59 protein-coding genes and 1 pseudogene (1 of these 60 running past the window's edge) are annotated in these 54,695 nt (G+C 64.8%); 31 read left to right on the top strand and 29 right to left on the bottom strand.

The genetic code is table 11. The annotated features are described in order from the left end of the window. Positions 1–80 carry the 5' end (the start) of a lytic transglycosylase domain-containing protein gene (locus tag RIN79_RS07650; RefSeq protein ID WP_309084045.1) on the bottom strand. 1,966 nt of this gene lie to the left of the window's left edge, so 80 of the gene's 2,046 nt are visible here — the first part of the coding sequence; its start codon is at positions 78–80; its stop codon lies off the left edge, out of view. A 264-nt stretch (positions 81–344) separates the two neighbouring features. Here RIN79_RS07650 and dapA point away from each other — a divergent pair, with 264 nt between their 5' ends. Further along, positions 345–1,226: a 4-hydroxy-tetrahydrodipicolinate synthase gene (dapA, locus tag RIN79_RS07645; RefSeq protein ID WP_309084044.1), complete on the top strand. Its 882-nt coding sequence runs from the start codon at positions 345–347 to the stop codon at positions 1,224–1,226. A gap of 27 nt (positions 1,227–1,253) precedes the next feature. Continuing rightward, on the top strand, positions 1,254–1,727 hold the full coding sequence (gene smpB, locus RIN79_RS07640) for an SsrA-binding protein SmpB (RefSeq protein WP_309084043.1): 474 nt from the start codon (positions 1,254–1,256) through the stop codon (positions 1,725–1,727). A 103-nt stretch (positions 1,728–1,830) separates the two neighbouring features. Here smpB and RIN79_RS07635 read toward each other — a convergent pair whose 3' ends face one another. Together RIN79_RS07635 and RIN79_RS07630 are read right to left on the bottom strand one after the other, a co-directional pair. Continuing rightward, positions 1,831–2,502: a uracil-DNA glycosylase gene (locus RIN79_RS07635; RefSeq protein WP_309084042.1), complete on the bottom strand. Its 672-nt coding sequence runs from the start codon at positions 2,500–2,502 to the stop codon at positions 1,831–1,833. Further along, positions 2,499–3,083 (bottom strand): NYN domain-containing protein, encoded by a 585-nt coding sequence (locus tag RIN79_RS07630; protein ID WP_309084041.1) that lies wholly within the window; start codon positions 3,081–3,083, stop codon positions 2,499–2,501. Before RIN79_RS07630 ends, RIN79_RS07635 begins: the two co-directional genes overlap by 4 nt. Before the next feature lie 253 nt (positions 3,084–3,336). Here RIN79_RS07630 and rpoZ point away from each other — a divergent pair, with 253 nt between their 5' ends. The 10 genes from rpoZ (at position 3,337) to recO (ending at position 11,262) form a co-directional block, all read left to right on the top strand. Next, complete coding sequence (gene rpoZ / locus RIN79_RS07625; RefSeq protein ID WP_309084040.1) at positions 3,337–3,732, top strand: DNA-directed RNA polymerase subunit omega; 396 nt, start codon at positions 3,337–3,339, stop codon at positions 3,730–3,732. Between the two features lie 128 nt (positions 3,733–3,860). Then, positions 3,861–6,101, top strand: coding sequence for a bifunctional (p)ppGpp synthetase/guanosine-3',5'-bis(diphosphate) 3'-pyrophosphohydrolase (locus RIN79_RS07620; RefSeq protein ID WP_309084039.1), 2,241 nt, complete (start codon positions 3,861–3,863; stop codon positions 6,099–6,101). A gap of 151 nt (positions 6,102–6,252) precedes the next feature. Beyond that, positions 6,253–6,840, top strand: a complete 588-nt coding sequence (locus RIN79_RS07615; protein WP_375165889.1) for a DUF2062 domain-containing protein — start codon at positions 6,253–6,255, stop codon at positions 6,838–6,840. Between the two features lie 2 nt (positions 6,841–6,842). Then, on the top strand, positions 6,843–7,244 hold the full coding sequence (gene acpS / locus RIN79_RS07610; RefSeq protein ID WP_309084150.1) for a holo-ACP synthase: 402 nt from the start codon (positions 6,843–6,845) through the stop codon (positions 7,242–7,244). Between the two features lie 109 nt (positions 7,245–7,353). Beyond that, positions 7,354–8,103, top strand: coding sequence for a signal peptidase I (gene lepB / locus RIN79_RS07605; RefSeq protein WP_309084037.1), 750 nt, complete (start codon positions 7,354–7,356; stop codon positions 8,101–8,103). 11 nt (positions 8,104–8,114) lie between these two features. Continuing rightward, the gene (gene rnc / locus RIN79_RS07600; RefSeq protein WP_309084036.1) at positions 8,115–8,831 is read left to right on the top strand and encodes a ribonuclease III; all 717 of its coding nucleotides are present in this window, start codon (positions 8,115–8,117) and stop codon (positions 8,829–8,831) included. Next, positions 8,828–9,745, top strand: coding sequence for a GTPase Era (era, locus tag RIN79_RS07595; RefSeq protein WP_309084035.1), 918 nt, complete (start codon positions 8,828–8,830; stop codon positions 9,743–9,745). Before rnc ends, era begins: the two co-directional genes overlap by 4 nt. Before the next feature lie 40 nt (positions 9,746–9,785). Then, on the top strand, positions 9,786–10,031 hold the full coding sequence (locus tag RIN79_RS07590) for a type II toxin-antitoxin system VapB family antitoxin (RefSeq protein ID WP_309084034.1): 246 nt from the start codon (positions 9,786–9,788) through the stop codon (positions 10,029–10,031). Continuing rightward, entirely contained in the window at positions 10,031–10,459 is a 429-nt protein-coding gene (locus RIN79_RS07585) for a type II toxin-antitoxin system VapC family toxin (protein ID WP_309084033.1), read from the top strand. The genes RIN79_RS07590 and RIN79_RS07585 overlap by 1 nt, the downstream gene beginning before the upstream one ends. A gap of 56 nt (positions 10,460–10,515) precedes the next feature. Beyond that, positions 10,516–11,262, top strand: coding sequence for a DNA repair protein RecO (gene recO / locus RIN79_RS07580; RefSeq protein WP_309084032.1), 747 nt, complete (start codon positions 10,516–10,518; stop codon positions 11,260–11,262). A 186-nt stretch (positions 11,263–11,448) separates the two neighbouring features. On the opposite strand, the gene RIN79_RS07575 is transcribed toward recO, so the two are convergent. From RIN79_RS07575 to RIN79_RS07555, 5 genes are all read right to left on the bottom strand, one after another. Then, entirely contained in the window at positions 11,449–13,419 is a 1,971-nt protein-coding gene (locus RIN79_RS07575) for a PhoX family phosphatase (RefSeq protein WP_309084031.1), read from the bottom strand. Between the two features lie 92 nt (positions 13,420–13,511). Next, positions 13,512–13,772 (bottom strand): BrnA antitoxin family protein, encoded by a 261-nt coding sequence (locus RIN79_RS07570; protein WP_309084030.1) that lies wholly within the window; start codon positions 13,770–13,772, stop codon positions 13,512–13,514. Next, positions 13,756–14,058, bottom strand: coding sequence for a BrnT family toxin (locus RIN79_RS07565; RefSeq protein WP_309084029.1), 303 nt, complete (start codon positions 14,056–14,058; stop codon positions 13,756–13,758). Before RIN79_RS07565 ends, RIN79_RS07570 begins: the two co-directional genes overlap by 17 nt. A 92-nt stretch (positions 14,059–14,150) precedes the next feature. Then, on the bottom strand, positions 14,151–15,386 hold the full coding sequence (locus RIN79_RS07560; protein ID WP_309084028.1) for an MFS transporter: 1,236 nt from the start codon (positions 15,384–15,386) through the stop codon (positions 14,151–14,153). A gap of 133 nt (positions 15,387–15,519) precedes the next feature. Further along, positions 15,520–16,407 carry a mechanosensitive ion channel domain-containing protein gene (locus RIN79_RS07555; RefSeq protein WP_309084027.1) on the bottom strand — a complete coding sequence of 296 codons (888 nt, stop codon included), beginning with the start codon at positions 16,405–16,407 and terminating at the stop codon, positions 15,520–15,522. Positions 16,408–16,663: 256 nt separating this feature from the next. Here RIN79_RS07555 and RIN79_RS07550 point away from each other — a divergent pair, with 256 nt between their 5' ends. Together RIN79_RS07550 and RIN79_RS07545 are read left to right on the top strand one after the other, a co-directional pair. Next, a complete protein-coding gene (locus RIN79_RS07550) occupies positions 16,664–17,128 on the top strand; it encodes a GNAT family N-acetyltransferase (protein ID WP_309084026.1) in 465 nt (154 codons plus the stop codon). Further along, positions 17,125–18,585, top strand: a complete 1,461-nt coding sequence (locus RIN79_RS07545; protein WP_309084025.1) for a RimK family protein — start codon at positions 17,125–17,127, stop codon at positions 18,583–18,585. The genes RIN79_RS07550 and RIN79_RS07545 overlap by 4 nt, the downstream gene beginning before the upstream one ends. A 2-nt stretch (positions 18,586–18,587) precedes the next feature. Here RIN79_RS07545 and RIN79_RS07540 read toward each other — a convergent pair whose 3' ends face one another. The 6 genes from RIN79_RS07540 to RIN79_RS07515 form a co-directional block, all read right to left on the bottom strand. Further along, positions 18,588–19,220 (bottom strand): HD family hydrolase, encoded by a 633-nt coding sequence (locus tag RIN79_RS07540; protein WP_309084024.1) that lies wholly within the window; start codon positions 19,218–19,220, stop codon positions 18,588–18,590. Next, complete coding sequence (locus tag RIN79_RS07535; protein WP_309084023.1) at positions 19,220–20,083, bottom strand: folate-binding protein YgfZ; 864 nt, start codon at positions 20,081–20,083, stop codon at positions 19,220–19,222. Before RIN79_RS07535 ends, RIN79_RS07540 begins: the two co-directional genes overlap by 1 nt. Positions 20,084–20,157: 74 nt before the next feature. Continuing rightward, a complete protein-coding gene (locus RIN79_RS07530) occupies positions 20,158–20,886 on the bottom strand; it encodes a cytoplasmic protein (RefSeq protein WP_309084022.1) in 729 nt (242 codons plus the stop codon). Positions 20,887–20,956: 70 nt separating this feature from the next. Further along, positions 20,957–21,214, bottom strand: coding sequence for a hypothetical protein (locus RIN79_RS07525; protein ID WP_309084021.1), 258 nt, complete (start codon positions 21,212–21,214; stop codon positions 20,957–20,959). A 141-nt stretch (positions 21,215–21,355) separates the two neighbouring features. Next, positions 21,356–21,727: a TIGR02301 family protein gene (locus RIN79_RS07520; protein WP_309084020.1), complete on the bottom strand. Its 372-nt coding sequence runs from the start codon at positions 21,725–21,727 to the stop codon at positions 21,356–21,358. Between the two features lie 49 nt (positions 21,728–21,776). Continuing rightward, positions 21,777–22,178, bottom strand: coding sequence for an NUDIX domain-containing protein (locus RIN79_RS07515; RefSeq protein ID WP_309084019.1), 402 nt, complete (start codon positions 22,176–22,178; stop codon positions 21,777–21,779). 78 nt (positions 22,179–22,256) lie between these two features. On the opposite strand from RIN79_RS07515, the gene RIN79_RS07510 reads away from it, so the two are divergent. Both RIN79_RS07510 and RIN79_RS07505 read left to right on the top strand, forming a co-directional pair. Continuing rightward, positions 22,257–23,009, top strand: a complete 753-nt coding sequence (locus RIN79_RS07510; RefSeq protein ID WP_309084018.1) for an SOS response-associated peptidase — start codon at positions 22,257–22,259, stop codon at positions 23,007–23,009. A 123-nt stretch (positions 23,010–23,132) separates the two neighbouring features. Beyond that, positions 23,133–23,750, top strand: coding sequence for a LysE/ArgO family amino acid transporter (locus RIN79_RS07505; RefSeq protein ID WP_309084017.1), 618 nt, complete (start codon positions 23,133–23,135; stop codon positions 23,748–23,750). Here the strand turns inward: RIN79_RS07505 and RIN79_RS07500 are convergent. Then, complete coding sequence (locus tag RIN79_RS07500) at positions 23,724–23,966, bottom strand: hypothetical protein (RefSeq protein ID WP_309084016.1); 243 nt, start codon at positions 23,964–23,966, stop codon at positions 23,724–23,726. The genes RIN79_RS07505 and RIN79_RS07500 overlap by 27 nt on opposite strands. Positions 23,967–24,258: 292 nt before the next feature. Between RIN79_RS07500 and cysS the strand changes: the two genes are divergently transcribed. The 11 genes from cysS to pssA all read left to right on the top strand — a co-directional run bounded on the left by cysS (position 24,259) and on the right by pssA (position 37,164). Further along, positions 24,259–25,782, top strand: a complete 1,524-nt coding sequence (gene cysS / locus RIN79_RS07495) for a cysteine--tRNA ligase (protein WP_309084149.1) — start codon at positions 24,259–24,261, stop codon at positions 25,780–25,782. A gap of 105 nt (positions 25,783–25,887) precedes the next feature. Continuing rightward, positions 25,888–26,379, top strand: a complete 492-nt coding sequence (locus tag RIN79_RS07490; protein WP_309084015.1) for a GFA family protein — start codon at positions 25,888–25,890, stop codon at positions 26,377–26,379. Next, positions 26,376–27,332 carry a prolyl aminopeptidase gene (gene pip / locus RIN79_RS07485; protein ID WP_309084014.1) on the top strand — a complete coding sequence of 319 codons (957 nt, stop codon included), beginning with the start codon at positions 26,376–26,378 and terminating at the stop codon, positions 27,330–27,332. The genes RIN79_RS07490 and pip overlap by 4 nt, the downstream gene beginning before the upstream one ends. A gap of 52 nt (positions 27,333–27,384) precedes the next feature. Next, positions 27,385–28,995, top strand: coding sequence for a citramalate synthase (gene cimA / locus RIN79_RS07480; protein ID WP_309084013.1), 1,611 nt, complete (start codon positions 27,385–27,387; stop codon positions 28,993–28,995). Between the two features lie 9 nt (positions 28,996–29,004). Next, positions 29,005–29,928: an EamA family transporter RarD gene (gene rarD / locus RIN79_RS07475; protein ID WP_309084012.1), complete on the top strand. Its 924-nt coding sequence runs from the start codon at positions 29,005–29,007 to the stop codon at positions 29,926–29,928. A 152-nt stretch (positions 29,929–30,080) separates the two neighbouring features. Then, a complete protein-coding gene (locus RIN79_RS07470) occupies positions 30,081–32,201 on the top strand; it encodes a LysM peptidoglycan-binding domain-containing protein (RefSeq protein WP_309084011.1) in 2,121 nt (706 codons plus the stop codon). A gap of 88 nt (positions 32,202–32,289) precedes the next feature. Continuing rightward, positions 32,290–32,646, top strand: coding sequence for a metalloregulator ArsR/SmtB family transcription factor (locus RIN79_RS07465; protein WP_309084010.1), 357 nt, complete (start codon positions 32,290–32,292; stop codon positions 32,644–32,646). 4 nt (positions 32,647–32,650) lie between these two features. Further along, positions 32,651–34,525, top strand: a complete 1,875-nt coding sequence (locus RIN79_RS07460) for an ABC transporter ATP-binding protein/permease (RefSeq protein ID WP_309084009.1) — start codon at positions 32,651–32,653, stop codon at positions 34,523–34,525. A gap of 63 nt (positions 34,526–34,588) precedes the next feature. Then, a complete protein-coding gene (locus RIN79_RS07455; protein ID WP_309084148.1) occupies positions 34,589–35,533 on the top strand; it encodes an aldo/keto reductase in 945 nt (314 codons plus the stop codon). A 114-nt stretch (positions 35,534–35,647) separates the two neighbouring features. Beyond that, positions 35,648–36,346 (top strand): phosphatidylserine decarboxylase, encoded by a 699-nt coding sequence (locus RIN79_RS07450; protein ID WP_309084147.1) that lies wholly within the window; start codon positions 35,648–35,650, stop codon positions 36,344–36,346. Positions 36,347–36,348: 2 nt separating this feature from the next. Next, complete coding sequence (gene pssA / locus RIN79_RS07445; RefSeq protein ID WP_309084008.1) at positions 36,349–37,164, top strand: CDP-diacylglycerol--serine O-phosphatidyltransferase; 816 nt, start codon at positions 36,349–36,351, stop codon at positions 37,162–37,164. 6 nt (positions 37,165–37,170) lie between these two features. On the opposite strand, the gene RIN79_RS07440 is transcribed toward pssA, so the two are convergent. After that, positions 37,171–37,890: a 2-acyl-glycerophospho-ethanolamine acyltransferase gene (locus RIN79_RS07440; protein ID WP_309084007.1), complete on the bottom strand. Its 720-nt coding sequence runs from the start codon at positions 37,888–37,890 to the stop codon at positions 37,171–37,173. 181 nt (positions 37,891–38,071) lie between these two features. Further along, positions 38,072–38,818: an SDR family NAD(P)-dependent oxidoreductase gene (locus RIN79_RS07435; RefSeq protein ID WP_309084006.1), complete on the bottom strand. Its 747-nt coding sequence runs from the start codon at positions 38,816–38,818 to the stop codon at positions 38,072–38,074. Between the two features lie 245 nt (positions 38,819–39,063). On the opposite strand from RIN79_RS07435, the gene sugE reads away from it, so the two are divergent. Continuing rightward, on the top strand, positions 39,064–39,381 hold the full coding sequence (gene sugE / locus RIN79_RS07430; RefSeq protein WP_309084005.1) for a quaternary ammonium compound efflux SMR transporter SugE: 318 nt from the start codon (positions 39,064–39,066) through the stop codon (positions 39,379–39,381). 5 nt (positions 39,382–39,386) lie between these two features. On the opposite strand, the gene purF is transcribed toward sugE, so the two are convergent. The 10 genes from purF to RIN79_RS07380 all read right to left on the bottom strand — a co-directional run bounded on the left by purF (position 39,387) and on the right by RIN79_RS07380 (position 50,188). After that, positions 39,387–40,859, bottom strand: coding sequence for an amidophosphoribosyltransferase (purF, locus tag RIN79_RS07425; RefSeq protein WP_309084004.1), 1,473 nt, complete (start codon positions 40,857–40,859; stop codon positions 39,387–39,389). Between the two features lie 37 nt (positions 40,860–40,896). Further along, complete coding sequence (locus tag RIN79_RS07420; RefSeq protein ID WP_309084003.1) at positions 40,897–41,502, bottom strand: CvpA family protein; 606 nt, start codon at positions 41,500–41,502, stop codon at positions 40,897–40,899. 74 nt (positions 41,503–41,576) lie between these two features. Beyond that, positions 41,577–42,962 (bottom strand): DNA repair protein RadA, encoded by a 1,386-nt coding sequence (radA, locus tag RIN79_RS07415; RefSeq protein WP_309084002.1) that lies wholly within the window; start codon positions 42,960–42,962, stop codon positions 41,577–41,579. Positions 42,963–43,017: 55 nt separating this feature from the next. Then, on the bottom strand, positions 43,018–44,190 hold the full coding sequence (gene alr / locus RIN79_RS07410) for an alanine racemase (protein ID WP_309084001.1): 1,173 nt from the start codon (positions 44,188–44,190) through the stop codon (positions 43,018–43,020). After that, positions 44,191–45,681 (bottom strand): replicative DNA helicase, encoded by a 1,491-nt coding sequence (locus RIN79_RS07405; protein ID WP_309084000.1) that lies wholly within the window; start codon positions 45,679–45,681, stop codon positions 44,191–44,193. Positions 45,682–45,899: 218 nt separating this feature from the next. Further along, positions 45,900–47,150, bottom strand: coding sequence for a cyclopropane-fatty-acyl-phospholipid synthase family protein (locus RIN79_RS07400; RefSeq protein WP_309083999.1), 1,251 nt, complete (start codon positions 47,148–47,150; stop codon positions 45,900–45,902). Between the two features lie 271 nt (positions 47,151–47,421). Then, a complete protein-coding gene (gene rplI, locus RIN79_RS07395; protein ID WP_309083998.1) occupies positions 47,422–48,021 on the bottom strand; it encodes a 50S ribosomal protein L9 in 600 nt (199 codons plus the stop codon). 200 nt (positions 48,022–48,221) lie between these two features. Next, the gene (gene rpsR, locus RIN79_RS07390; protein WP_011581252.1) at positions 48,222–48,470 is read right to left on the bottom strand and encodes a 30S ribosomal protein S18; all 249 of its coding nucleotides are present in this window, start codon (positions 48,468–48,470) and stop codon (positions 48,222–48,224) included. Beyond that, a complete protein-coding gene (rpsF, locus tag RIN79_RS07385; protein ID WP_309083997.1) occupies positions 48,470–48,934 on the bottom strand; it encodes a 30S ribosomal protein S6 in 465 nt (154 codons plus the stop codon). Before rpsF ends, rpsR begins: the two co-directional genes overlap by 1 nt. 252 nt (positions 48,935–49,186) lie before the next feature. After that, positions 49,187–50,188 (bottom strand): aldo/keto reductase, encoded by a 1,002-nt coding sequence (locus RIN79_RS07380; RefSeq protein ID WP_309083996.1) that lies wholly within the window; start codon positions 50,186–50,188, stop codon positions 49,187–49,189. 75 nt (positions 50,189–50,263) lie between these two features. Between RIN79_RS07380 and RIN79_RS07375 the strand changes: the two genes are divergently transcribed. Beyond that, entirely contained in the window at positions 50,264–51,181 is a 918-nt protein-coding gene (locus RIN79_RS07375) for a LysR family transcriptional regulator (protein ID WP_309083995.1), read from the top strand. Between the two features lie 99 nt (positions 51,182–51,280). Next, positions 51,281–52,408 carry a DUF4232 domain-containing protein gene (locus RIN79_RS07370; RefSeq protein WP_309083994.1) on the top strand — a complete coding sequence of 376 codons (1,128 nt, stop codon included), beginning with the start codon at positions 51,281–51,283 and terminating at the stop codon, positions 52,406–52,408. Positions 52,409–52,423: 15 nt separating this feature from the next. Here RIN79_RS07370 and RIN79_RS07365 read toward each other — a convergent pair whose 3' ends face one another. Beyond that, positions 52,424–53,185 (bottom strand): ABC transporter permease, encoded by a 762-nt coding sequence (locus RIN79_RS07365; RefSeq protein ID WP_309083993.1) that lies wholly within the window; start codon positions 53,183–53,185, stop codon positions 52,424–52,426. Further along, entirely contained in the window at positions 53,182–54,108 is a 927-nt protein-coding gene (locus RIN79_RS07360) for an ABC transporter ATP-binding protein (protein WP_309083992.1), read from the bottom strand. The genes RIN79_RS07365 and RIN79_RS07360 overlap by 4 nt, the downstream gene beginning before the upstream one ends. 247 nt (positions 54,109–54,355) lie before the next feature. On the opposite strand from RIN79_RS07360, the pseudogene RIN79_RS07355 reads away from it, so the two are divergent. Beyond that, positions 54,356–54,695, top strand: a pseudogene (locus tag RIN79_RS07355) (ACP S-malonyltransferase); the annotation flags it as partial.

Raw genomic sequence — 54,695 nt, 5'->3', positions numbered from 1 at the left:
TTGTCGGATGGAACGTCGGTCGCGCTCGACTGGGCCGAGACGGCGAGCGTCAGTGCAAGCGCGGTGGCCGCGGCCTTCATCGGTCTCGTCAACACCCTTTCAATCTGCAATCCGCCCAACCCCTGTTTTACGATGCGCGGGTTAAGTTCTCGTTAACCAAGCTTAGCCCAGGGCCTATCTGGGGGCCAATCATCTTTTCCTTGCGTCTCCTTGCAGGCATTGCATGGCAATAGTAGGGCCGAATCAGCCTTGAAGCCTATGGTGCGGCCGTCCGCGATCGGCTAGAAGCGCGCGGATGGCCTGCACTTGCAAGTGCAGGCCTCAAGAGGAGATCGGAGATCAGCATGTTCAGGGGGTCCATCACAGCGCTCGTGACGCCGTTTCGTCAGGATGGAAGCCTGGATGAAAAAGCATTCAGCGCGCTGGTCGAATGGCAGATCGCCGAGGGCTCGAACGGTCTCGTGCCAGTGGGGACGACCGGCGAGTCGCCGACGCTTTCCCACGAGGAGCACCAGGAGGTGGTGCGGCTCTGCGTTGAGGCGGCGGCAAAGCGCGTTCCGGTGATCGCCGGCGCCGGCTCCAACTCGACGCGCGAGGCGATCGGCTTTGCCGAGCATGCGGAGAAGGTTGGGGCCGATGCGCTGCTGGTGGTCACGCCCTACTACAACAAGCCGAACCAGCGTGGGCTCTACGAGCATTTCGCGGCGATCGCGCGGTCGACCAGCCTGCCGATCCTGATCTACAACATCCCGCCGCGGTCGGTGATCGACATGCTGCCGGAGACGATGGGCCGGCTTGCCGCCGAATTCAGGAACATCGTGGGCGTGAAGGATGCCACGGCCAAGCTGGACAGGGTCTCGGAGCAGCGGGCCGCCTGCGGGGCCGACTTCATCCAGCTTTCCGGCGAGGATGCCACCGCGCTCGGCTTCAACGCCCATGGCGGGGTGGGCTGCATCTCCGTGACCGCCAATGTGGCGCCGCGGCTTTGCGCGGAATTCCAGGCTGCCTCGCTTTCCGGCGACCGGGCGCGCGCGCTGGAATTGCAGGACCGGCTGCTGCCGCTGCACAAGGCGCTGTTCATCGAGCCCAATCCGGCCGGCGCCAAATACGCCCTGTCGCGGCTCGGCCGGCTGGAGAATGTGCTGCGCTCGCCTCTGGTGACCGTGGAGCAATCGACCGCCGAACAGATCGACGCCGCCATGAAGCATGCCGGGCTCTTGAACTGACGCGCTTTCGCGCGCATTTCTCCCCGCATGGCCAAGGACAAGAACCCCAGTATCAAGACCGTCGCCGACAACCGCAAGGCGCGCTTCGCCTATGAGGTCCTCGATACGCTGGAAGCCGGCCTCGTGCTGACGGGCACGGAGGTGAAATCGCTGCGCGAGGGGCAGGCGAACATCCAGGAATCCTATGCCTCCGTGGAGGGCGGCGAGCTGTGGCTCATCAACTCCTATGTGCCGGAATATCTGCAGGGCAACCGCTTCAACCACGAGCCGCGCCGTCGCCGGAAACTCCTGGTCTCGAAGAAGGAGCTCGCCCGCCTTGCCCAGGGGGTGGACCGCGAGGGCATGACCATGGTGCCGCTGAAACTTTATTTCAACGAGCGCGGCATGGCCAAGCTCCAGCTGGCGCTCGCGCGCGGCAAGAAGCTGCACGACAAGCGGGAGACAGTGAAACAGCGTGACTGGGCGAGGGAGCAGGCGCGGCTGCTGAAGGATAGGGGGTAGCTAGGAGATAGGGCAGTAAGGGAGTAGGGGAGCGAGGATGGCCCACCCGCCCATTTGTTGGCGAATCGTCTGGGCAACCCGACAAAACCTCGAACTTGTTGCGCTACTCTCCTACTCCCCCCAGATATTCCCGTACCCTGCGAAACACGTCCACGAACATCTCTTCGGTCAGGACGCCGGTATTCGTGTTGTAGCGGGAGCAGTGATAGCTGGAGAAGACGCGCAAGGGCCCGGCCTCCCCCTCCGCTCCATGGATGAAGGGGATTGCGCGCAGCGGCAGGCCAAGAGAGCGGACGGTGGAATCGTGGGCGATCTTGCCGAGCGTCACGATCGCCTTGAGGTTGGGAAATCGCGCCACCGTCGGCACCAGGAAATGCTCGCGGCAAGTCCTGATCTCGGTCGTCTCGGGCTTGTTCTCGGGCGGCACGCAGCGCACGGCATTGGTGATCGCCGCATCCACCAGTTCCAGGCCGTCGTCCGGCCGTGCCTCGAAGCGGCCGCGGGCGAAGCCGAAGCGGATCAGCGTCTCGTAGAGGAGCGTGCCGGCATAGTCGCCGGTGAAGGGCCGCCCCGTCCGGTTGGCGCCCCGCAGCCCCGGCGCAAGGCCGACGATCAGCACGCGCGCCGCCGCTTCGCCGCCTGCCGGCAGGAAGGTGGGCACCGGCGCGTTGAACCAGTCCGGCTCGCGCATGCGCCAGCCGGCGATGAAGGCGTAGAGGCGGGGGCAGAGGGGGCAATCCCGAGGGGGCTCGGCGCCCCGGGCAAGGAGGCTCATTCGGTCTCGTTGGCCTCGGCGGCGACCGGCTCGGTCCGTCGCACCGGTCGTTCGCTGGGATCGCGTCCGATCTCGGCCTGCAGCGAGGCAAGGTCGATGAAGTGGTCGGCTTGGCGGCGCAGCTCGTCCGAGATCATCGGCGGCTGCGACTGGATCGTCGAAACGATACTCACCTTGCGGCCCTTGCGCTGCAGGGCTTCCACCAAGGTGCGGAAGTCGCCATCGCCGGAGAAGATCACATAGTGGTCGACGACGTCGACGAGCTCCAGCGCGTCGATGGCGAGTTCGATATCCATATTGCCCTTGATCTTACGGCGGCCGGTGGAGTCCGTGAACTCCTTGGCGGGCTTGGTGACCACCTTGTACCCGTTATAATCGAGCCAGTCGATCAGCGGGCGAATGGAAGAATATTCCTGGTCTTCGACGAGGGCGGTATAGTAATAGGCGCGCAGGAGATAGGCACGTTTGTTGAAACTGGCCAGAAGCTTCCTGTAATCGATGTCGAAGCCGAGGGATCGCGAGGTCGCATAAAGATTGGCGCCATCGATAAACATGGCGATCTTTTCGCGGGGATCAAACATGCTCAAACTATCCTTCGTGGCAATGCTGCCTTGGGCCGCTTAGCCGAGTTCAACGCGCGGCCGTTTAAACTGCTGACATAGTGCGGACTTGTTTTCGTGCCAATGCCGATTAAATTGAAAGAGGAAAAAAATCCGCAGCCGGCCCGGCGTGCCGCGCATTCTGTCATGCGCGCGCGTTGTGCTTGTGTTTCGGGCGCGGAAGGGATATCTACCCCGCAGTTTCCGGAAATTTTGTGAATGAAAGGGGCGGCACATGGCCCGCGTAACCGTTGAAGACTGCATCGACAAGGTCGAGAACCGCTTTGAGCTGGTGCTTCTGGCCAGCCATCGCGCGCGCCAGATCTCCCAAGGCGAGCAGATCACCATCGATCGCGACAACGACAAGAATCCCGTCGTGGCGCTGCGCGAGATCGCCGACGAGACGCTGTCGCCCGGCGACCTCAAGGAGGCGCTGATCCATTCCCTGCAGAAGCATGTGGAGGTGGACGAGCCCGAGGCGGATCTGCCGGCCATCGGCGGCCAGTCCGAGGATGCTCGCGAGACCGAGCTGGTCCAGGAAGAAGCGGTGGCCTTCGACCGCATGAGCGAGGAAGACCTGCTCGCCGGGATCGAGGGGCTGGTTCCGCCGGAGAAGAACGACGACTTTTGACCGCCTCCGCCCCTTGCCGTCGTTTCGCGGCGCTAAGCAGGGGCTAATCCTTTTCAGGCAGAATTTGCATGCGCCGCATGACCGATGCGGCGCATGTTTTGCGTTGAGGCGCTGAGGAGAAGCCGTCCATGATGCGTCAGTACGAGCTTGTCGAGCGTGTGCAGCGCTACAAGCCTGACGTCAACGAGGGGCTCCTGAACAAGGCCTATGTCTATGCGATGCAGAAGCATGGGCACCAGAAGCGCGCCTCGGGCGACCCTTATTTCTCCCATCCGCTGGAAGTGGCGGCCATCCTCACCGACATGCATCTCGACGAAGCGACGATCACGGTGGCGCTTTTGCACGACACGATCGAGGACACGACGGCCACCCGCGACGAGATCGACGAACTGTTCGGGCCGGAGATCGGCAGTCTCGTCGAGGGGCTGACCAAGCTGAAAAAGCTCGACCTCGTCTCCTCCAAGGCCGAGCAGGCCGAAAATCTGCGCAAGCTCCTGCTGGCCATTTCCGAGGACGTGCGCGTTCTCCTCGTCAAGCTGGCCGACCGACTGCACAATATGCGCACGCTCGACCACGTGCCCGTGGCCAAGCGCCTGCGCATCGCCGAGGAGACGATGGAGATCTATGCGCCGCTTGCCGGGCGCATGGGCATGCAGGACATGCGCGAGGAGCTCGAGGAGCTCGCATTCCGCTATACCAATCCCGAGGCCTACCACGCCGTGACGGAGCGGCTGGCGGATCTTCTGGAGCGCAACCGGGGCGTGATCGGCGAGATCGAGCAGGCGCTGGCGCGTCTGTTCGACAAATACGCGATCAAGGCGACGGTGAAGAGCCGCCAGAAGAAGCCGTGGTCCGTGTTCCGCAAGATGGAGGCCAAGGCGCTGTCCTTCGAGCAGCTTTCCGACATTTTCGGCTTCCGCGTGATCGTCGACACGGTCGAGGACTGCTACCGGGCATTGGGCGCGATCCATACCGCCTGGTCCATGGTGCCCGGCCGCTTCAAGGACTACATCTCGACGCCCAAGCAGAACGATTACCGCTCGATCCACACCACCATCGTCGGCCCTTCGCGCCAGCGGGTGGAGCTGCAGATCCGAACGCGGGAAATGGACACGATCGCCGAGTACGGCGTAGCCGCCCATTCGCTCTACAAGGATTTCGGCTCCAAGCCGAACGGAGCCGGGCACCAGATCTCCAAGGACACCAATGCCTATGCCTGGCTGAGGCACACGATCGAGCAGCTATCGGAGGGTGATAACCCGGAAGAGTTTCTGGAGAACACCAAGCTTGAGCTGTTCCAGGACCAGGTGTTCTGCTTCACCCCCAAGGGCAGGCTGATCGCGCTGCCGCGCGGCGCCACGCCCATCGATTTCGCCTATGCCGTCCACACCGATATCGGCGACACCTGCGTCGGAGCCAAGGTCAACGGCCGCATCATGCCGCTGATGACGGAACTGAAGAACGGCGATGAGGTGGAGATCATCCGCTCCAAGGCGCAGGTGCCGCCGGCGGCCTGGGAATCGGTCGTGGTCACCGGCAAGGCGCGTTCGGCCATTCGTCGCGCCACGAAGAACGCCATCCGCAAGCAATATTCGGGCCTCGGCACGCGCATCCTGGAGCGCGCCTTCGAGCGCGCCGGCAAGGCCTTCAGCAAGGACGCCCTGAAGCCCGTCCTGCACCGGCTGGCGCGCAAGGATGTGGAGGATGTGCTGGCGGCGGTCGGCCGCGGCGAGCTCACCTCGCAGGACGTCGTGCGCGCCGTGTTCCCCGACCACAAGGACGAGCGTGTGACGCAGCATCAGGCCAAGAACCGGGAGGAGGGCTGGTTCAACCTGCGCAACGCGGCCGGCATGCTGTTCCAGATACCAGGCCGCCGCGGCCGCAAGGAAAAGGGCAAGGAAGCCGCCGCCGAGCAGAACGGGGCGCTGCCTATCCGCGGCGTTTCAGGCGACCTGCCCGTGCGCTTCGCGCCGGAAGGCGCGGTGCCTGGCGACCGCATCGTCGGCATCCTCACCCCCGGCTCGGGCATCACCATCTATCCCATCCAGTCGCCGTCGCTGACCGCCTTCGACGACCAGCCGGAGCGCTGGATCGACGTGCGCTGGGACATCGACGAGAACATGAAGGAGCGGTTTCCCGCACGCATTTCGGTGACCGCCATCAACGAGCCGGGCTCGCTCGCCACCATCGCGCAGGTCATCGCCGCGAATGACGCGAACATCCACACGCTGTCCATGAGCCATACCGCACCGGATTTCACGCAGATGACCTTCGATCTCCAGGTATGGGATCTGAAGCACCTGAACCGGCTGGTCTCCAAGCTCAAGGAGACGAGTTGCGTGAGCGATGCGCAGCGTGTCAATGGCTAGCCGGATGCGCCTCACTTCCGCCTCTGCGAGGGCTTATCGCCACATCCTTTCCGCTGCGGGACTCCGGCGGGCGGATCACAATATCCATTCCGCCGGGCGCGTTTGCCAGGAAGGGCCGCCGAGGCGGCGGCGCGAGGTGCGATAGGACAGGATGCTTTTCAAGCGCCGGAAAAAGGAGCCTTTGCAGGAGCGGCTTAGGACGATGTTCTGGCCGCGCTCCTTGCGACGCTCCGTCCTTTACATCGTGAAGCGCGCCCTGCGACTGAGCGCAACGCCGCACGCCATCGCTGCGGGCATCGCGGCAGGCGTTTTCGCCTCCTTCACGCCGTTTGTCGGATTTCACTTCATCATCGCGGCGGCGTTGGCCTGGATTATCGGCGGGAATCTCGTCGCCTCTGCCATGGGCACCTTTGTCGGCAACCCGCTGACCTTCCCCTTCATCTGGGGCGCCACGCTCGAGATTGGCAAGTTCATCCTCCGTGGCGAGCATCCGAGCAGCATCGGCCCGAGGGACATCGGACACATGCTCTGGCATCTGGAGTTCGAAAAGCTGTGGCAGCCGCTACTGAAGCCCATGGCCGTGGGCTCCCTGCCGCTCGGCCTGGGCGCAGCGCTCATCTTCTACGCGGTGACGCGATGGGCCGTGGTCGTCTTCCACGAGCAGCGCCGCAAGCGCATTGCGGAGCGGGCGCGCCGGCAGGCGGCGGCGGAAAAACAGAACCGGGCAATTGCGGGTTGAGCATGATCATCGGCCTCGGCAGCGATCTCATCGACATCAGGCGCATCGAAGCAGTGCTGGACCGCCACGGCGAGCGCTTCACGAGGCGCGTCTTCACCGAGGTCGAGCGGGCCAAGTCCGACCGCCGCCGGCAGCGCGCGGCATCCTATGCCAAGCGCTTCGCGGCCAAGGAGGCCTGCTCCAAGGCGCTCGGCACGGGCCTTGCGCGCGGCGTCTTCTGGCGCGATATGGGGGTGGTGAACCTGCCGGGCGGCAAGCCAACCATGCATCTCACCGGAGGCGCGGCCGAACGGCTCGCATCCTTGACGCCGGCAGGCCACCGACCTGTCGTCCATCTCACGATCACCGACGACTATCCGCTGGCGCAGGCCTTCGTCGTCATCGAAGCCGTGCCTGGACCATAGCAAAGAAGCTGCGCATGCGCGCCGCGGGCGCATTGCCGAGGGCGGCTTGAGCCGATAAGACGAAACGCGAAAAGCGGTCGCGCTGCCAGGCGGCCGAACCGAGGGCGAAATGAGCGTGGTCGATAAATCTCAGAAGAAATCCGGCGGGCTGGGCGAGACCATCAGCGTCGTCGTGCAGGCGCTGCTTCTCGCGCTGGTGATCAGGACCTTCCTATTTCAGCCCTTCTCTATCCCGTCCGGCTCCATGCGCCCGACGCTGCTCGAAGGCGACTATCTCTTCGTCACCAAGTGGGCCTACGGCTATTCGCGCTATTCCTTTCCGTTCTCGCCGCCGCTCTTTTCCGGCCGCATCTGGGCGGCGCCTCCCGAGCGCGGCGATGTCGTCGTTTTCAAGTTCCCGCCCGACCCCTCGCTCGACTACATCAAGCGCGTGATCGGCCTGCCTGGCGACCGCGTGCAGATGCGTGACGGCCAGCTCTATCTCAACGGCCAGCCCGTTCCGCGCGAGAGGATCGGCCAGATCGACGATCCGGACATCACGGAGATGGCGCGGCCCGTGGACGTCTACCGCGAGACGCTGCCCAACGGCGTGTCCTATGAAACGCTCGACATCTCTTCAAATTCGATCGGCGACAACACGCGCGAGTTCGTGGTGCCCGAGGGCCATTATTTCATGATGGGTGACAACCGGGACAACTCCACGGACAGCCGGTTCTCGGTCGGCTATGTGCCGGACGACCACCTGGTCGGCCGCGCGAACATCATCTTCTTCTCCATAGCGGGCGGGGCGAGCCCTCTGGAAATCTGGAGATGGCCGGGCGAGATGCGCCCCTCGCGCATATTCAACTGGGTCGATTGACGGCGGGGGCGATGGCGCAGAAGCGCCCGAAAGGCGAGGAACTCGCCGCTGCCGTGAAGGAGCGCATCGGCGTCGCCTTCCGCGATGCCCACCTGCTCGACCGGGCGCTCACCCATTCGAGCGCGCGCAGCAGGTGGGGCGACTACCAGCGCCTCGAATTCCTGGGTGATCGGGTGCTCGGCCTGGTCGTGGCCGAGATGGTCTACCAGTCATTTCCCGATGCGCCTGAAGGGGAGCTTTCGCGGCGGCTCAACGCGCTCGTGAATGCAGAGACGCTCGCGCAGATCACCGAGGAACTCGGGCTCGACGTCTTCATCCGGACGGGCAGCGACCTTCGCGCGCTCGCTGCGCGCAAGCGGGTCAATATGCGCGCCGACGTGCTGGAGGCGCTAATCGCCGTCATCTATCTGCAGGACGGACTGGAGGGAGCGCGGCACTTCATCCGCAGCCACTGGGCCACGCGGTCGAATGCCGAGGGTGCTGCGCGGCCTGATCCGAAGACGGCCTTGCAGGAATGGGCGCATCAGGTTTCCGGCACCATGCCCGACTACATCATCGAGAGCCGCGAGGGGCCCGACCACGACCCGGTCTTTACGGTGGTGGTGCGCATTGCCGGCGTCAGGGAAGGGCGCGGCAGCGGCCGCTCCAAGCGCGAGGCGGAACAGGCCGCCGCGACGGAGGTTCTGCTGCGCGAGGCTGTATGGAAACCGCTGGAAACCCTGCCATGAGCGCGGCCGACGAGATCCCGCCGGAAACCCGCTCCGGTTTCGTCGCGCTGATCGGCGCGCCGAATGCCGGCAAGTCGACGCTGCTCAACCGGCTCGTCGGCGCCAAGGTCTCGATCGTCACGCACAAGGTGCAGACGACGCGGGCGCTGATCCGCGGCATCGCCACGCATGGCAGGTGTCAGATCGTGTTCGTCGATACGCCCGGCATCTTCAAGCCGCGCCGGCGGCTCGACCGCGCCATGGTGACCACCGCCTGGGGCGGGGCCAAGGACGCCGATATCGTGGCCCTTCTCATCGATGCGGAGCGGGGCATCAGGGGCGATGCCGAGGCGATCCTCGACAATCTCGGCGAGGTGCGGCAGCCAAAAATCATGATCCTCAACAAGGTCGACCGCATCAAGCGGGAAAACCTTCTCGTGCTGGCCGCCGAGGCTAACGAGCGCATAAGCTTCGAGCGGACCTTCATGATCTCCGCCCTGACAGGCGACGGCTGCGCGGACCTGCTCGACTATCTGGCCGAAGCGCTGCCGGAGGGCCCCTGGTTTTATCCCGAGGACCAGATCTCCGACCTACCCATGCGCCAACTCGCGGCGGAGGTCACGCGCGAGAAGATCTATCTGCGCCTGCACCAGGAGCTTCCTTATTCCGCCCATGTGGAGACGGAGAAATGGGAGGAGAAGAAGGACGGGTCGGTGCGCATCGAGCAGGTGATCTATGTCGAGCGCGAGAGCCAGAAGAAGATCGTGCTCGGGCACAAGGGCGCGACCATCCGCGACATCGGCAAGGCCGCGCGCGAGGAAGTGGCTCAGATACTGGAGCAGAAGGTGCATCTGTTCCTCTTCGTGAAGGTGCGCGAGAACTGGAGCGACGATCCCGAGCGCTACCGCGAAATGGGATTGGAGTTCCCCGGTTAGAGCTGTATATTTCGCACGGGATATACGGCTGGAGCAGATCATGGCTCTCTACATTCGCGACGAGGAGGTGGACGCGCTTGCCCGCCAGGTGCAGCGGATGACCAACGCGCCCAACAAGACCGAAGCAGTGCGAGCCGCCCTCAAGCATGAACTTGAGCGGGTGCGCGAGACTGTGCCGCTCCGCGAGCGGGTGCGGCGGATCCAGGAGGCGGTAAAGACCTTGGGTCCCTATGACGAGGACGTCGACCTGAAGGAGTTCTTCGACGAGATGTGGGGCGACGTTTGATGTTCCTCGACGCGTCCGCCATCATCGCCATACTTGGAGATGAGGAGGATGCTGAACATCTGCTCGCCAAGGCGTCTGCAGCCCAGCAGGGTGTGTCCTATTCGCCGTTGTCAGGCTATGAAGCGGTTATCGGTCTTGCGCACAAGCTGATGGGCAGAGCCGGCCAGCCGATTGATCCCCGGTTGATAGAGGGCGCCGAAAAAGCCGTGGAGGCCTTCTTTTTCTCCATCGGCGCGAGAGAAATACCCATCACCGGCGAAATCGGGCGCGATGCGATTGCCGCATATAAGCGGTACGGGCGCGGTGCAGGTCATCCCGCAAAACTCAATCTCGGCGACTGTTTTGCCTATGCCTGCGCGAGGGCACACCGGCTGCCGCTGCTCTTCAAGGGCAACGACTTTTTGCATACGGACATCGAGCGGGCTTAATCGGCCGGCCCGAGATAGGGCTTGAATTCCTCCGGTGAGGAGAGGAGAACCGTGCCATGGAATGGCGCGACGAAGGCATCATCCTCGGCACGAGACGGCATGGCGAGACCAGCGTCATCCTGGAGACGATGACGGCGGCGCATGGCCGGCATCTCGGCCTTGTGCGCGGCGGGCGGAGCAAGCGCCTGCAGCCGGTGCTCCAGCCGGGCAACCGGGTGGAACTCACCTGGCGCGCTCGGCTCGACGAGCATCTGGGCATCTATCAGGTGGAGCCGCTGGAGCTCAATGCGGCGCGTCTGCTCGGTTCGGCCGTCGGCATATACGGCATCCAGACCCTGGCGGCGCATCTTCGGCTTCTGCCGGAGCGCGACCCGCATCCGGGACTCTTCGAGGCTCTGGGCGTGATCGCCGCGCATCTTGACGACGCGCCTGCCGCCGGGATGCTGGTTGCGCGCTTCGAACTGGCGGTGCTGGAAGAGCTGGGCTTCGGGCTTGATCTTGCGCATTGCGCGCTGACGGGCAGCCGCGAGGGCCTGGCTTATGTCTCGCCCAAGACGGGCAGGGCGGTGACGCGCGAGGCCGGCGCCCCCTGGGCGGACAAGCTCCTGCCGCTGCCCGCATTCCTGCGGACAGGCGGCGAGGCCTGGTGCGACCACTCGGCGCTCGCGCAGGCCTTCACCCTTACCGGCTTCTTCCTCGGTCGCCATGTCTATGAGCCGCGCGGGATGGACGCGCCCGAGGCGCGGGCGGGATTTTTGGCCGCTTTGGCGCGGAGCGTGGCTGCCGGTGAGGATGCGGCGTGAGCCACAGCGCGGAGCGAGAGCGAAGAGCTAACTGAACCACTCTTTGAAGGGTGGTTCTCTACGTTGCCAGAGGGGCGCGCGAATGGGCGTAAAGCTGTCCTGCGTCCTGCGCGAAACCGTCTCGCCGACCGACACAAAGAAGTGCGGGGCCGCAAGGCCCCGCACTGACTCACGAGGTGACGCCGGTCAGGCGATCTTGCCGCCGCCCTGCTTGGTGACGACCACGACGGCCGGGCGCACCGGCAGCTTCTCGTCGAAGTCAGGCCAGCGCGTGGCAGGCGTCTCATAGGTGGCGAGCCCCTCGTCGCCCGGATGCTGTACGGCCAGGAACAGCGTCTCGCCGTCCGGCGTGAAATAGGGGCCGCACATCTCAGCGCCCACTGGCACGCGGAAGAAAAGTTTTGAGGTGCCGCGCGCCTCGCCCTCGGTATCGACCGCCCACAGGCCGTCCGCGCGGCCGGTGACTTCCTGGTTGTTGCCGTCAGTCGAGATCCACAGCCGCCCGTCCGCATCGATGGCGCAATTGTCCGGCATCGCGAACCAGCCGTTGCGGGTGGTGGACGGGGAGAAGCTCGCGCCCACCTCGGCGATCGACGGGTCGCCGCACTTCAGGAGGACCCCCCAACTCGACTTGGTGGAGGCGAAGTCCCCATCCGTCTCGGTGATCTCGATGATGTGGCCGAAAGCGTTCTCCGCCCGCGGATTGGCCGCATCCACCTGATCGGCCGTGCGCCGGGTGTTGTTGGTGAGCATCACATAGACCTTACCGGTCGCCGGGTTGGGCTGCACGTCCTCCGGGCGGTCCATCTTGGTGGCGCCGAGGAGATCAGCCGCGCGCCGCGTCTCGATGAGCACGTCGGCCTGGCTCTCGAAGCCGTTTTCGGCCGTCAGCGGGCCCTGGCCATGCACGAGCGGCAGCCATTCCATCGTACCGTCCTCGTCGAAGCGGGCGACGTAGAGCGTGCCCTCGTCGAGCAGGTCCATATTCGCCGCACGATCCTGCTCGTTGTAGGTGCCGGCGGTCACGAACTTGTACACGTAGTCGAAGCGCTCGTCGTCGCCGCAGTAGAATACGACGCGGCCGTCCTTGTTGACGATGCTCTCAGCCCCCTCATGCTTCGCACGGCCGAGCGTCGTGCGCTTCTTGGGCACGGAGTTGGGGTCGAGCGGATCCACCTCGACCACCCAGCCGAAGCGGTTAGCCTCGTTCGGCTCCTTGGACACGTCGAACCGGTCGTGGAAGCGGCCCCAGGCATATTCGCCAGCGGGCACGCCGTAACGCTCGTAATTCGCAGCCTCCCTGTGGCCGGACGGCAGCTCGCCCATGAAATAGCCGTGGAAGTTTTCCTCCGCCATCAGATAGGTGCCCCAGGGCGTAACGCCGCCGGCGCAATTGTTGATGGTGCCGAAGACCTTGGTGCCGGAAGGATCGGCATTGGTCTTCACCCGGTCATGGCCGGCGACGGGTCCGGCCAGCACCATCTCCGTCTCGGCCGTGATGCGCCGGTTGTACTGGCTGTCGAGCACGGCCTGCCAGCGTCCGTCCACCCTGCGGATTTCGATTACCGTGCCGCCATGGGCCGCCATTTCGATATCCACCAGCTCCTTCGTGTGCTCACCGGCGACCACCTCGTCGCCCTCGACCCTGGCGAAGCCGGGGAACATCAGCTCAGCGCTGGTATATTCGTGGTTGACCACCAGGAGCCCGCGGTCGCTGGCACCCTCGAGCGGGATGAAACCGACATAGTCGTTGTTGTATCCGAACTGCCGCGCCTGCGCCGCGGCGGTCTGGTTCGCCGGGTCGAAGTCCGGCGCGTCGGCGAACACCTTGTCGCCCCAGCGCAGGAAGATCTGCGCATCATAGCCTTCCGCGATGTGGTGGGTCTCGTCGACGCCGGCTTCCACTTCGGTGAAGTTGAACCGCGAGGCGGCGCCCTGCGCCTTCGCCTCGCTCGCGGCGAGGAGCGCCATCGGGCTCACCGTCGCGCCGATGGCGGCCACGGCGAGCGAGCCGCCCAGGAAGCCGCGGCGGGAATAGCGCCGGTGGATGATGTCGCCCATGGTCGGGTTGGGGCTGACATTGCGGCCGACATCCTCGCGTTCTTCGCGGATCTCGGTCAGCGTCTTGACCGCTTTCGGGTCGACCGTCGTGTTCATACCTGCCTCCTGGGTCGGTGTGGTTTTCCAGGAGGCTAAAGCAAACGCGTGTTGCAGTCAGATGACAGGATTTTGACCGTGCGGAATTTCGCTCACTGCCTATCGAGCTTTTCAGCAAGCCAGGCCTTGATAAGCGACTGATACGGCATGTCGCGCTTGTTGGCGGCGACCTTGATGCGTTCCAGCAAGGACACCGGCAGGCGCAGCGAGATTGAAACGGACGAGGGCTTGAGATTGGGAAGGCGCACGCGCTCTGCCTTGTTCCAATCTACATAGTCGGTCGAATCGTGCGCCTCCCAGAATTTCCGCTCTTCGGCTTCGCCCTGGAACGAAGGTTTAAGCTTCTTGCTCATAATGGGCTCGCTCCTTGCGACTCATATCGCGGGCAGAGATAACGCGGATCATCGTCCCATCGCCGCGCAAGGTGAAAGTGACGTGCAGCCGGCGACCTTCATCAGTACGGCCGAGCGCATGAAACCTCGCCTCCATTGCGCTGTGGCTCTGGTCATAGGCCACCAGGAGCGGCTCGTTCAAGAATATCTGCTCCGCTTCGGTTTGGCTCACTTCATGCTTTTCGGCGCTTTTCCGGCTATTGCCTGCATCCCAGTCAAAACCGTTGATCTGCGACCAATCGATCATCTAGTGTATATAACCAAAATATACAAATCGAGCTGCATGTCACCTGCGTGCGAAACAACAGGCGGGGGTGCGGCCGCCCCGGCACACTCCATTCATTCCGCCGGCGCCAGCGCGGCCCGGTCCACGGGCTTCTCCTGGATCGGCCAGTGCACGATGGCGGCAAAGATGCCGAGCGCCACGCCCAGCCACCAGACCGGATCATAGGAGCCGAACTGGTCATAGAGATACCCGCCGAGCCAGACGCCGAGAAACGAGCCGATCTGGTGCGAGAAGAAGACGATCCCGCCGAGCATGCCGAGATAACGCGTGCCGAACATGATCGCCACCAGCGCATTGGTCGGCGGCACTGTGGAGAGCCACAGGAGGCCCATGATGATGGCGAAGACGACAACGGTGACAGGTGTTTGCGGCAAGAGCAGGAAAGCCGTAACGAGAACGGAGCGGGCTAGATAGATGAGGGCGAGGAAGGCGGGCTTGGGATAGCGCTGGCCGATAAAGCCCGAGGCGAGCGAGCCAATGATGTTGAAGAAGCCGATCAGCGCAAGCGCGATTACCGCATAGCGGGCGTCGATGCCGATATCGCCGAGATAGGCCGGGAAATGCGCCGTGATGAAGGCCACCTGGAAGCCGCACACGAAGAAGCCCGAGACAAGCAGCACGAAGCTGCGGTGGGCGAAGGCCTCGCGAAGGGCAGCGCCGAAGGTCTGCTCGAACTCGACCTGGCGGATCGTGCCGCTCGACGCGTTGCCGGCAAGCGGGATCGCCAGCACCGGAATGACGAGCATGGCGATGCTCATATAGACGAGCGTGTCCGACCAGCCGAAGGCGTCGATCATGCCTTGGCTGATCGGCGCGAAGAGGAACATGCCCGCCGATCCGGCCGCCGTGCCGATGCCGAAGACCATGCTGCGCTTTTCCGCCGGGATGTTGCGCGCGAAGGCGGCAAGCACGATGCCGAAGGAGCCCGCCGCGACGCCAAGGCCCACGAGCACGCCCCCGCCGATATGCAGCATCGTCGGGCTGTCCGCGGTGGCCATGAGGAAGAGGCCCAGCGCGTAGAGCACGCCGGAGGCGGCGAGAACGCGCCAGGTGCCGAACCGGTCGCCGATCGCCCCGAAGATCGGCTGGCCCATGCCCCACAGCAGGTTCTGGATAGCCATAGCGAGGCCGAAAGTGGTGCGGTCCCAGCCTTTCTCCTCGAGCATGGGAAGCTGGAAAAAGCCCATGGCCGAGCGGGGGCCGAAGGTAAGCGCGGCGATCAGGCAGCCGCAGATGACGATCAGCCAGGGAAAGGTGGGGGTTGAGCGCGCAGGAACCACGGCGGCCATGACGATGCCCTCAGAAGAATATTTTGTGCCGATCCTAGCCGAAGGCATCATTGATTCAAATGAATTGAAGAGCCTCGCCGGTTCAATAATGTTGATGGATCAGAGCCCCTCTTCGGCGCAAGTTCGGCGGCGCCTAGCCGCCTGCCGAGGCCCGCCGCGCGTCCGCGGGGGGCGGCGGGTTTTCCTGAATGAAATGCACATGGCGCTGCGGGAAGGGAATGGAAATGCCGTTCTCGTCGAAAGCCTGCTTGGCGGCTTTGGTGAGGTCGAAACGGGCGTGCCAATAGTCGCTTGTTGCCGTCCAATAGCGCAGCGTCACCATCACGGCGCTGTCGCCGAGCGCGGCGACGAATGTTTCGGGAGCCGGAACGGGGACGACCCGCTGATCCGCCTGTGCCAGCTCGATCATGAGCTTTTGCGCCAGATCGATATTGTCGTTGTAGCCGATGCCGATGGCGATATCGTTGCGGCGCAGCGCGTTGCGCGAATAGTTGGTGACGGGCTTGTTCCACAGCTCGCTGTTCGGCGCCATCACATAGATCCCGTCGGCGGTTTGGAGCTCGGTGGCGAAGAGGCCGATCTCCTCGACGGTGCCGGCGATACCGCCGGCGTCAATGTATTCGCCGACACGGAACGGCTTCAGCGCAAGCAGCATGATTCCGGCGGCGATGTTCTGCAGCGTTCCCTGGAGTGCCAGGCCGATCGCAAGGCCCACCGCTCCCAGCGCGGCGATGATGCTCGCCGTCTGCACGCCGAATTGAGCAAGCACGGTGACGCCCACGAGGATGAGCACGGCATACCGGACGATCTTCGAAAGAAACCGCCGCAGCGTTTCGTCGAAGGAGGGGAAGCGGCCCAGCCCCGCTCTCGTCCAGCGCTCGAGCGTGCCGGCGACGACCAGGCCGACGAGGATCAGGATCACCGCGCCGACGGCGGAAAGGGCGTAGGCGACCGCGTATTGGCTCACCTGAAGCCAGATCGCCTCGGCCGTCGTCATCACCTGCGCAGTATCGATTTCCATGAGAAGCGCCTCGTCCTGCAAAGGCCAATACATAGAGCATAAGAGGGTGCCGAAGCGACGCCTCGGGCGAGATATCCGCAGGCGGAAATGGAAATAGCGCCTGCGCGTTGCCCGCGCCGCAATTCAGCCGCGATTGAGGCTCTTAGCGCAAGGAGTCAAATGCGCGTGCATAGCGCGCCGCGGGACCATTTTCGGCTGGAAGTGTCCCGAGGTGATGGTATGACTCGCGGCCCTGGTTGAGGTGATCCGCACATCCATGGATGCCGACATTCGTCCGGCTCGCGCTTCCGATATCGATACGCTGGTTTCGATCGAGAACAGCGTTTTCGGTTCGGACCGTATTTCCCGCCGTGCGTTTCGCAACCATATCGGCAGCAAGACTGCCTTGCTTCTGGTCGCCGAGCGCAACGGGGCCGTCGCGGGATACGCGCTTTCGCTATATCGAAAGGGCAGCCGGCCGGCGCGGCTCTATTCCATAGCGGTAGCGGACGGACATGGCTCCTCCGGCGTCGGGCGCGCCCTGCTCGCAGCCGTTGAAAAAGAGGCGATTACGCGCGGCCGCGCCGCAATCCGGCTCGAGGTGCGCGAGGAGAACGCGCGCGCCATCGAGCTCTATCGGCGCGCCGGCTACCGCAATTTCGGGCGCAGGGATACCTACTACGAGGACGGCGCCGCCGCGCTGCGTTTCGAAAAGCATCTGGGGGACACCGAGAGGCAATGAGCTGGGTCATACTCACCGGCAGGCAGAACGATCTCGACCAGGTCGCCACGCCACACAAGATCATCACCAGCCGCGATTATCTCGCCCATCCGGGGCTGTTCCGCGGCCAGCGGCCGAAGATCATCAACCTGTCGAACAGCTACGCCTATCAGAGCCGCGGCTACTATGCCTCGCTCCTGGCAAGCTCGCGCGGCCACAAGGTGATCCCGTCGGTGGAGACGATGATCGACCTCTCCGGCCGCAAGCTCTATGAGAACGCCCTGCCGGAACTGGAACAGGCGCTCAACCGCTGCCGGAAGGAACTGGGCGGAAGCTTCCCGCCCATGGTCCCCATCTTCTTCGGCATCGGCCCGACAAAGGCGTGGGACCGCTTTGCGCGGCTGCTCTTCGACTGGTTCCGCGCCCCGGCACTGGAAGTGGCGATAGAAGACGGCGAATGGGCCACGATCAGGAAGATCGCCTTCCTGCCGCTCGCCCGCATGAAGAAGGACGAGAAGGAGAGGTTCCTGGCGAGCCTCGACACCTATACGAACCGCCAATGGCGGGACACCAGGGCACGCACGCAGTCCCGCTATGCCTTCGCCACGCTGGTCGACCCGCAGGAAGTGTTGCCGCCCTCCACAATCGGCTCGCTCAAATACTGGTCGCGCATCGCCGAAAAAATGGGCGTGGAGGTGGAGCCGATCACCAAGAAGGACCTGCCGAAGCTAGCCAATTACGACGCGCTGTTCATCCGCGAGACCACGTCGATCTCCAATCACACCTACCGCTTCGCCCGCCGGGCGCAGCAGGAAGGCATGCCGGTGATCGACGACCCGCTGTCGATGATCCGCTGCACCAACAAGGTCTATCTGAACGAGTTGATGCTCTTCAACCGCGTGCCGGTCCCGCCTACCATGATGATCAGCGGGCCCGGCGACCTGCAGGCCGCGGCGGACACGCTGGGCTTTCCGTTGGTTCTGAAAATTCCCGACAGCGCCTTCTCGCGGGGCGTGAAGAAGGCTGGCAACCTAGCCGAGCTCAAGGAGCTCGCCACGAAGTGGCTGGAGGATACTGACCTTCTCATCGCGCAGAAGTTTCTGCCCACCGAGTTCGACTGGCGCATCGGCGTCTTGGGCGGCGAGCCCCTCTTTTCCGTGCAGTATCTGATGGCCAAGAAGCATTGGCAGATCGTGAATCACGAGCGGCGCGGCAAGCCCGACGAGGGCGGCTTCCGCAGCTTCACGCTTTTGGAGACGCCGCGCGAGGTGATCGAGGTGGCCGTGAAGGCGGCCCGCTGCATCGGCGACGGGCTTTACGGCGTCGACCTCAAGGAGACGCCCGACGGCATCCATGTGATCGAGGTCAACGACAACCCAAACCTCAACCATGGCTGCGAGGATTCCGGCGAGAAGGACCAGGTCTGGGTGCGGCTCACCCAGTGGTTCATCGACCGGCTGGAGCGGCAGGGGAAGTAGCGCTACCCTTCCCGCAAGGAGGAGGGTAGGGCGCGCATCTTCTCGATTGCCGCAAATCGCGCCAGATAGGTTTTTTGCGCACGCGAGGCCGGCTGCGGCGCAAGTTCAAGCGCGTCGGCGGAAAAACCGCGCGGACGGCCGAAGAACCGGAAGGCTTCGCCGTGGCCGAAGCCGGCAAGCTCCGTCGCTTCGAAATAGGCGGCGATGCGGTCGGCCCGCTTGATCTCGGCGACAAGCTTCGCCGGAATCTGCGCCGGCAGGCCGAAGCGCAGGTGGATCGCGTGCAGAAGCCGCTTCTCCACGGCCTTGTAGTCCTGGCCGAGCGTCGCCTTGAAAGGCGAGATCATGTCGCCGATGACATATTCGGGCGCATCGTGCAGCAGAGCAGCGAGCAGCCAGTCGGCGGGCGCATCCTCGTTGAGCCTGCGGAAGATGTGCTCCACTAGGAGCGAATGCTGGGCGACGGAGAAGGCGTGATCGCCCTTGGTCTGCCCGTTCCAGCGGGCGACGCGGGCAAGGCCATGGGCGATGTCGGCAATCTCGATGTCGAGCGGCGAGGGGTCGAGGAGGTCGAGCCTGCGGCCGGAAAGCATGCGCTGCCAGGCGCGTGCCGCCGCGGCGCTCTCCTCTCCCATCAGGCGGTCTCCGCCTGGCCGCCTGGCGAGATCGGGAATTTCGCATAGGCGGGAGGGCGGATGGCGAGGGGAACGACGCCGGCGAGCACCGGAATGCCTGCCTCCATCGCCTCGGCGGCCCGGTCGATGCGCAGAATGGCGAGCCCATCCCGCCCGGAAACCGTGCCGAGCGCTCCGATGGCGCGGCCGTCCGCCGTCACCTCCGTCCCCTGGGCGGGCAGGGCGCTTTCTCCGCGCACGATCACCAGCCGCCGGCGGGCGGTGCCGCGGTGATGCATGCGCGAGACCACCTCCTGTCCCACATAGCAGCCCTTTTTCAGCCCCACCCCGCCATTCTGGTCGAACAGGATCTCATGCGGGAAGGCATCGCCCAGCGCATAGTCGCTGCCGCTTTCGGGCACGCCATGCGCGCTGCGCAGGCGATCCCAGGCAGCCGCGTCCGCCGGCTGCTGAATGGTTGCGCCATAGCGGCGGATCACCTTCAGCGCGTCGGGGAAACGGCGGTCGGTGACCGCGCTTGAATCACTTTCTGAAGCGGTTGAATCAGCTTCCCACTCAACGGCAACAAGCTGTTGGTCCTGAACGGAAAGCTCGACCTTGGCCCTGAGCCGGTAGAGCATAAGGCGCTTCAGGAAATCCGCTGCCACGTCGCGCCGGCAGTCAAGGCGAAACGCTTGTTCGCCCGCGCGCGAGATGAGGAAGTCATAGAGGATCTTGCCCTGCGGAGTGAGCAGGGCGCCGGGCCTGGCCTCGCCTTCCGCGAGGGCGGAAAGGTCGGGCGTGATGACGTTCTGCAAAAGGGTTTCGGCATCCGGCCCGGCGGCAAGCAGGATGGCGCGGTCGGGGAGCTGAAGGGTGGGCATGGCGGCCTGATCCGGTCTCTACGCTCTCCCGCCTAGGTAAGCGCCTTCTTGGGGAGCGGCAAGGTCAGGGGTGTTCAGTCCCCGGCGACGAAAAAGAGCCACTGCCCTTCCGGGGTGATGGCCGAACGGTAGAAGATGTAGGCGCCGAAATTCTTCATCTCCTCGTAGTCGCCGGCCGTGACGATGGTGAAGAGCTCGACGCGCTGCGGATCCGTCAGCTCCTCAAGGGGGATGGCGAAGAAATAGGGCCAGACATAGTGCTCCTGCTCCGTGCCGGCATTGAGCCGCACGAAGCCTGCTTCCATCACTTCGAGCAGGATGGCGAGGATTTCCTGGCCCTTCTCGTCGCCGGAGATCTCGCGCAGCAACTGGATTGGGTCCTGCGGAGGATCGCCAAGGGTAAGCTGCGTCGCTTCCTCCCCGGTGCCGATCAGCGGCCGCAGCCTTTCGATATCGCCGCTGCGGCAGGCTTCTATGATCAGCCGGCGCATGCGCTGCACCGGTTCAGGCAGCCGGCTGACATCATAGATCACTTCGGGAAGGGGCTGGCCCGGCCTCGTATCGGGCCGTGTCTCGTCGGTCTCCTCGATGTCCTCGGAAACTGAAGGGTCCGGAGCATCGGGCAGGGGGGTCTCGCCGGTCTCTTCGCCCGGAGCCGCCTCTGTCCCCTGGCCCGGAACATGTTGCGGCAGCTTGTCGCTCAGCGCCTGCGCATCCACGGCAAATCCCACAAGGGCCGCAAGGACCAGCGCCGGGGCGATCAGGCGCAGTCTCGGGAGCGGGGCAGGAGCAGCAGTCGGCATTCGGGGCTCATCTCTTGGGCGGCGTTGCCGCCGGAATCCGCCAGAGAGATAGCCAAAGCGCGCGGGAAGCTCAATGGCAGGTGCGGTCGGGGAAGAAGTCTCCCGCCAGGACCCGGTCGCGCATGGTCTTGAGCAGGGCCATCAGCCGCTCCTCGTTTCCATTCTTTCCCAGCTCCGTCAGGGCCGTCGTCAGCGCCGCCTCGGCGATGATCTCCGGCTCTATTCCCGCTAGAAGCCCTTCCGCCCAGGCGGCGCTGTGGCACTCGGCGCAGGTCGAACGTTTTTCTTCCTCGATCATCGCGTCGAGATCGGCGACGGTCATCTGCATGGATCACTCACCCGTTTCCCGCGAGCGCCGCTTCGAAGCCAACGCCGCGTCCCATTTGTCCCGCGACTAGGGGTAGCAGGAAAAATGCGGCGGGACGGAGACACCCGTCCCTGATGGTTAACGGCGGATTAACCTTCGGCCTCAGTTCCCGTAGCGGAGCGCGATCTCGCTTGTCAGCTTCTCGCCCTCCTTCATATAGCGGTCGATCGCCCGCACCGCCTGATCAGTGCAGCTCGTATAGACGGCCGCGAATGAGCGGTAGCCATGATTGAAGGCCGCCACGAGCCTGGCCCGACGCTCCTCCGACGGCGCTTCGGCCTTGAGCAGCGCTTCCATCTGCGCGCGCCAGACGCCGTCGGCCTCGCCGCAGAGGCCGCGGAGGAAATGCACCGAGCCCAGCACCTCGGCGAGCCGGGTGAGCTGCGCGTCGTAGGGTGCTTCCTGGGCCCCGGCCGGCGCGAGGGATAGCGCCATGACGAGGAGGATGCCGCGGAGTCGTGCACGTGATTTCATGCGAAACCTTGTGAGGGGACCAAAATGCTGATGCAAGGCAAATTCGCCGCTAGGATGGCACGGCGGCGATGCTTTCCGCGACGGCAAGCGTGCTTGCGGTGATGGGCAGGCTACGCATTTCCTCCAGCGTGTACCAGCCGGCATGGTCCGCGTCGTCTCCCGCACTGAGGACGCCTTCCACCTCCAGAGCCCGGAAGACCTCCAGTCGGTAGCGCCGGCCGGCATCCCCTTCGATGATCAATTCGCGGAGCACCGCCATTTTTCCGGCGCAAAGCCCCGTCTCCTCGAACAGCTCGCGGCGCGCGGCAGCCTCCGCATTCTCGCCCGGCTCGACGCGCCCGCCCGGGAAGGCGAAAAGACCCCGCGACGGGGCGCGCCCGCGCCGGACAAGCAAAAAGCGCCCATGCGCCAGCACGGCCACCGAAACGGCGTGGATATCGCTCTGATCCATCGTTACATACCCGGTCGTGATCATTACCTTATGGCGTCTTGCGGCCACAATGGCGCATGGATATGGCAGGTCGAAGCGATGTGCGGACGTTTTGCGCTGAACGCGACGCCGGAGGAAGTAAGGGCTTTCTTCGAGCTTCTCGAAATTGCCGAGTTTCCCGCACGCTTCAACATCGCGCCGACCCAGCCGATCATGATGATCGTCGGCGGCTTACGACATCCCGAAGGATCCAATCTGCCCAACCGCCACGCGCTGCTGGTGCGCTGGGGCCTTTTGCCCTCCTGGGCGAAGAGCCCCAAGGACATGCCGCTTCTCATCAATGCGCGCGGGGAGAGCGCGTACGAGAAAGCCGCCTTCCGCGCCGCGATGCGCCACCGCCGCACGCTCGTTCCGGCTTCGGGCTTCTATGAGTGGCGGCGCTCGGGCAGCGGGCGGGCTCAGCCCTATTGGGTGCGCCCCAGGAATGGCGGCCTCGTCGCCTTCGCCGGCCTGATGGAGACATGGTCGGAGCCCGGTGGCAGCGAGATCGACACGGGCGCGATCGTTACCACCGGGGCCAGCGCCGATCTCACATCCATCCACCCGCGCATGCCGGTGATCATCCGGCCCGAGCACTTCGCGCGCTGGCTCGATTGCGTGAATTACGAGCCGCGCGAGGTGGCCGATCTGCTTGGGCCCGTCGAACCCGGCTTCTTCGAGGCCGTCCCCGTATCCAACAGGGTCAACAGCGTGGCCAATATGGGGCCGGACCTGCAGGAGAGGGTGGAAGTGATGGCCGCGGAAGAGCAGGCGGAAGCAAGCAAGTCAGCAGCGCAGCTGAGCCTGTTCTAGGAATCACCTGCCGTATATGCGCTCTGGCAGCCAGGGGAACGCAGCCGAAAGGCTCAGATCTGTCTGAAGCTTAGGCGGACAATCCTGTTGCGCCTATAACGGCCGTGAGGCAATGGGCCGATCATGGACGCTCTATACCCTTCTTTCCTCTCAGGCCTTCTTCTCGGCGGCTCGCTGATCGTGGCCATCGGCGCGCAGAACGCGTTCATACTGCGCCAGGGGCTCCTGCGGCAGCACGTCTTCGTGCTCTGCCTGATCTGCGCGTTTTCCGACGCGCTGCTGATTGCCGCCGGCGTGGCAGGATTGGGCACGCTCGTCTCCCGCTCGCCCATCCTCATCGCGGCCGTCACGCTCGGCGGCGCGCTCTTTCTGTTTGCCTATGCGATCTCTGCCTTCCGCCGCGCGCTGCGCCCGGACGCGCTGCATGCGGCGCGCGGCGGTGGGTCGAGCCTTCGGGCGGCGGTGGCGGCTTGCCTCGCCTTCACCTTCCTCAACCCGCATGTCTATCTCGACACGGTGCTGCTGGTCGGCTCGCTGTCGGGAGCCTATGCGGGAGCGGCGCGCGTAAGCTTCGCCGCCGGCGCGATCAGCGCTTCCTTCGCTTGGTTCTTCGGGCTGGGCTATGGCGCGCGCCTACTGGAGCCGATCTTTGCCCGGCCCGAGGCGTGGCGCGTGCTCGACACGATCATCGGCCTTGTAATGGCCGCCCTCGGCTTAGCTCTCGTCGCGCGGCTCGTATGAGCGCTTCGGCTCATCCTTCTTGGCCTTCGGCCGGCACTGGAGCGCGGCGTTGATCGCGGCGGGGCCGACTTGCCGGTATTCCCGCACGAGTTCAGCCTTGCCAGCCCCTTTTTCCTTGTGCTGCGGTCGGTCCTGGGTGGCGGTTTGTGATGCCATGGTTTTTGCCTGGGTGTGCGTTGCTGACGCGCAAATGCTCATCGATTCCGACGAAATCATGTCTCCGGCACGCGCGCCTAGTCCCTCCAGCAGATTGCGAGCGCGAGCTTAACACTTCGTTCACGGGGTGTGGCGCGTCGAACACAGGGGCGCTCACTCGGTGCTTGACGGAACCGGCGGCGGAGGCGATAAGACGGGCGATGAAAACGCTCACCGCCATTATCGACATCTGCATTATCGGCTAGCGCTCTCCGCTGGTCCGGTCGTTTTCGCCTCCTCCTTCCCGATACGAAAAACGCCCAGGCCAGCAGGCCGGAGCATCCGCATGGCTGTTCGCAAGGATGGATCGGGCATGTCCGACGGGTACAAGGGGCTGAGGCTCTACAACACGCTCACGCGTCGCGAGGAGGATTTTGTCCCGCTCGATCCGGCGCATGTACGCATGTATGTCTGCGGACCGACGGTCTACGACTTCGCCCATATCGGCAATGCGCGGCCGGTGATCGTTTTCGACGTGCTCTTCCGTCTGCTCCGTCATCTGTATGGCGAAGACCGCGTCACCTATGTGCGCAACATCACCGACGTGGATGACAAGATCAACGCACGGGCGCTGCGCGATTTCGGGGCGGAGATTTCCGCAGGCAGGCTCTCGCTCAACGACGCGATCCGGCGGGTGACGGAGCGCACGGCCGATCAATTCCATGCCGACGTGGCGGCCCTCGGCTGCCTGCCCCCCACCCGTGAGCCGCGCGCGACCGAATTCGTGCTGCCGCGCGCGGACGGGAAGACGGACATGCTGACGCTGATCCAGCGCCTCATTGACCGCGGCCACGCCTATGCGGCGCCAGCATCGGGCGCCCGTTCGGCGAACTCAGCGGGAGAAATCCTCTTCGACACCGCCTCCATGCCGGATTACGGCATGCTGTCCAAGCGCCGCCTGGAGGACCAGCAGGCCGGCGCGCGCGTGGCCGTCGACCCGCACAAGCGGAACCCGGGAGACTTCGTGCTGTGGAAGGCATCCTCCGCCGAGGAGCCCGGCTGGGAAGCGACCTTCACCGTTGACGGGGAGGAGCTTGCGATACGCGGCCGCCCCGGCTGGCATATCGAGTGCTCGGCCATGTCGGCGGCCTATCTGGGCGAGGTTTTCGACATCCATGGCGGCGGGCTCGACCTCATCTTCCCGCACCACGAGAACGAGATCGCCCAGTCGCGCTGCGCCCATGGCACGCCCATGATGGCGAAATACTGGATGCACAACGGCTTCGTGCAGGTGGAAGGCCGCAAGATGGCCAAGTCGGAGGGCAATTTCGTCACGATCCACGACTTGCTGGAGACGGAGAGTTTCGGCGGCCGCAAATGGCCCGGGGAAGTGCTGCGGCTCGCCATCCTCATGACGCATTACCGCGAGCCGCTCGACTTCTCGCTGCGCAAGCTGGAAGAGGCCGAGGCCGTGCTCGACGGCTGGTACCGCGCCGTGGGCGATGCCCGACCGGGGGGCGAAACCGGCGGCGGGGCGCTTAGTGCCCTGCTGGACGACCTCAACACGACGGGTGCCATCTTGGCCATGCACGAATTGCGCGGCCAGGCGGCCAAGGGAAGCGAGGAGGCAAGGGCGAGCCTGAAGGCGGCCGGGGCTCTTCTGGGACTTTTGCGGAAGACTGGGGACGAGTGGTTTTCCGGCAAGGCCGCCGGCGCCGCCGTCGACGAGGCTGCGGTGGAGGCGCAGCTTGCCGCCAGGCTCGGATACCTGCGCGACAAGAACTTCGCCGAAGCCGACCGCATCCGCGAGGAGCTTTCCGCGCAGGGCATCCAGCTTATGGACTACAAGGACCCGCAGACCAGTGAGCGCCGGACGAGGTGGGAGGTGAAGCGATGATCCCTTCGCTATTCACCCCCCTCTGCCCTGCCGCCACATCGTCACCGCTGCCGGGCTCGTGGCGGACGATGCCGCGTGGCGCCCAGCATTTCAGGAGGAGGAGCGATGAGCCTCGATAATCAGCCCATCTACACGGGCGGCTGCCAGTGCGGCGCGGTGCGCTTCCGCGCCGAGGGAGCGCTGGGCGAGCCCTCCATCTGCCATTGCCGCATGTGCCAGAAGGCCTTCGGCAATTTCTTCGCGCCGCTCGTCTCCGTGCGCGAGGCGAAATTTGGATGGACGCGCGGCGAGCCGAAGCGCTTCCAGTCCTCCAACCATGTGCGGCGCGGCTTTTGCCCTCGATGCGGCACGCCGCTCACCTATGAATCGCCTGACGACCTGGCGCTCGCCATAGGCGCTTTCGACCATCCGGAGGAGCTGGCGCCGCGCAGGCAGTGGGGCGTCGAGGCGAAGCTGCCTTATCTCGACACGCTGCACACGCTTCCGGGCGGGCGGACGGTGGAGGATGCCGATGCCGGGACGTTCCTGGCCGACATCGTCTCCTGGCAACACCCCGATCACGAGACCGATCAATGGCCGCCGCGGAGGGCAGGATGACCCCATTGCGCACGCTCTATCCCGAGGTCGAGCCCTATGAAACCGGCATGATGGATGTCGGCGACGGGCACAGGATTTATTGGGAGCGGGTGGGAGCGCGCGGGGCCAAACCCGCCGTCTTCCTGCATGGCGGGCCGGGGGCCGGAATTTCGCCAAAGCACCGGCAGCTGTTCCATCCTGAGAAATACGACGTGCTGCTCTTCGACCAGCGCGGCTGCGGAAGATCGACGCCGCATGCGGGGTTGGAGGCAAACACGACCTGGCATCTGGTGGCCGATATCGAGCGGCTGCGGGAGATGATGGGTGTGGAGAAGTGGCAGGTTTTCGGCGGCTCCTGGGGTTCCACGCTGGCGCTCGCCTATGCCGAGACTCATCCGGAGCGCGTCTCGGAACTGATCGTGCGCGGGATCTATACGCTCTCCAAGGCCGAGCTCGCCTGGTATTACCAATTCGGCGTCTCGGAAATTTTTCCGGACAAGTGGGAGCGCTTCGTCTCCGTCATTCCCGAGGGGGAGCGCGGCGACCTCATCCAGGCTTATCGCAGAAGGCTCACCTCGCCCGACTCCTCGGTGCGGCTTGAGGCCGCCAAGGCATGGAGCGTCTGGGAAGGGGAGACGATCACACTGCTGCCCGAACCCTCACTTTCCGCGCATCACGGCGAAGAGGGTTTCGCAATCGCCTTCGCGCGGATCGAAAACCACTATTTCGTCCATGGCGGCTGGCTGGAGGATGGCCAGCTCCTGCGTGACGCCGGCCGCCTGAAAGGCATCCCCGGGGTGATCGTGCATGGCCGCTACGACATGCCATGCCCGCTGCGGTATGCCTGGGAGCTTCACAAGGCCTGGCCGGACGCCGAGTTCCACATCATAGAAGGCGCAGGCCACGCCTTCTCCGAGCCGGGGATTCTCGACCGGCTGATCCGGGCGACCGACAAGTTCGCGGGGAGATCATGACGAGGCTTTGCACCCCCTCGCAATCTGGGGCGCGGCGCACAAAGGTGTCCGCATGAAGGAACGCATCTATCTCTTCGACACGACGCTGCGCGACGGTCAGCAGACGCCGGGGGTGGATTTTTCTGTCGAGGACAAGATCGCCATCGCCGCACTTCTGGAGGAGTTGGGCGTTGACTATGTGGAGGGCGGCTACCCGGGCGCCAATCCGACTGACACGGAGTTCTTCTCCCGCAAGCGCACGCGCCGTGCGCGCTTCGTCGCCTTCGGCATGACGAAGCGCCCGGGCGTTTCCGCCGCCAATGATCCGGGCTTGGCGGCGCTCACCCAGGCGTCGAGCGACGCCATCTGCTTCGTTGCCAAAAGCTGGGATTATCACGTGCGCGTGGCGCTTGGCGCCACGAATGAGGAGAACCTGGAGGCGATCCGCGCCTCGGTCGCCGCCGCGCGCGCGGCCGGCAAGGAGGCGCTGGTCGACTGCGAGCATTTCTTCGACGGCTACAAAGCCAATCCGTCCTATGCGGTGGCCTGCGCGCTGGCCGCTTATGAGGCGGGCTGCCGCTGGGTGGTGCTCTGCGACACCAATGGCGGCGCGCAACCGGCCGAGGTGCGGGAGATCGTCACCGCTGTGATCGCAGCGGGCATTCCGGGCAGCCATCTCGGCATCCACGCCCATGACGACACGGGCCAGGCGGTGGCGAATTCGCTGGCAGCGGTCGAAGCAGGGGCACGGCAGATCCAGGGGACGCTGAACGGCATCGGTGAGCGCTGTGGCAACGCCAATCTTGTCACCATTATCCCGACGCTCATGCTGAAGCCCGCCTATGCGGACCGTTTCGTGACCGGCATCTCCAAGGCCGGGCTCGAGGGCATTTCGCGGGTCTCGCATGCCTTCGACGAGCTCCTGAACCGGGCGCCCGACCCGCAGGCGCCCTATGTCGGCGCCTCGGCCTTCGCCACAAAGGCCGGCATTCATGCCTCGGCGATCCTGAAGGACCCACAGACCTACGAGCATGTCGCTCCGGAGAAGGTCGGCAATACCCGCCGCCTGATGGTCTCGGACCAGGGCGGCAAGTCGAATTTCCTGGCCGAGCTCAAGCGGCGCGGCATCCTCGTGGACAAGACCGATCCTCGGCTCGATACGCTGATTTCGCTGGTCAAGGAGCGCGAGGCGCAGGGCTACGCCTATGAGGGCGCGGATGCGAGCTTTGAATTGCTCGCCCGGCGCATCCTCGGGCGGGTGCCGGAATTCTTCCGCGTGGACGGGTTCCGCTGCATGGTGGAGCGCCGCTTCGACGCGCGCGGCAATTTGAAGACGGTCTCCGAGGCCGTGGTGCGGGTGACGGTCGATGGCGAAACGCGGCTTTCGGTGGCGGAGGGACACGGCCCTGTGAACGCCCTCGACATCGCGCTGCGGAAGGACCTGGGCAAGTATCAGGGCGAGATTGCCGACCTCGCGCTGACGGATTACAAGGTGCGCATCCTCAATGGCGGCACCGAGGCGATCACGCGCGTGCTGATCGAGTCGCATGATTCGACCGGCGAGCGCTGGTGGACCGTCGGCGTGTCGGACAACATCATCGACGCGTCCTTCCAGGCCCTGATGGATTCCGTCGTCTATAAGCTGGTGAAGAACCGGGAAAGGACCGGCCTGGCGGCCGAGTAGAAATCGGACATGGCTGATACGGTCAGGGCGGCGGCGCCCGTCGACGAGGGCGAGGCCATGCGCGGCTTCCTCTTCGCCTTTTCCGCCTATTTCCTCTGGGGCCTTTTGCCCCTGTTCCTGAAGCTGGTCGACCACATACCCGCGCTGGAGGTGATAGCGCACCGCATCCTCTGGTCCGTGCCGATCGCGGGCGCCGTGCTCCTCCTTCTGCGCCGCACAGACGATGTGAAGCGGGCATTCCGATCCCCGCGCACGCTGCTGATGGCGGCGCTGACGGCCTCTATCATCACGGTGAATTGGGGCGTCTATGTCTGGGCGGTCGCGACTGACCGCGCGCTCGAGACCGCGCTTGGCTACTACATCAATCCGCTGGTCTCTATTGCCCTGGCGGCCATCTTCCTGCGCGAGCGCCTGAGCAGCCTGCAGATCGTGGCGGTGGCGCTGGCCGCGGTGGCCGTCCTGGTGCTTACGCTCGATGGCGGCGGCGTACCCTGGATATCCCTGGTGCTTGCCTTTTCCTTCGCCTTCTACGGCTTCCTGCGCAAGACGTTGCCCATCGGCCCGAGCCAGGGCTTTTTCCTGGAAGTGCTGATGCTTTGCCCTCTGGTGCTCGCCTATATCCTCTGGCTGCAATGGACGGGGGAGAGCCATTTCCGCCTCGACCGGCCGGCCGACATCGCTCTTCTCCTTGCCTGCGGGCCCGTGACGGCAGGCCCGCTCCTGCTCTACGCCTTCGGCGCCAAGCTCCTGCGCTACGCGACGATCGGCATCATGCAGTATATCGCGCCGAGCATGGTCTTCGTCATCGCCGTGTTCTTCTTCAGGGAGCCGTTCAGCACCGTGCGCGCCATCGCATTCGTGCTGATCTGGATGGCTCTTGCGCTTTACACCTGGCCGATGCTGAGGGCTCTGGTCTCCAGGGAGGCTCGATGATGGTGGGTCCCTCCCTCTGAAGGAAGGGAGCCTCATATCGCGGAAAGAACGGCGCTGGCTGCAAACCCTGCAAAACCAGGGTGTTCCGGGGTCTTTGCCTTGTCGACGTGGTTAAAAAGGTCTAGACCGCAGAGAATAACCACGAGACTGCGATGTCCAATACTGCCTTGAGGATTCTGCTTTTCGTCGCCGCCATCCTGATTGGCGGCGCAGGGACCGCTTATCTGACCGGCATGTTCGACACGGGTTCGGGGCAATCGCCCGACCGTGTGGCCCGGGTGCAGGACGCTCCGACGCAGAAGCCGGAGGCGCGCGCGCCGGCAGGGACGCAGGAGGCTCGTCAGGAATCGCCGGCCGGCCAAGGGGCAGGAAATGCGGGCGAGCCTGCCGCCGCTGCGGCAAGGCAGGAAGTGGTCGTCCCCTCCTTCGATCTTCTGCGCGCGGAGCCTGACGGCTCGCTGGTCGTGGCCGGCCGCGCCGCCCCCGGCGCCGAGGTGGAGGTGCTGAACGGCTCCTCGGTGCTGGCGCGGACGATAGCCGGCCCCACGGGAGATTTCGTCGCGGTTCTCGATGAGCCGCTCAAGCCAGGCGAGCACAATATCGTGCTTCGCGCCACATCGGGTGAGAACATGGCGGCGACCTCGCTGGAGACCGCCATCGTCTCGGTCCCCTCTGACGAGAGCGGGCAGCTCGTTGCCCTGGTACAGCAACCGGGCGAGCCGAGCCGGCTCATCTCCGCTCCGCCGCCCCAAGCTTCAGCTCCGGGAGCCGCCAAGGAACCGCAGCAGCAGGCTCGCGCCGATGCCGCGCCGGCCGAAAGCCCGGAATCGGCACCGACAGATGCGCCGCCTCAGCCCGCCGGAGAAGCAGCGATGGCCGAGGCCCCGGCCGCTCCCGAGCACGCCGCGCCGGCGGGAGAGCCGACTGGCGATGGAGGAGCATCTGCCGTGGCGGAGGCGCAGCCTCAGGACGCACCGGCAGAGCCCGGACGGCCCGCGGAGGCCGGCGATCAGGTGGCCTCCACTGAACCGCCATCTTCGCAGCAGGCCGCCATTGAGCAAGCACCCACGGCCGAGCCGAGCCCCCACGCCCCCGTCGGCGAGGCGCTGCCCGCGCCGGCGAAGGACGCGCCGCCCTTCATCGAGGCGGTGGAGATCGACGGCCGGGAGGTGTTCGTCGCCGGCAGCGCCAGCCCCGGAAGCCTCCTGCGCGTCTATGCCAACGACATCCTGCTCGGTCAGGCGACGGCGTCTCCGGACGGCCGCTTTCTCGTTGAGGCAGAGCGCGACCTTCCGGTAGGCGACTATATCATCCGGGCCGATGTGCTGGGGCAGGACGGGACGACGGTCATCGCCCGCGCGGCCGTTCCTTTCCAGCGGCCCCAGGGCGACAATATTGCCGCGGTGGCGCCGGATGCGATGGCGCGGGGCGCAGCGCCGCAGGAGAGCAGCGAAGCAACCGTCGCCGAGACGCCTGCCCCCGCGCCTGCCGGCGAGGGAGCGCAGCAGCCGAATCCCGCTCCCGCAGCGACGAATATGCCCGCAGATCCGGATGCGGCGGCAGGCCAGCCGGCCGATAGCGCTGCCGATCAGCCTGCTCCGGCCGTCAGCGATCAAGCGCCTGCGCAGCCGTCCGGCGCTGGGCAGGTCGCGCGCGCCGACACCGCAGCGCCTGCAGCGTCTCAGGGGACGGGGGAGCCGGATGAGGCTCCGCGGGTCGCTGCCTCCGATTCGTCCGCGCCGGCCGACCCTGGATCGCCACCGCCGCCCGCAATGACGCCGCCGCCGCAGGCGTCCAGCGCTGGTCAGGTTTCGCGGGCGGAGACCGGCGCGCCCGCGGCGCCGCCCCGGGCAGAGGAGCCCGCCCAGGCCGTTCCGCCGGCCGCTGCCTCAGGCACGCCGGCTACCGCCGCACCGGGATCGCCGCCATTGGCCACGATGCCGCCGCCAGCGCCTGCTGCGCCGGACGAAGCTTCGCAAGACACCGTCCCCGAAATGGTCGCGCCGGCGCTGCAGCCGGTGGATGGCGCAGTCATCATCCGACGCGGCGATACGCTCTGGCAGATATCCCGCCGGGTCTACGGCCGAGGCGTCCGCTATACGACCATCTACCTCGCCAACCAGCAGCAGATCAGGGACCCGGACCGCATCTGGCCGGGCCAGATCTTTACCGTGCCGGAAAAGACCGAGGAAGGCGAGAGCGCGGATCTCAGCGCTATCGACGGACAGGCTGTGGCGCCGGGCAAGGCTGCGGAGCGCGCGCAAAGCCGTTAGGCAGGCTTCCACCGCAAAGCCGAAGCTACCCGCCGAGACGGGCACTTCTATTGCAATTCCGCCTTTCATCGTTTATCGGCGATAGACGATGAAAGCTTCACACGAGCCACATGCTTCCGAAACCCGCTGCTGCGCGTCGAAGGATCTCGCGCGCGGCCTCGCCGCGCTTGCCCACCCGGTCCGTATCGAGATCCTGCGCCATCTTTCCGGCGTTGACGCCTGCTGCTGCAAGGACGTGGTCGGCAAGCTTCCCCTTGCCCAGTCGACCGTGTCACAGCATCTGAAGGTGCTATTGGAGGCCGGGCTGGTTCGCGTCCGGCCGGAGGGCCAGCGCTCCAACTACGCGGTGGATCGTGAGGCGCTTCTGGCGCTGTCGGGCGCCGTCAACGCCTTCCTTTCCGACTGCGCCGCCGGTGCCGCCCCGGCCCAGAAAGAGAAAATCTGAGCCGATGGCCCAAAAGACCGTTTCCGCCGATACCTCCCTCCACCGCACCCTGGCCAATCTCTGGCCCTATATGTGGCCGAGCGACCGGCCCGACCTGAAGATGCGGGTGGCGATTGCGGGCTTCTTCCTCGTCGTTGCCGAGGTGGTGCTGGTCTTCGTCCCCTTCTTCTACAAATGGGCGACCAACGCGCTGTCGGACAAGCCGCTGCCCGACTACCTGCCGATCGCCCTGGCGACCCCGATCATTCTGGTCGTTGCGTATAACATCAGCCGCATCGTGCAGATCGGCTTCGACCAGTTCAACAACGCGCTCTTCGCCCGGGTTGGGCAGCACGCGGTGCGCCAGCTCGCCCATCGCACCTTCGTGCATATGCATTCGCTGTCGCTGCGCTTCCATCTGGAGCGCAAAACGGGAGGGCTTTCCCGCGTCATCGAGCGCGGCGTGAAGGGCATCGAATCCATCGTCCGGCTGGCGCTCTTGAGCGCCGTGCCGACCATGATCGAGTTCGCGCTCGTGGCGGCGATCTTCGCCGTCAACTATGGCTGGCTCTACGTGGCCATCATGGCCGTCACGGTCTGGCTCTATGTCTGGTTCACTATCAAGGCCAGCGAGTGGCGGATCCATATCCGTCGGCAGATGAACGACTCCGACACGGAGGCGAACACCAAGGCGATCGATTCGCTCCTCAATTTCGAGACGGTCAAATATTTCAACAACGAGGACATGGAGGCCCGGCGCTTCGACAGCTCCATGGCGCGCTACGAGGAAGCGGCGACGAAGACCTGGACTTCGCTCGGCTGGCTCAATTTCGGCCAGGGCGTGATCTTCGGGCTGGGCATGATGGCCTCCATGGCGCTGTCCGCCTGGGAAGTGACGCGCGGCACGCAAACGATCGGCGATTTCGTCTTCATCAACACGATGCTGATGCAGCTTTCCGTGCCGCTCAACTTCATCGGCTTCATGTACAGGGAGATCCGCCAGGGGCTGACCGACATCGAGCAGATGTTCGACCTGCTCGACGTTCCGCCGGAGGTGAAGGACCGCCCGGGCGCAAGGCCGCTGCGTGTGATGCAAGGCCATGTGCGCTTCGAGAACGTCGTCTTCGCCTATGACCCGGCGCGCCCGATCCTGAAAGGCATCAGCTTGGAGATCCCCGCCGGCAAGACGGTGGCGGTGGTCGGCCCTTCGGGAGCGGGCAAGTCGACGATTTCGCGCCTGCTCTTCCGCTTCTACGATATCCAGGAGGGGGCAATCCTTGTCGATGGGCAGGACATACGCGATGTGACCCAGAAAAGCCTACGGGCGGCTATCGGCATGGTTCCGCAGGACACGGTGCTCTTCAACGACACGATCGCCTACAATATCCGCTACGGCCGCCCGGATGCGACGGAGGAAGAAGTGCGGCGGGCGGCGGAACTGGCGCAGATCAGCACTTTCGTGGAAAGTCTGCCGGAGGGCTACGAGACCATGGTCGGCGAGCGCGGCCTGAAACTGTCGGGTGGCGAGAAGCAGCGCGTGGCGATCGCCCGCACCATCCTGAAGGCGCCGCCGATCCTGATTCTCGACGAGGCGACCTCCGCCTTGGACACTCATACGGAGCAGGAGATCCAGGCCGCTCTCGATTTGGTGAGCCAGGGCCGCACGACGCTCGTCATCGCCCATCGGCTTTCCACCGTGATCCGCGCCGACGAGATCATTGTGCTCAAGGATGGGCGCATCGCCGAGCGCGGCACGCATCGCGCGCTGCTCGACGCGGGCGGGCTCTACGCCGATATGTGGGCCCGCCAGCGCGAGGCGGACGAGGCGGAGGAGCGCCTGCGGCGCGCCCGCGAGACGGACGAGATGGGCGTGGTTGTGCGCAAGGTGCCGAGCTACTAGAGACGTCGACATGGCGGCCGGCGCCTCTATGTTAGCGCGAGCCGTCTTTCAGGAGATCGTATGATGATGCTTCGCCGCCTTGGCCAAACCGAAATCCAGATCGCGCCGCTTGTGCTCGGTACGAACGTGGTCGGCTGGACCGCCGACGAGAAGGCGTCCTTTGCGGTCTTCGACGCGTTCGTTGCCGAAGGCTTTACGGCCATCGACACCGCCGATTCCTATTCCCGCTGGGTGCCGGGGAATGACAGCGAAAGCGAGAAGATCATCGGCCGCTGGGTGAAGGCGCGCGGAAACCGGGACAAGGTGCACATCTTCACCAAGGTTGGCTCCGATATGGGCCAGGGGAAGAAGGACCTCTCGGCCAAGTGGATCGAAAAGGAGGTCGAGGCCTCGCTGACGCGCCTGCAGACGGACTATATCGATCTCTACCAGAGCCATTGGCCCGATCCGACGGTGACCCATGAGGAGACGCTTTCGGCCTATGACCGGCTGATCAAGGCCGGAAAGGTCCGCTATGTCGGCGCTTCCAACTATGATGCGAAGCTGCTGGGCGAAGCGCTCGCCACGTCCAGGGAAAAAGGCCTGCCGCGTTACCAGACGCTGCAGAACGAATACAATCTCTACACCCGCGACAAGTTCGAGGGGGAAGTTCAGGAGCTCGTTCTGAAAGAGGGCTTGAGCCTCATACCCTATTACTCGCTGGCCTCAGGCTTTCTGACGGGAAAATACCGGTCCGAGGGGGATCTTGGCCAAAGCCCGCGCGGACAGGGTGTGGCGAAATATCTGGACGCTAGGGGGATGCGCATCCTGGAGGCCATGGACAAGGTGGCCGAGAGCACGGGTGCGGCGCATGCGGAGATCGCGCTCGCCTGGATCAATGCGCAACCCGGTGTCGCCGCGCCCATCGCCTCAGCCACCTCGGTCCGCCAGCTTGAAAGCCTCATGCGCGGGGCGAGGCTGCAGCTGAGCGAAGATGACCTGCAGCTTTTGACGGAGGCGGGGCGGTAAGCACGTCGGAGGCTCGCCCGGGTTCGCCGGTTCCGGCGCAATCATGCCCCGCGTTGCAGCATCCGGTCCTTTCCGATAGGAGATCAACACCTAAGGCAGCCCAGGGCGCGGAGGATCATGAGCCTAGCCGACACGATCAGAAACTCGCTGGTTCCCATCCACCGCGAGGGCTATCGCTTCATAGCCGGCTTTGCCATCGGCTCCGTCATTCTTGGCCTGATCTGGGAGCCGCTGTTCTGGATCGGGCTTCTGCTGACGGCCTGGTGCGCCTATTTCTTCCGTGACCCGCCGCGCGTCACGCCCGTTGACGACCGGCTGGTGATCGCGCCCGCGGACGGCATCGTCTCCTCTGTAGGTCCGGCCATCCCGCCTGCGGAACTGGGCCTTTCCGGGGAGATGACGCGCATCTCCGTCTTCATGAACGTCTTCTCCTGCCATATCAACCGCGCACCGGGGCGCGGGCGCATCTCGCTCATTGAGCACCGCCCTGGCAAGTTCCTGAACGCCGATCTGGACAAGGCGAGCACGGAGAACGAGCGCAACAGTCTGGTCATCGAGAGCCCGCACGGAGCGGTCGCCGTGGTGCAGATCGCCGGGCTGATTGCCCGGCGCATCCTCTGCTGGGCCGAGGCGCCGGGCGAGATCTCGGTCGGCGAGCGGTTCGGCCTCATCCGCTTCGGCTCGCGTGTCGACGTCTATCTCCCACCGCAGGTGCGGCCTCGCGTGGCTGTCGGCCAGGTGGCTGTCGGCGGCGAGACGGTGATCGCCGAGTTCGGCAGCGATACGCCGCCGCCGCTGGTGCGGGTGTCGTAGCGATGGCCGGGCCCTTTCCTCCCTTCGAGCCTCACGGCGGCGCTGGACCGCGCATCCGGGAAATTCCGCTGCGCGTCATCGTGCCCAATCTCATCACTGTGCTGGCGATCTGTGCCGGCCTTTCCGGCATCCGGCTGGCCTTCGAGCACCGCATGGAGATGGCCGTGGCCATGGTTCTCATAGCCGCCTTTCTCGACGGCGTGGATGGCCGCCTGGCGCGCATGCTCAAGGCGTCGTCGAAATTCGGGGAGCAGATGGATTCGCTCGCCGATATCGTCAATTTCGGCGTGGCGCCGGCCCTTGTGCTCTATGCCTATCTGCTCGACGGGGCAGGGGCCATCGGCTGGATCGCCGCGCTGCTCTTTGCCATTGCCTGCGCGCTGCGGCTCGCCCGCTTCAACGTCATGCTGGACGATCCGGACCGCCCGGCCTGGCAGGCGGACTACTTCGTTGGCGTTCCCGCGCCGGCGGGCGCGGTTCTCGTCATGCTGCCCGTCTATCTCGGATTTCTCGGGCTGGAGCCCACCCGTGCAGTGGCATTCGCGGCCTGCGCCTATACGCTCGCAATTGCCTTCCTGATGGTGAGCCGCCTGCCGGTCTATTCCGGGAAGGCGTCTGGGAGCCGCGTGCGTCGCGAACTTGCGATTCCGCTCATCCTGGCCGTGGTGCTCTGCGCTCTGCTGCTCGCCAGCTATCCCTGGCTCACCCTGGCGGTGTCCGCCATCCTGTACCTCGTCTCGCTCGCCTGGAGCGTGCGTGCCTATTCGCAGCGGGCGGCGAGGGAGGAGGGGGGACTGGAAGAGAGCGCCGCCGAATAGGGCGGCTCAGGCGGCATCCAGCGTTTCGCCCCGCGGCCGCGTCAACCCGCGCACGGCGAGCATGCGGTCAAAGAAGAGATTGGCGCCCATCGGCTTCTCCTCACCTGAGAGAGCAGCCATCTGCGCGATGGTCAGCGGCTCCATGGTGGTGACGCGCAGCTGCGGCGCAAGGCGCCGCTTCACCTCCTTGGACGCCAGCGAGAAGGACGTTTGTTCCGCGCCTTCCACATGGATCGGCACGATGCGCGCTTCCGCGTTGGCGGCGATGCGCGCAATCGCCCGGAACAGCCGGAAGGCTTTCGGGTCGGGCGCCGTATTGTCGGGCAGATAGACCGCAAGCCGTCCGCCGCCCCTCAGGCGGCGCACCAGCCTGCGGCTGACGAAGACATGATGCGCATTAAAGGCGATGTTGCGCGCCAGCGCGCGGTAGGGATCGATCAAGGCGGCGCGCGCGGAATATTCATCCAATATGTGCAGCGTGTCGCTCGGGAGCAGCGCCAGCATCAGCGCCGGCTCCAGTTTCGAGCGATGCCACACCGCGTAGATGACGGGTGGCGCCGCGCCGCGCGCCTGACGGATCGGCCCGTCCTTCATGCGGAAGAACAGCTTCAGCGGCGCATAGAGCACCGCCTGATGGAGACTGATCCCGAGCCGCAGCATGCAATAGGCTGACGCGAGCAGCCAAAAGGCCAGGATCGCGCATAGAAGCGCAAGGGCGGTCGGCATTCCGTATTTCTCCTCACCGGGATGTTTCCCGCAGCAACCAAAGTCTCCGCGTCAGAAGGCATCTGCAAGAATGGCGTCCTGACGTGCAACCAGCGCTTCCGTTTCCCGGTACGGCTTCTTACGGCGCGCGCGGCAGGGTAGCGAAACGCGAGGCAAGGTCAATCTGGCCTGTGGAAGATGCCTATTCCGGCAACCGGTAGCGCGTGAAGCGCCCGAGACGCACGTCGAAGATAAGCCCCGTCTCGGTGAGGGACGGGCTGGCGAGCGGCAGGATCTTTTCCGCCACCTCCTTCGGGTGGGGCAGGGTGTTCGGGTCTTCCCCCGGCATGGCCTGCGCGCGCATGGCCGTGCGCGTGGCGCCGGGGTTTACCGCGTTGACGCGGAGCGGCATGTTCTGTGTCTCCTCTGCCCAGGATCGCACCAGGACCTCGACGGCGGCCTTAGAGGCGGCATAAGGCGTCCAGAAGGCTCTCGCCGAGTGCGCCACCCCGGAGGACATGACGATCGCGCGGCCGGCGTCCGACGCCCTCAAGAGCGGGTCCACCGAGCGGATCAGCCGCCACACCGAGGTGACATTGATCGTCATGACCTTTTCGAAGGTCTTCGCCTCCACATGGCCGATGGGCGATATGACGCCAAGCACGCCGGCATTGGCGATCATGACGTCGAGCTTGCCCCAGCGCTCGTGGATGACGCCGCCCAGGCGGTCGATCCCGGCCATGTCAGTCAGGTCGAGAGGCACCAGCGTGGCCGCGCCGCCCAGCGCCTTGATCTCGTCGTCCAGTTCCTCCAGCCCGCCGACCGTCCGCGCGACGGCGATGACATGCGCTCCGGCGGCCGCCAGGCCTTTGGCGAGGAAGTAGCCGATCCCGCGCGAGGCGCCGGTGACGAGCGCGATGCGGCCTGAAAGATCGAGGGAACTGGGCATGTCGTGCTCCAAGAAATTCGGCCCGAACAGGGTGTGCTAAGGCTTTGCGTCGTCCGTTTCGCAGTCGAAGCGATCAGACAACAAGGCGCCGCTGGTTTAATACGAAATGCCTTTGGGCGAAACCCGCTGCGGCATATTGCGGGGGGAGGCGCAACTCCGATACCGTCCGCCGACCACATCACGCGGGGACGACCCCGCGCTTTCAGAAATGATGAGGACGGCCTCACTACAGGATGGAGATCCGCATGGCCTGGTTGATCCTGTTCGCCGCCGGCCTTTTCGAGGTGGGCTGGGCGGTCGGACTGAAATACACGGAAGGCTTTACCCGGTTGTGGCCGACCGTAGGGACCGTTCTTTCCATGATCGTCAGCCTCGGCCTGCTTGGCCTGGCTCTTCGCAGCCTGCCGCTCGGCACCGCCTACGCGGTTTGGACGGGGGTGGGCACGATCGGCACAGTCATCCTCGGGATCGCCCTTTTCGGCGAATCAGCGGATATAGTGCGGCTTGCGTGTATCGGCCTTATCGTGGCGGGCATCGTCGGATTGAAGCTGGTCACGCCCTAGCGGCGTCACTGCCCGCCCGCCGCGAGCAGCGAGAGCTGCCGCACATTGTCGGCGCCGTGATGGTCGGTGAGCTGCGTGGGATATTCAGTGGTGAAGCAGGCATCGCAGAATTGCGGCGCGGCATTGTCGCGCGCGGCTTCTCCGACGGCCCGGTAGAGCCCGTCGATCGAGAGGAAGCCGAGCGAATCCACGCGGATGAAGTCCGCCATCTCCTCGACCGACATGCGCGAGGCGAGCAGCTTTGCCGTCTGCGGGGTATCGACACCATAAAAGCAGGAGGAGCGGGTGGGCGGGGAGGCGATGCGCATATGCACTTCCTTGGCGCCGGCATCGCGCACCATCTGCACGATCTTCTGGCTCGTCGTGCCGCGGACGATGGAATCATCCACCAGCACCACCCGCTTGCCCTCGATGGAGCGGCGGTTGGCATTATGCTTCAGCTTCACGCCCATGTGGCGGATGGCATCCGTGGGCTGGATGAAGGTGCGGCCCACATAGTGGTTGCGGATGATGCCGAGTTCGAAGGGGAGTCCTGCCTCCTGGGCAAAGCCGATGGCGGCCGGCGTACCGGAATCGGGCACAGGCACGACGATGTCGGCGTCGACCGGACTCTCCCGCGCCAGCTCGGCGCCGATGCGCTTGCGCACCTCATACACATTGCGCCCCTCCACCGAGGAGTCGGGCCGGGCGAAATAGACGAATTCGAATATGCAGAAGCGTTGCCGCACCGGCTCGAAGGGGAACAGGCTCTCAAGCCCGTGTTCCGTCACCACGACCATCTCGCCCGGCTGCAGGTCGCGCACGAAGCGAGCGCCGATGATGTCGAGCGCACAGGTTTCCGACGCGAAGATATAGGCGCCGTCGAGGTCTCCAAGCACCAGCGGCCGGATGCCAAGCGGATCGCGGCAGCCGATCATCTTCTTGGATGTCAGCGCGACGAGGGAGAAGGCGCCTTCGAGCTGCCGCACCGCATCGATGAAGCGCGCATTGAGATTGCGTTCCTTGCTGGTCGCCACAAGGTGCAGGATCGTCTCGGTATCGGAGGTGGACGAGAAGATGGCGCCCTGCTGCTGCAAGCGGCGCTGGACGGTCATCGCATTGGTGATGTTGCCATTATGCGCCAGGGCGAGCCCGCCGCCGGAAAGCTCGGCGAAGAAGGGCTGCACATTGCGCAGGTCCGAGCCACCTGTGGTCGAGTAGCGCGTATGGCCGATGGCACGCGAACCCTTCAGCCGCTCGATCACCGCCGGCCTGGTGAAGGTGTCGCCAATGAGACCGATATGCCGCTCGACATGGAACTGGCTTCCGTCGAACGACACGATCCCTGCGGCTTCCTGTCCGCGATGCTGCAGCGCGTGCAGCCCGAGCGTAACGATGGCCGCCGCGTCCTGGCGTCCGAAAATGCCGAACACGCCGCATTCATCATGGAAATGATCGTCCGCTTCGCCTGAGAGAAGCAAATCTTCTTCCTTCGCCATCGCTGGCCGCCTTCGCTTGCTCGGCGGCCCGGCCGCCTTAATTGTTGGTTCCTGCGTCGTTCGTCGCGCCCGAGTCGGGCGATCCGGTATCGGGGGACGCGCCGTCTGGTGCTGCGGCGTCCGGCGCCTCCTGGTCGGGCGAAAGACGGTCAAAGATCGTCGTTTCGGGATCGTCCGGAAGCAGGCTTTGCAGCCACTGGCCCACCGCCTCGAGAAGCGGGCGCGATTTTGCTTCGGTGATCCAGGTCGGCGGGTTCGACCCCAACAGCCAGTTGAGGAATAGAAGCGCCACCGCCACCACGAGCACGCCCCGGACTGCGCCGTAAAGGAAGCCGAGCGTCCGATCCAGCGCGCCAATCCGTGAATCGACGATGAAATCGGCAATCTTCATCGTGATCACCGTGACGATGATCAACGCCACGAAGAAAACCCCGGCCGCGGCCACCGCCAGCGCCAGCATCGCGTTGTCTATATAGGGTGCGACGTAGGGCAGTACCACTGGATAGAGAAAATATGCCGCAATCGCCGCGATCACCCAGGAGGCGATGGAGAGTATCTCGCGCGAGAAGCCGCGCACCATCGCAAGTATCGCGGAGACGAGCGTGAAGCCGATAAGAATGCCGTCAAGCAGCGTGATTGGCATGGTCTCCCCGATTCCCTTTCAAGGCCGAGCCTCGCCCCGTCTCCACCTGCGGCCATTCCGGCCGATCTTGCCCTTCATGACGTCCGCGACCCCGCAATCCGGGCAACGAGATCCGCCAGTCCCTCGGGCCTGAACGCATTGGCTGCGATTCCGCCAGCCAGCTCCTCGTTTCCCGGCGGCATCACCGCCTGCGCGAAACCGAGCTTTTCGGCTTCCTTGAGGCGGCTGGCCGCATGGGCCACCGGGCGGACTGCCCCCGATAGGCTGATCTCGCCGAAATAGACGCAATCGGCAGGCAGGGCAAGCCCGGTGAGGGAGGAGACGAGCGCCGCCGCGACGGCGAGATCCGCGGCCGGCTCCGTGATCCGGTAGCCGCCGGCAATGTTCAGGTAAACGTCGTGGGTGGAAAAGCGCACGCCGCAGTGGGCTTCGAGCACCGCGAGCACCATGGAAAGCCGCGCCGTGTCCCAGCCGACGACGGCGCGTCGGGGCGTGCCGAGCGGCGAGGGGGCGACGAGTGCCTGGATTTCCACAAGAACCGGGCGCGTGCCTTCCATGCCGGCGAAGACGGCGGCGCCCGGCGCGGCGGCGCTGCGCTCGCCGAGGAACAGCTCGGAAGGATTGGATACCTCGCGCAGCCCGCGGTCGCCCATCTCGAAAACGCCGATCTCGTCGGTGGGGCCGAAGCGGTTCTTCACGGTGCGCAGGATCCGGTAGTGATGCCCGCCTTCGCCTTCGAAATAGAGCACCCCGTCCACCATGTGCTCGACCACGCGCGGGCCGGCGATCTGGCCTTCCTTGGTGACATGGCCGACGAGCACGATGGCGGCCCCGGTGGACTTGGCGTAGCGGATCATGGCCTGCGCGGCCACGCGCACCTGCGTGACGGTGCCGGGGGCCGATTCCACCGCGTCGGTCCAGAGCGTCTGGATCGAATCGAGGATGACGAGGTCGGGCCGCCGGCCGTCCTCGATCGTGGCAAGGATGTTTTCCACATTGGTTTCGGCCGCAAGCTCCACGGGAGTGGCCGCCACACCCAAGCGCTGGGCGCGCAGCCGGATCTGCGCCACCGCCTCCTCGCCGGAGACATAGACGATGCGGTGGCCCCTCGATGCGAGGGCGGCGGCGGCCTGGGTGAGCAGCGTCGATTTGCCGATGCCAGGGTCGCCGCCGACGAGCAGCGCCGAGCCGCGCACGAAGCCGCCGCCGGTCGCCCGGTCGAGTTCGCCAATGCCCGTGATGATGCGCGGCGCGTCCTCGATGTCGCCGGAAAGCGTGGTGAGCACAACGGGGCGGCCCGGCCGCGCCTTGCGCAGGGATTGCGGTCCGGCGCCGATGCCGCTGACGGTGCCTTCCTCGACCAGTGTGTTCCATTCGCCGCAGCCGTCGCATTTGCCGGCCCAGCGTGCATGCACCGTTCCGCAATTCTGGCAGACGAACTGGACGCGGGATTTGGCCATCAGCGGGACGTTCGGTGGAGGAGCGCGCTTGGAACCAAGCGTTGCAGGGATCGGCTCACAACGACTCACCTCCCAAATAATTCCGGTGATATCTCCCGCCAAGCGACGTCAGCAACTCGTAGGCGATGGTGCCGGCCGCTTCCGCTACCTGGTCGATCGGCATGTTCGGCCCGAAGAGCTCGACATGGTCACCGACCGCGACAGCGTCGGGCCCGAGCGCGGTCACGTCGAAAAGCGTCAAATCCATGGTCACACGGCCGAGTACCGGGACTTTGTGGCCGTGGATGAAGCCATGGGCGCTGCCGGCGACCGCCCGGCGCAGCGGCACGCCGGCTCCGGAGGCCGCGCGATGATAGCCGTCCGCATAGCCGACCGAGCAGACGGCCACGATGCTGTCGCGCGCAAGCGGCGTGGCCCCGTAGCTCACGGTGTCGCCTGCGCGGAGCTGGCGGACCTGCGCCACGCGCGCCTCCGCCGTCACCACCACCTGCATCGGGTTTCCATTTCCACCGGTTGGCGAACCGCCGTAAAGCGCGATACCCGGCCGGGTAAGGTCGGCCAGGAAGTCGTCGCCCAGGAATATGCCTGCGGAGTTGCAGAGGCTTGATTCAGTTTCTGGAAAAAGCACGCGAACCGCTTGAAACAATTCCAGTTGTTTGCGGCTCATGGGGTTGTCCGGCGTGTCGGCGCAGGCCAGGTGACTCATCACGAGGTTGGGGGTCAGCGCGCCGGTCAGCGCGTTCTCTTCCGCGAGCGTGCGGGCCCTTTCCAGCGTCAGGCCGAGCCGGTTCATCCCCGTGTCCACATGGACAGCGCAGGGACGTGGGTGCTCGCCGTCCCAGCCATGCGCCTCCCAAATGGAAATGTCGCTCTGCGAGTTGAGAACCGGGATCAGCCGCGCATCGTGATAAGCCGCAGCGGCCTCGACGGCGAAAAGCCCGTTGAAGACGAAGATCTGCGCCTCCGGCAGCACGGCACGCAGCGCGACGCCCTCATGCGGCAGCGCCACGAAAAAGCGCCGGCAGCCCGCCGTCCAAAGCGCTCTCGCCACGGGCTCCAGCCCTAGCCCATAGGCATCGGCCTTTACCACGGCCGCGGCCTCCGCCGGCGCGGAGCGGGCGGCGAGCAGCCGGTAGTTGGCGGCAAGCGCTGAAAGGTCGATGGTCAGGCGGCCGCCGGCCAGATGCGGCGCCGGCCCGGTGTTGGTGTAGGGCGGGCGGTGCGCCACCTACTCGAATCGCTCCGGCAGATGCGAGTCTTCGGCCAGGTCGAAGAAGCGGGTGAACTCGCCCTGGAAGCCCAGGCCGACCGTCCCCGTCGGACCGTGGCGCTGCTTGGCGATGATGACCTCGGCCTTGCCGCGCGCCTCGTTCATCTCCTGCTCCCACTTCAGATACTCGTCCGAGCCGGGCTTCGGCTCGCGGTTTTTGAGATAGTACTCCTCGCGGTAGACGAACAGAACCACGTCGGCGTCCTGCTCGATGGAGCCCGATTCACGCAGGTCCGAGAGCTGCGGCCGCTTGTCCTCCCTGCTTTCCACTTGGCGCGACAGCTGCGACAGCGCAAGGATCGGCACGCCAAGCTCCTTGGCGAGCGCCTTGAGCCCAGTGGTGATCTCGGTGATCTCCTGCACGCGGTTCTGCTGCGACTTGGCGGAAGACCCCTGCATGAGCTGCACATAGTCGATGACGATGACGTCGAGCCCGCGCTGGCGCTTGAGCCGCCTTGCCCGCGCGGCGAGCTGGGCGATGGAGATGCCGCCAGTCTGGTCGATGAAGAGCGGAATCTTCTGCATCATCTGCGCGCAGCCGACGAGCTTCTCGAACTCGGCCTCGGTGATCTCGCCGCGCCGGATTTTTGAGGAGGGGATCTCCGTCTGCTCCGAGATGATGCGCGTTGCGAGCTGCTCGGACGACATTTCGAGCGAGAAAAAGCCGACCACGCCGCCATTGGCCGCCTTGAAGGAGCCGTCCGCCTGCTGTGCAGGCTCGTAGGCTGCGGCGATGTTGAAGGCGATGTTGGTGGCGAGCGACGTCTTGCCCATGCCGGGGCGGCCGGCGATGATGACGAGATCGGATGGCTGCAACCCGCCCATGCGCCGGTCAAGATCGCGCAAGCCGGTGGCAATGCCAGAGAGGCCGCCGTCGCGCATGAAGGCCGCATTGGCCATGTCGATGGCGGTCTTGGTGGCGTCGCCGAAGCTCTCGAAGCCGCCGTCATAGCGTCCGGTCTCGGCAAGCTCGAACAGGCGGCGTTCGGCATCCTCGATCTGCGCCTGCGGCGCCATGTCAACCGGCGCATCATAGGCGATATTGACCATGTCCTCGCCGACCGTGATCAGGGCCCGCCGGATGGCCAGATCGTAGATCGCCCGGCCATAGTCGGCCGCGTTGATGATGGTCACTGCCTCCGCGGCCAGCCGCGCCAGATACTGGGCCACGGTGAGCTCGCCCACCTTCTCGTCGGCCGGCAGGAAGGTCTTTATCGTGATGGGGCTTGCGATCTTGCCCATGCGGATGAACTCGCCCGCCACCTCGTAGATCTTGCGGTGGAGCGGCTCGTAAAAATGCGTGGGCTTCAAGAAGTCCGAGACGCGGTAGAAGGCGTCGTTGTTGACGAGGATTGCGCCAAGCAGGGCTTGCTCGGCTTCGATATTGTTGGGCGCTTCCCGGTAGAGCGGTGTGTCTGCTGCATTCAGCTTGCGAACTGCGTCGGCCATTGCGTTTCCGTATCTAAATGGCTGCCGGAAAACAGCGGCACGGTCCGGCGCCCCCAAGTCGGTCTGTCCTAGACTCTTCCCGCCCGTCTTTTAAGCCGGCTTTCGAGCAATCCGGCCGATGCACACGATATCCACACTGCACCCGCCCGCAGCCGGGAAAAAAGCCGTTCGGCCTTCTTCCCGGTTGACAGCGAATCGCAACGCTTCTGATTATATTCCTATTCGGCCGCGTCCGGAAATGCCGCGCCGCCCGTTGCGGTGAGCCGCCGCTCGACCTCGATCATATAGTCGCGGGTGACCGGCAAAGCCTCGCGGCGCTTGGTGATCTGGATCTGGAAGTTCACCATGTCCTGCCAGCGGAACGAGGCTTCCGAGCCGGCCAGATAGAATTCCCACATGCGCGCGAAGCGCTCGTCATAGATCTCCACCGCCTTGGCCCGGTTCGCCATGAAGCGCTCGCGCCAGGCCTTCAGCGTCTCGGCATAGTGCAGGCGCAGGATCTCGACGTCCGTGATTATCAGGCCCGCTTTCTCGATGGCAGGCACGACCTCCGACAGGGCAGGGATATAGCCGCCCGGGAAGATGTATTTGCGGATGAAGGCGTTGGTCACCGACGGGCCCGAGGTGCGGCCGATCGTGTGCAGCAGCATGACGCCGTCATCGGCGAGGAGCTGGGCGCATTTTTCAAAGAAAGTGCGGTAGTGGTTGATGCCCACATGCTCGAACATGCCGACCGAGACGATGCGGTCGAACGGGCCCGTCAGCGCCCTGTAGTCGGCGATCTCGAACCGCGCTTTGTCGGCAAGGCCCGATTCGCGGGCCCGCCTCTGGGCAACCGCATGCTGTTCCTGCGAGAGCGTGACGCCCAGAACGCTGGCGTTGAATGTGCGCGCAATGTCCAGGCCGAGACCGCCCCAGCCTGAGCCGATATCCAGCACTTTCTGGCCGGGCTGCAGCGCAAGCTTCGCCATGATGTGGCGCTTCTTCAGCCGCTGCGCTTCTTCGAGCGAAATGCCGGGGTCGGGATAGTAGGCGCAGGAATACTGCATGTCCTCGTCGAGGAAGAGTCTGTACATCTCGCCCGAGAGGTCATAATGCCGCTGCACGTTGCGCTTGGAGCGGCTGGCCGGGTTGTACTGGTGCAGGCGGCGGAAGACATAGCGGACGCCTTCACCGAGCTTCATCACGAGAGCTTCCTTCCCGCCCCGCTCGAAGTTCTGATAGGTGATCTTCAAGAGGCCGAGGACGTCGCCTTCGAGGAAGTCCATTTCCCCGTCCATATAGGCCTCCGGCACCGCCAGCATGGGGTCGAGCGCGATGGCGCGCTCGGCGCGGCGGGAGTGGATGACGACATGCACCGGCTCGCCGGAGCCGTCGCCGAAGCGGTGCACCTGGCCGTCGGCGTCCGTGATGTTCAAGGACCCGGCCTGCACGAGGCGTGAGACGAAATTTTTCAGCAGAGGATTCATCGCAGCCCCCCTTGGGAAGGTGCGATTATGTATCAGATGGTTTGCAGTTGAAAAGACTTTGGCTTTTCCGAGGCAATCGGTGGGGGCGACTCTCCTGACAAAGCCTAAGCGGTTGCAGTTCCAAGGAAAACGGCGTTGCCTTTTGCTCGGCCGGTCGCGGCGGTAGGTTGGTTCAATATTTCTCAAACATTGGATCAGCGTACCAACGGTGCTGAGCCGACAAAAAAGCCCGGCACTTGGCCGGGCTTTTTGATTCTGGAAACGAGAGCCTTCAGGCGTTCTCCTCGCGGCTTTCGCCTTCCTCGCCTCCGAACTCGGCCTCCGGATCAAAGAACGCGTCGGGACGGGCGCTCTCGTTGATCTCCTCCCCATAGATGGCCTCGGCCGAATCAAGCGTTTCGCCGCGCGCCTGGCGCTCGGCCTCGTCCGCGGAGCGGGCGATGTTGAGCGTGATGGTCGCGACGACCTCGGGATGCAGCACGATCGCCACATTGGTGATGCCGATGGCCTTTATAGGCTGGTTCAGGTCGACCTGGTTGCGGTTGATCCTGAAGCCTTCGGACGCCAGGACTTCGGCGATGTCCCGCGGGGAGACGGAGCCGTAGAGCTGGCCGGTTTCCGCCGCGGAGCGGACGACGATGAAGCTCTTGCCGTCGAGCTTCTCGGCGACGGTCTCGGCTTCCTTCTTGCGCTCCAGATTGCGCGCCTCGAGCTCGACGCGCTGCGATTCGAACTTCTTGCGGTTGGCTTCGTTGGCGCGCAGGGCCTTGCCCTGCGGCAGCAGGAAATTGCGCGCAAAGCCGTCCTTGACCCGCACGACCTCGCCCATTTGGCCGAGACGCGGGATGCGTTCCAGGAGAATGACTTCCATTGTTCCGTTTCCTTCTCTTGCCCAGCACCCGGGCATCAAACCTTGGCAGGGCAGGAAACGGGAGCCGTCAGGCTGGTTCGCTGTCCTGCCGCATGAGGCAGTTAGGGACGTTTCGCCCAACTCGGGATTTTTCGACACCCTCGTTCCGCGCCCGTCGCGGGGAGGGGGTGCGGGCGCTTCAGGAAGGCGCCCGCCGCCGGTCACTTCACCACGTAAGGCAGAAGACCGAGGAAACGGGCGCGCTTGATGGCGCGCGCGAGCTCGCGCTGCTTCTTCTGGCTCACCGCCGTGATGCGGGACGGCACGATCTTGCCGCGCTCGGAAATGTAGCGCTGCAGGAGTTTGACGTCCTTGTAGTCGATCTTCGGCGCGTTGGCGCCTGAGAAGGGGCAGGTCTTGCGGCGGCGGTGGAAGGGGCGCCGGGTCGGGATCTGATTGATGTCAACCATCACGCGTCTCCACTATTGTCTTCGCGCGGACGGCGCGGGCGATCATCGTCGCGCGGACGGCGCGGGCCACGGTCGTCGAAGTCGCGGCGGGGGCCGCGGTCGCCACGGTCCCCACGGTCGCCGCGCTCGCGGTCACGGTCGTCGCGGCGCTGCATCATGGCCGAGGGGCCTTCCTCATGCGCGTCGACGCGGATGGTGATGAAGCGCAGCACGTCCTCCGACAGGCCCATCTGCCGCTCCATCTCCTTCACGGCATCCGCCGGCGCGTCGAGATCCATGAGCGTGAAATAGGCCTTGCGGTTCTTCTTGATGCGGTATGCGAGGGATTTCACCCCCCAGTTCTCCACCCGGCCGATCTTGCCGCCGCCGTTCTCGATAACGCCCTTGTACTGCTCAAGAAGCGCATCGACCTGCTGCTGCGAGAGGTCCTGCCGGGCAAGAAATATGTGTTCGTAGAGAGCCATTCTCTTGCCTTTCTCCAATTCCTCTGCCCGGCACCAGCGGCTAAAGCCTCAGCGACTTCTCTTGCCCGGGAGTTTGCCCGGCCGAAGAAAGGCGCGTGTTCGAGACGGTCGAGAGCGGAGACACGGGAGGCGGAAGCCTTTGCTTCGCAGCGGGCGTTTTCACGCCCGGCCCTCCGTTCAGCCCCCAACTGGGACCGGCAGATCGCGCGCTTATACAGGCTTTTGGCCCGGATGCAAGCGTTGCGGCCGCGGTCAACCAGCGCGCCGCTCGCTGTCGAGCATCGCCATATGCGCCTGCGCGTAGCGCTCGCCCTTAACCGCATCAGGCGGAACAGCCTGCTCAATGGTGGCGAGGTCCTCGGCCGTGAGCTCAAGCGCCAACGCTCCCAGTGCCTCGTTCAGCCGGTCGCGCCTGCGGGCGCCGATCAGCGGGAAGATATCGTCCCCCTGCGCCAGCACCCAGGCGATGGCAATCTGCGCCACGGTGACGCCGCGTGCCTCGGCAATGCCGCGCAGCGCGTCCACCAGGGCGAGGTTCTGTTCGACGTTCCCGGGCTGGAAGCGGGGGCTCTGGTAGCGGAAATCACCCGGCGCTGCCTTGTCCGCTCTCCAGTGCCCGCTGATCAGCCCGCGCGAAAGAACGCCATAGGCGGTAATGCCGATGCCTAGTTCGCGGCAGGTCTGCAGGATGCCGTCCTCGATGCCGCGCGATATGAGCGAATATTCGATCTGAAGGTCGCTTATGGCATGGACCGCATTGGCCCGCCGGATTGTTTCCTCGCCCATCTCGGAGAGGCCGATCTGGCGGACATACCCCGCCTGGACGAGATCTGCGATAGCGCCGATCGTGTCCTCGATGGGGACGGCCGGGTCGAGCCGCGATGGCCTGTAGATATCGATATAGTCGACACCGAGCCGGCGCAGGGAATAGGCGGCGGCCGTCTTCACCGCCTGTGGGCGCGCATCGTAGCCCACCCATTCGCCTGAAGGTGCGCGCTGGCCGCCGAACTTCACGCTGATGATGACCTCGTCGCGAGGCCGGCCTTGCAGCGCCTCGGCGATGAGCATTTCGTTGTGGCCCATGCCGTAGAAATCGCCGGTGTCGAGCAGATTGATGCCCGCGTCAAGCGCGGCATGGATTGTGGCCAGGCTCTCCTGGCGGTCGGCGGGGCCGTAAAGGTCGGACATTCCCATGCAGCCCAAACCGATTTTGGAGACGGCGGGACCGGTGCTGCCGAGTGAACGCTTATGCATTTGTTAGCCCTCATGTTGCTGGTGCGGGCAGAAGCTATGAAATTCTCCGTTGTGCGATAATATGGGCAGAGCAGAATGGACTGTTCGGATATGCGCACAAAGCCAGACAGAAACATCGCTTACTTGACAGCCTTTGCGGCGGTCGCCCAGCATCGCAGCTTCCGCCGCGCCGCGGCGCTGCAAGGGGTATCAGCCTCAACGCTGAGCGAGGCGGTGAGGGCGCTCGAAGGGCAACTGGGCGTCCGTCTTCTCAACCGCACGACCCGCAGTGTCGCGCCCACGGAAGCGGGCGCGAAACTCCTTGCCCGCCTCGCGCCCTCTCTGGCCGATATCGCCGAAGCCGTGGACGAGATCACAGGCGAAGGCGGCGAACCGGCGGGCACGCTGCGCATCAATGCGCCGCCGCCCGCCATCGAGCTTGTGCTGGCGCCGATCGCCGCCGGCTTCTTAAAAGCCTATCCGAAGGTGCGGTTGGAGATCGTCGCCGAGGCGAACCTAATTGACATCGTGAAGGAAGGTTATGATGCGGGCGTCCGCTGGGGGGAGGACCTTGCCCAGGACATGATCCCCGTCCGGCTCGGCCCGCCTCAGCGTTACGTCGTCGTGGCAGCGCCCGAGCTGTTACAGAGACATGGTGCTCCCAAGACCCCGCGGGACCTCGTCGACTACCCATGCATCCGCCTGCGTTACCCGAATGGCGTCACGCCCGTATGGGAGTTCGAGCGGGGCGGCGAGACGATCCGGCTCGACCCGCCCGCGCGCCTTACCGCCACCAATGTCTCGGTGCAGAAACAGGCGGCAGTCGCGGGCGTCGGTGTTTGGATCACCTTCGAGGACTATGTGCGCGACGATATTGCCGCCGGGCGGCTCTCGACGGTGCTGGAAGAATGGTGCCCGCCCTTTCCCGGCCCTTTTCTCTATCACCCAAGCCGGCGCCAGATTCGCCCCGCTCTTCGCGCCTTCATCGACCACGTGCACAAGGTCGCAAGATGAGCCTCCGGCTCGATTGCTTGCATTCGAACACTGTCCTTAAGTTCCACTAGAGCAAGGGCGGGTAAGGTTCTGCGTCGGTCAAGCATCCGGGAGAAGAGCATGCGTATTTCGGGATTGATACCCTTGTTGATTGTTCCTCTGGCCGTCCCGTTGTCCCTGGCCGCACAGGCGCAAAGCTTCGACTGCGCAAAGGCCGACACGGATGCCGAATGGGCCATCTGCAACACGCCCGAGCTTGCCAAGCTGGACGAGGAACTGGCCAAGACCTACCGCCAGCTTCTGGACTCGGCAAAGGAAGGCTCGGATTTCCGAAAGGATGTCGTGCAACTGCAGACCTCCTGGGTCCACGGCAATCGCGACCTGTGCCGCGGCGACGTCAGCTGCCTGATGGACGCCTACAATACCATATCCGCCGCCCTGCCGGCACTGTCGCCCGACAGCCCGGCAAACCCGGCGCAGCAGCCAGCATATGCCATTGTTCCCGACTGCAGCGCGCCGGCCGATGTGCCGAACAACAACCTTTCCGTGGCCGCTTACAACAAGACCGTGTGTGCCAATCGAGAGCTGCTGGGGAAAGTGCGACAGATCGACGGAATTGCGCGGCAGCTGAGCTCCAGCCTGCCGACGCGCTGGAAGGCGGCCTTCGACGCGCAGCAATCCGCCTTCGCGGGGACGCCCAATATGTGCAATCCGGACGAGGGGCCGGGGCTCGAGCGGTGTCTCGCCGAGGCTATAGAGCAGCGGCTGGAGGACGTCAGGAATCTGGCCGCGCATCTGGAAAAGCCGCTTCCGCCCTGCAAATCTTCCGAGCTCATCATCAAGGACAGTGACATGGGCGACGGCGGAATGTCCCAGGCCCTGGGCGTCTATCTCCTCGAGCATGGCGGCACGGATGCCTGCGCGCTGCGCGGCTACCCGGCGATCTCCGTCTTGGACGGCAAGGGCACGGAGCAACCCACTTATGCCGACTATTCCGGCGGCACGTATTTCTCGAACCTGCCGGTGCCGCCGCTGCCCGTGATCCTGTCGCCGACGAGCAGGACGGCCTGGTTCGCCATCCACACGGCGAGCGCCTGCGATCCAAGCTCGGGCCCGTTCAAGGTGAAAGTTGCTCTTCCGCACTCGCAGGAGTGGCTGCGCACGCTCGATTTTCCCAACGCCACCTGCCCGCAGCTTACGGTTACTCCCATTGCCGCGATGTCGGTGCTTCTGTCCTCGATATATTGACGGGGAGCCCGCGCATCATGTCTTCAGCCGGTATCCCGTCTTGAAGATCCACCAGACGAGCACGAGGCATATCACGAGGAAGACCGTGATCATGGCGATGCTGATGCCGATATTCACATCCGCCGTCTCGTAGAAGCTCCAGCGGAAGCCGCTGACGAGGTAGAGCACGGGATTGAACAGGGTCAGGGTCCTCCAGAATTCCGGCAGCATGTCGATGGAATAGAAGGAGCCGCCGAGGAAGACGAGCGGGGTGACGATCAGAAGCGGGATCAGCTGCAGCTTCTCGAAATTATCGGCCCAGATGCCGATGATGAATCCGAACAGGCTGAAGGTGACGGCCGTCAGCACCAGGAAGAAGATCATCCAGAAGGGATGGCGTATCTCGATGGGAACGAAGAGATGCGCGGTGGCCAGGATGATGACGCCGAGAATCAGCGACTTGGTGGCCGCCGCTCCCACATAGCCGAGCACGATCTCCACGAAGGAGATCGGCGCGGAGAGCACCTCGTAGATTGTGCCGACGAATTTCGGGAAATAGATGCCGAAGGAGGCGTTGGAGATCGAGTTCTGCAGGAGCGTCAGCATCATCAGGCCGGGCACGATGAAGGCGCCGTACTGCACCCCGTCGACCTCCTCGATGCGCCCGCCGATCGCCGCGCCGAAGACCACGAAATACAGGGAGGTTGAAAGCACGGGCGAGACGACGCTCTGCAGGATCGTGCGCCTCATCCGCGCCATCTCGAAGATGTAGATGGCTTTGACGGCTTCGAAATTCACCGCGCTTCCTCCACTAGGCTGACGAAAATATCCTCGAGCGAACTCTGCTCGGTATCGAGGTCCTTCACCGCTATGCCGGCCCGGTTGAGGTCGGCGAGAAGCGAACCGATGCCGGTGCGCGCAGCCTGGCTGTCGTAGCGGTAGACCAGCCGGCGGCCATCGTCCTCGACCTGGAGATCGTAGGGGGCGAGGGCCTCCGGCAGGCTGGCGAGCGTATCCTGGAGTTCCAGCGTGAGCTGCTTTTTGCCGAGCTTGCGCATCAGCTCGGTCTTGTTCTCCACGAGGATCAGCCGGCCCTTGTTGATGACGCCCACCCGGTCGGCGATCTCTTCCGCCTCCTCGATATAGTGAGTGGTGAGGATGATGGTGACGCCGGTCTCCCGCATCTGCCGGACGAGCTGCCACATATCCTTGCGCAATTCCACGTCCACTCCCGCCGTGGGCTCGTCGAGGAACAGGATCTTGGGCTCGTGCGCCAGCGCCTTGGCAATCATGACGCGCCGCTTCATGCCGCCCGAAAGCTGCATGATCTTGTTGTCCTTCTTGTCCCAGAGCGACAGGTCCTTCAGGAGGCGCTCGCAGAGCGCCGGGTCGGGCTTCCTGCCGAACAGGCCGCGGCTGTAATTGACAGTGTCCCACACGGTCTCGAAGGTTTCGACGTGAAGTTCCTGCGGCACGAGCCCGATCAGCTGCCGGGCGGCGCGGAAATCGGTGACGATGTCGTGGCCCTGGACGGTGACGGTGCCTGTGGTGGGCTTCACGATCCCGCAGATAATGGAGATCAAGGTGGTTTTGCCCGCCCCGTTGGGCCCGAGAAGCGCCAGGATCTCGCCATTGAGGATGTCGAGATTGACGTCGTGCAGGGCGGTGAAGCCGGAGCCATAAACTTTGGATAGATTGGAAATGGAAATGGCGTGCTGCATGGAAAACCGTCGCGAGGAGCAGGAAAGGATTTCTTACACGCCCAGGCTGAACGCGGCGAACGGCGCCCGGGCCAAAGCCGGCCAGATATAGGCAAGTTCATCCCGCCTTGCCATAGCCGTCCCGCCCGGCCAGACACTTCTCCTGACACTGCAGCGGAGGAGCGGTGAGGGCGGGCAAGAGGCTTGACGCGGGCGGGCTGTTGCGTCACCACCTGCGCCCCAAGATGCATATTTCTGGGAGCCGCCGATGACCATCGCCTTCACCTTTCCCGGCCAAGGCAGCCAGTCCGTCGGCATGGGCAAGGATCTGGCCGAGGCTTTCCCCGAGGCGCGCGCGGTGTTCGAGGAGGTGGACGCGGCGCTGGACCAGCCCCTGTCGCGGCTGATGTGGGAGGGGCCGGAGGAGGAACTCACCCTCACCGCCAATGCCCAGCCGGCGCTGATGGCCGTCTCCCTTGCCACGATCAGGGTCATGGAGAAGGCGGGGGGGGGGGGGGGGCGGGGGGGGGGGGGTGTAGCCGGCCCCACGCAGGGGGGATAATAAGAGCAGGACGCGGCCGGGAAGGTGTAACGGTACGAGAAAACAG

It is taken from the genome of Chelativorans sp. (assembly GCF_031180965.1).
Lineage (GTDB): Bacteria > Pseudomonadota > Alphaproteobacteria > Rhizobiales > Rhizobiaceae > Chelativorans.
The sequence above is the reverse complement of the archived record's forward strand: the minus strand, read 5'-3'. Positions and strand labels throughout refer to the sequence as shown.

Bases quoted from the DNA above. Each gene is read 5' to 3' on its own strand.
- pip (WP_309084014.1), top strand. From the start codon at position 26,376: ATGACCCCATTGCGCACGCTCTATCCCGAGGTCGAGCCCTATGAAACC.
- RIN79_RS07440 (WP_309084007.1), bottom strand. From the start codon at position 37,890: ATGCCGACCGCCCTTGCGCTTCTATGCGCGATCCTGGCCTTTTGGCTG.
- RIN79_RS07525 (WP_309084021.1), bottom strand. From the start codon at position 21,214: ATGCAGATGACCGTCGCCGATCTCGACGCGATGATCGAGGAAGAAAAA.
- RIN79_RS07375 (WP_309083995.1), top strand. From the start codon at position 50,264: ATGGACTGTTCGGATATGCGCACAAAGCCAGACAGAAACATCGCTTAC.
- RIN79_RS07500 (WP_309084016.1), bottom strand. From the start codon at position 23,966: ATGATTTCGTCGGAATCGATGAGCATTTGCGCGTCAGCAACGCACACC.
- RIN79_RS07510 (WP_309084018.1), top strand. From the start codon at position 22,257: ATGTGCGGACGTTTTGCGCTGAACGCGACGCCGGAGGAAGTAAGGGCT.
- radA (WP_309084002.1), bottom strand. From the start codon at position 42,962: ATGGCCAAATCCCGCGTCCAGTTCGTCTGCCAGAATTGCGGAACGGTG.
- rpsF (WP_309083997.1), bottom strand. From the start codon at position 48,934: ATGGCTCTCTACGAACACATATTTCTTGCCCGGCAGGACCTCTCGCAG.
- rarD (WP_309084012.1), top strand. From the start codon at position 29,005: ATGGCTGATACGGTCAGGGCGGCGGCGCCCGTCGACGAGGGCGAGGCC.
- lepB (WP_309084037.1), top strand. From the start codon at position 7,354: ATGAGCGTGGTCGATAAATCTCAGAAGAAATCCGGCGGGCTGGGCGAG.
- RIN79_RS07465 (WP_309084010.1), top strand. From the start codon at position 32,290: ATGAAAGCTTCACACGAGCCACATGCTTCCGAAACCCGCTGCTGCGCG.
- RIN79_RS07400 (WP_309083999.1), bottom strand. From the start codon at position 47,150: ATGAATCCTCTGCTGAAAAATTTCGTCTCACGCCTCGTGCAGGCCGGG.
- RIN79_RS07505 (WP_309084017.1), top strand. From the start codon at position 23,133: ATGGACGCTCTATACCCTTCTTTCCTCTCAGGCCTTCTTCTCGGCGGC.
- RIN79_RS07435 (WP_309084006.1), bottom strand. From the start codon at position 38,818: ATGCCCAGTTCCCTCGATCTTTCAGGCCGCATCGCGCTCGTCACCGGC.
- RIN79_RS07460 (WP_309084009.1), top strand. From the start codon at position 32,651: ATGGCCCAAAAGACCGTTTCCGCCGATACCTCCCTCCACCGCACCCTG.
- RIN79_RS07360 (WP_309083992.1), bottom strand. From the start codon at position 54,108: ATGCAGCACGCCATTTCCATTTCCAATCTATCCAAAGTTTATGGCTCC.
- era (WP_309084035.1), top strand. From the start codon at position 8,828: ATGAGCGCGGCCGACGAGATCCCGCCGGAAACCCGCTCCGGTTTCGTC.
- RIN79_RS07405 (WP_309084000.1), bottom strand. From the start codon at position 45,681: ATGGCCGACGCAGTTCGCAAGCTGAATGCAGCAGACACACCGCTCTAC.
- RIN79_RS07635 (WP_309084042.1), bottom strand. From the start codon at position 2,502: ATGAGCCTCCTTGCCCGGGGCGCCGAGCCCCCTCGGGATTGCCCCCTC.
- RIN79_RS07560 (WP_309084028.1), bottom strand. From the start codon at position 15,386: ATGGCCGCCGTGGTTCCTGCGCGCTCAACCCCCACCTTTCCCTGGCTG.
- RIN79_RS07545 (WP_309084025.1), top strand. From the start codon at position 17,125: ATGAGCTGGGTCATACTCACCGGCAGGCAGAACGATCTCGACCAGGTC.
- RIN79_RS07420 (WP_309084003.1), bottom strand. From the start codon at position 41,502: ATGCCAATCACGCTGCTTGACGGCATTCTTATCGGCTTCACGCTCGTC.
- purF (WP_309084004.1), bottom strand. From the start codon at position 40,859: ATGGCGAAGGAAGAAGATTTGCTTCTCTCAGGCGAAGCGGACGATCAT.
- RIN79_RS07570 (WP_309084030.1), bottom strand. From the start codon at position 13,772: ATGAGCAAGAAGCTTAAACCTTCGTTCCAGGGCGAAGCCGAAGAGCGG.
- RIN79_RS07550 (WP_309084026.1), top strand. From the start codon at position 16,664: ATGGATGCCGACATTCGTCCGGCTCGCGCTTCCGATATCGATACGCTG.
- RIN79_RS07590 (WP_309084034.1), top strand. From the start codon at position 9,786: ATGGCTCTCTACATTCGCGACGAGGAGGTGGACGCGCTTGCCCGCCAG.
- recO (WP_309084032.1), top strand. From the start codon at position 10,516: ATGGAATGGCGCGACGAAGGCATCATCCTCGGCACGAGACGGCATGGC.
- RIN79_RS07615 (WP_375165889.1), top strand. From the start codon at position 6,253: ATGCTTTTCAAGCGCCGGAAAAAGGAGCCTTTGCAGGAGCGGCTTAGG.
- sugE (WP_309084005.1), top strand. From the start codon at position 39,064: ATGGCCTGGTTGATCCTGTTCGCCGCCGGCCTTTTCGAGGTGGGCTGG.
- RIN79_RS07455 (WP_309084148.1), top strand. From the start codon at position 34,589: ATGATGCTTCGCCGCCTTGGCCAAACCGAAATCCAGATCGCGCCGCTT.
- RIN79_RS07370 (WP_309083994.1), top strand. From the start codon at position 51,281: ATGCGTATTTCGGGATTGATACCCTTGTTGATTGTTCCTCTGGCCGTC.
- RIN79_RS07575 (WP_309084031.1), bottom strand. From the start codon at position 13,419: ATGAACACGACGGTCGACCCGAAAGCGGTCAAGACGCTGACCGAGATC.
- RIN79_RS07540 (WP_309084024.1), bottom strand. From the start codon at position 19,220: ATGGGAGAGGAGAGCGCCGCGGCGGCACGCGCCTGGCAGCGCATGCTT.
- RIN79_RS07585 (WP_309084033.1), top strand. From the start codon at position 10,031: ATGTTCCTCGACGCGTCCGCCATCATCGCCATACTTGGAGATGAGGAG.
- RIN79_RS07630 (WP_309084041.1), bottom strand. From the start codon at position 3,083: ATGTTTGATCCCCGCGAAAAGATCGCCATGTTTATCGATGGCGCCAAT.
- RIN79_RS07530 (WP_309084022.1), bottom strand. From the start codon at position 20,886: ATGCCGACTGCTGCTCCTGCCCCGCTCCCGAGACTGCGCCTGATCGCC.
- RIN79_RS07490 (WP_309084015.1), top strand. From the start codon at position 25,888: ATGAGCCTCGATAATCAGCCCATCTACACGGGCGGCTGCCAGTGCGGC.
- cysS (WP_309084149.1), top strand. From the start codon at position 24,259: ATGTCCGACGGGTACAAGGGGCTGAGGCTCTACAACACGCTCACGCGT.
- RIN79_RS07515 (WP_309084019.1), bottom strand. From the start codon at position 22,178: ATGGATCAGAGCGATATCCACGCCGTTTCGGTGGCCGTGCTGGCGCAT.
- smpB (WP_309084043.1), top strand. From the start codon at position 1,254: ATGGCCAAGGACAAGAACCCCAGTATCAAGACCGTCGCCGACAACCGC.
- RIN79_RS07620 (WP_309084039.1), top strand. From the start codon at position 3,861: ATGATGCGTCAGTACGAGCTTGTCGAGCGTGTGCAGCGCTACAAGCCT.
- dapA (WP_309084044.1), top strand. From the start codon at position 345: ATGTTCAGGGGGTCCATCACAGCGCTCGTGACGCCGTTTCGTCAGGAT.
- rplI (WP_309083998.1), bottom strand. From the start codon at position 48,021: ATGGAAGTCATTCTCCTGGAACGCATCCCGCGTCTCGGCCAAATGGGC.
- rpsR (WP_011581252.1), bottom strand. From the start codon at position 48,470: ATGGTTGACATCAATCAGATCCCGACCCGGCGCCCCTTCCACCGCCGC.
- acpS (WP_309084150.1), top strand. From the start codon at position 6,843: ATGATCATCGGCCTCGGCAGCGATCTCATCGACATCAGGCGCATCGAA.
- RIN79_RS07470 (WP_309084011.1), top strand. From the start codon at position 30,081: ATGTCCAATACTGCCTTGAGGATTCTGCTTTTCGTCGCCGCCATCCTG.
- cimA (WP_309084013.1), top strand. From the start codon at position 27,385: ATGAAGGAACGCATCTATCTCTTCGACACGACGCTGCGCGACGGTCAG.
- rnc (WP_309084036.1), top strand. From the start codon at position 8,115: ATGGCGCAGAAGCGCCCGAAAGGCGAGGAACTCGCCGCTGCCGTGAAG.
- RIN79_RS07520 (WP_309084020.1), bottom strand. From the start codon at position 21,727: ATGAAATCACGTGCACGACTCCGCGGCATCCTCCTCGTCATGGCGCTA.
- RIN79_RS07535 (WP_309084023.1), bottom strand. From the start codon at position 20,083: ATGCCCACCCTTCAGCTCCCCGACCGCGCCATCCTGCTTGCCGCCGGG.
- pssA (WP_309084008.1), top strand. From the start codon at position 36,349: ATGGCCGGGCCCTTTCCTCCCTTCGAGCCTCACGGCGGCGCTGGACCG.
- RIN79_RS07565 (WP_309084029.1), bottom strand. From the start codon at position 14,058: ATGATCGATTGGTCGCAGATCAACGGTTTTGACTGGGATGCAGGCAAT.
- rpoZ (WP_309084040.1), top strand. From the start codon at position 3,337: ATGGCCCGCGTAACCGTTGAAGACTGCATCGACAAGGTCGAGAACCGC.
- RIN79_RS07380 (WP_309083996.1), bottom strand. From the start codon at position 50,188: ATGCATAAGCGTTCACTCGGCAGCACCGGTCCCGCCGTCTCCAAAATC.
- RIN79_RS07555 (WP_309084027.1), bottom strand. From the start codon at position 16,407: ATGGAAATCGATACTGCGCAGGTGATGACGACGGCCGAGGCGATCTGG.